Genomic DNA, 57,671 nt, shown 5'->3' with positions numbered 1-57,671 from the left:
ACGGAGAAGTGCCTTTCAAACCATCACGCGTTATCCTACAAGACTTCACAGGCGTTCCTGTAGTCGTCGACCTAGCATCACTTCGTTCAGCTATGGCTGAAATGGGTGGAGATCCAAATAAGATCAACCCTGAAATTCCGGTTGACCTTGTTATTGACCACTCTGTACAAGTAGATAGCTACGGTACTGATGCTGCACTTCAATTAAACATGGACCTTGAATTTAAACGTAACGCTGAACGTTACCAGTTCTTAAGCTGGGCACAAAAAGCATATGACAACTACCGTGCAGTTCCGCCTGCAACAGGAATTGTTCACCAAGTTAACCTTGAGTACTTGGCAAACGTTGTTCATGCAATTGAAAACGAAGACGGCACATTCGAAGCGTATCCAGATACACTTGTTGGTACTGACTCACATACGACGATGATCAACGGTATGGGTATTCTTGGATGGGGCGTTGGTGGTATCGAAGCTGAAGCAGGAATGCTTGGCCAACCATCATACTTCCCACTACCTGAAGTTGTTGGTGTTAAATTGGTTGGAGATCTTCCAAACGGCACAACTGCAACAGACCTTGCACTAAAAGTAACACAAACGCTACGTGCACACGGCGTTGTAGGGAAATTTGTTGAGTTCTTCGGACCAGGTGTTGCGGTACTACCACTTGCAGACCGTGCAACAATTGCCAACATGGCACCTGAATACGGCGCTACATGTGGATTCTTCCCAGTAGACGAAGAAACACTTGACTACATGCGTCTAACAGGTCGCGAAGAAGAACAAATTCAAGTTGTAAAACAATACCTTGTTGAAAACGATATGTTCTTTACTGTTGATAATGAAGAGCCAGTTTATACAGAGGTTGTTGAAATTGACCTTTCTATAATTGAACCGAACCTTGCTGGACCGAAACGTCCTCAAGACTTGATTCCACTATCAGACATGCAACGTGAGTTTAACGATGCAGTTGTTGCTCCAGAAGGAAACCAAGGCTTTGGTTTATCGCCGAAGAAACTTTCAGAAAAAGCGACAATCGACTTCGAAGACGGACGTTCTGTTGAGATTAAAACTGGTGACCTTGCAATCGCTGCAATCACATCATGTACAAATACATCTAACCCATATGTTATGCTAGGTGCTGGACTTGTTGCGAAAAAAGCAGTTGAAAAAGGACTTACACCACCAGCTTACGTAAAAACATCACTTGCACCAGGTTCAAAAGTAGTTACTGGGTATTTACAAGATTCAGGGCTTCTTACTTATTTGGAGCAAATCGGATTCAACCTTGTTGGATACGGATGTACGACATGTATCGGAAACTCAGGACCATTACTTCCTGAAATCGAGAAAGTTGTCATTGAAAATGATATGCTTCTTTCATCAGTTCTTTCTGGTAACCGTAACTTTGAAGGACGTATCCACCCGCTTGTAAAAGCGAACTACTTGGCTTCACCGCCACTAGTTGTTGCTTATGCACTTGCTGGAACAGTTGATATCGATCTTCAAAATGATCCAATTGGTCAAGATAAAGACGGCAATGATGTCTTCTTCAAAGACATCTGGCCATCAACAGAAGAAGTTGCAGAAGCTGTTAAATCAACAGTAACTCCTGAACTCTTCCGTAAAGAATATGCACGCGTCTTCACAGAAAACGAAGCGTGGAACGCAATCGAAACGACAGATGATTCATTGTATGATTTCGATGAGAATTCAACTTATATTCAAAATCCACCATTCTTCGAAGGCCTTGCAGCAGAACCAGAAGATATTAAAGAACTATCAGGACTTCGTGTCATCGGTAAATTCGGTGACTCAATCACAACAGACCATATTTCACCTGCAGGCGCAATCGGAAAAGATACGCCAGCTGGTAAATACTTGACTGAAAACGGCGTAAATCCACGTTACTTCAACTCATACGGTTCACGTCGTGGTAACCACGAAGTTATGATGCGCGGTACATTTGCGAATATCCGTATTCGTAACCAAATCGCAAAAGGAACAGAAGGCGGCTATACAACTTACTGGCCGACAAAAGAAATCATGCCGATCTATGATGCTGCAATGAAGTATCAAGAAGACGGCACAGGTCTTGCAATCATTACAGGTCAAGACTACGGAATGGGTTCTTCACGTGACTGGGCTGCGAAAGGTACATCACTTCTCGGCATTAAAACAGTTATCGCGGAAAGCTACGAACGTATTCACCGTTCAAACCTTGTCATGATGGGCGTTCTTCCGCTTCAATTCATGAAGGGTGAAGGTGCTGAATCACTTGGCTTAACAGGTGAAGAAGCAATTAGCGTGAACATTACTGAAAATGTAAAACCACGTGACATTCTAAAAGTAACAGCAACAGCGAAAGACGGTTCAGTGAAAGAGTTCGACGTCCTTGCACGTTTCGACTCTGAAGTTGACGTAGATTACTACCGTCACGGCGGAATCCTGCAAATGGTTCTTCGTGATAAAATGAAAAGTAACTAATTTACTTTACTAAAAGGTGCTCATTAAATTGAGCACCTTTTTTATTTCGAATAAAAAACCTGAAAACTTTGAATAATGTACTTTTATTAGGCGGTAAATGTTATGATTTAAGTAAACTTAGTCTTCACGCGATTGATAAAGGGGGAATTGACTTATGTTATATTACTTGAAAACAACGTTAAGAGAAAGATGGCCTTTATATTTACTCGTTATGATTATTTTAAGTATGATTGGTCTCGGTTATATGGGGACCCAAACTTTAACCGATCGAATCGTCATCCAAGCTAAGACCGACTTACAAAAAAACTGGCGTTTTCCTTATGATTTATTAGTTTTGCCCAATCAACAAAATGAAGTGACTATTTCATCAGACGGATTAGTTCCTTCACATTCGACACTTGCTAGTTATGGTGGTATATCAACGGATGATCTTTTAAAAATTAGAGCGATGTCTGGGGTAGAAATCGCAGCCCCATTGTCACTCATTGGATATATACCTTCTGAAATGCTTTCGATAAGTTATGGGGAAGCCGATCAAGGAGCATTTTATGAAGTAACAGACAAAAAAACGGCGAGCGACGGACTTGCTGAATATGTGTTATACAACCATTCCTATATAAATGATTATGGATTCACATCTGGCCCACCCGATGATGGGTCCCCGTACAGTGATCTATCAAAAAGACTTAGTGAAGAACGGGACGGCTATAAAAGTAATGCTCCGCCCAATGGCTCATTTAGGTATTCGAATGAGCTCATGTTAGTAGCAATCGATCCAATTGAGGAGGATCGACTGTTCTCTTTTTCGGATAGTTTGGCCAATGGAAACAAGCTTTCGGAATTCCAAGTAGAATCTTCAGAAGTTCTTGGTGCGAAAATTATCCCAATGGTAGTATTAGCCAATCAACAAACCTTAATGAATGAAAACTTTATCGTTTCGAAACTTGAATTACCTAAAGAGCTTTCCGAGGTAGACTTTTCTAATGGAGTTTTAGAAGTTCTCGAAAAACTCCCCCAAACTGAAGTTGTAAATATTACAATTCCGACCACATCTGAAAAGTGGAAATATAACTTGTCAGGGGTATATTTGACTGGTGGAAATACCTACAAAGAGACAATTGCCGCGGGACATGGCGTATCATCAGCAGAGGATTTGTTTAGGTATTCTTCGATTCAATACAAATATCTTCGAAATGATAACAATACTGTACCAATAGTCCAACCTTTGCAATTTGAAAAATCAAATATATATCACAGTGATATGGAGATTGAAATTCCTAGGTTTCGAACAGTTGTTGAAGAAGCGGGATCGTTCCCACTAGGTTATAATTACATCGATTTTTACGACTCCGAAAAGGTTGTTCCTGTTCTTAAGACAAATTGGAAAAAAGGGGATCCGGTCGATATATACACGCCACCAAACAGTAAAATTCTAGAGGACGGGGCGGGAAATTCTGTGCAGGAAACATACTTACTACCATTACCGTACAAGGATACTTATTATACAGGAGCCCCAGATGCGATAACGACGATGGAAGCGGCTAAAGTGTTTTATAAAAAAGAGGATCCAATCTCCTCGATTAGGATTGCCGTCAAAGATGTAGCGGAACGGTCAGAGATGAATCAAATGAAAATTGAAGATATTGCAAAACAAATTATGGATGAAACAGGCCATCATGTTGAGATTATGCTTGGCTCTGCTGCAGCGAAAGTACATGTTGATTTAGGGAACGACAAAGCTGGAATTCCCGGACTATTAGAAGAAGGTTGGCAAAAAGCAGGAGTAAGCTGGTCAATCCAAGAACAAATTGAGAAATCCAATATCGTTCTCTTCATCTATTTACTCTTAGTTAGTTTCGTATTTTGCTATACGGTCATTACACATAGTTTGCTTCGTCGTTCTACAGAGTTTGCGATGCTACGCGCAATTGGCTGGTCACGGGGAAAAATTGTCGGGTCACTTATTGTTGAAATCATCGCGCTAAGCTTGTTGGCGTTAATTCCGATTGTAATTGCGAATACAAAAATCGATGTATTGGCTTGGCATCAAATAGGGTTTGTGTTTCTAATCATCCTTCCAGTAATCGGAATTGGCTATTTTACTGGAAGTCGTAAAGCACTCAAACTTTCTCCACGTGCCGGGCTTGAAGGAGAAGGAACGCAGTGGAAATTCATGCGATTCTTTTCCATTAAAGGTTTATTCACTTATGTAACGCATCAACTTATGCGACGGCCCTTACGATTTGGTTTATTATCGATTATTTTGGCACTTACTTCCTTTATGGTTATTCTGTTCATCGCCACACAGAAAAGCTTATCGGATTTTCTATTACTCAGCTTTTTAGGTGAAACAATAGACCTTAATTTGAAAGGGTTCCAAACTGTATTTTTAGTTGCGGGAATCATTCTGACAGTGTCAATTGTTTTTCTTTTACTCTATTTGAATATTACAGAACGACGTGGAGAGTTCTTTATCTTGCGTTCGATTGGTTGGTCTCTGCAGCGAATCCAACTTTATATGGGCATTGAAGTTCTATTGGTCGCGGTCGTGGGATCGATTATTGGGGGAATTGCTGCCTATACATTATTAACCTACTTCTCAGCGATTTGGTTGCCAATATGGTTGTTGATCACAATCGTTAGTACACCGCCTATTTTAATGCTTCTTTTTTCAATGGCGATTGTCCAGTCAATGAGAATGAAAGGAATTGTAAACAATCATTATTCTGCTTAATTCAAGAAATCAAAAGGGGGAAATAATAACATGATTAAACTTGTATCCGTAAAAAAGAGTTATAAAACTGGAGCAGAAAACACAGAGATATTGAAAGATGTTTCGATTGATATTGATAAAGGAAAATACGTATCTATCACTGGACCTTCGGGTTCGGGTAAATCAACGCTTCTTCATTTAATCGGGGGATTAGAGCCCATTGACGAAGGAGAAGTGTGGGTAGACGGACAACCTGTCCATAAAATGAAAGATAATGCGTTAGCGAAACTTCGGCTTGAAAAAATTGGATACGTTTTTCAACAATTTCAATTGCTGTCAACTGCAACGGCACTTGAAAATGTGATGATGCCGCTACTTACTATGTTTTCATCCGCGCAAATTAAAAAAGACGCCGAGGAAGCATTAACGCGTGTCGGGCTTGCCCACCGGCTTCACCATTTACCTTCAAGGCTCTCAGGCGGGGAACAACAACGTGTTGCAATTGCACGTGCACTTGTCACAAAGCCTGAAATCATTCTAGCAGACGAACCAACCGGAAACTTGGACTCCGAAACGGGCTTGGCAATCATAGACTTGATAGAAAAAGTTCATGAAGAAGATGGTGTTACTGTTGTTCTTATTACACATGATCCGTACCTTGCTAAACGTGCGGAAGAAACAATTCGTGTCCTCGACGGAAAAGTTGAGCAATCATTGCAAAAGATAGCAACGGTTTAATGCGCTGGAAATGGTTGTTCTTGGTCGCGGGATTATTACTTATCGTTAACGCCTGCAATCCGAAGCCAGAAGAAGATGTGGTTGTGGAAGTCAAGGAGGAATTTATCGAAATTAAAAACCCTGGTAAAATGTTTGAAGGGGAAAATAGTTTTACCGATTCGCCAATACTTGAAGCGGTAGACAAAATTATGAAATACTATGATGCTCCTTTAACTGATGACAATTTGCAAAAAGTCCGTAAAACAAAAATGTATGGCAAGGAGTCGGTCTTGGATGTCCTAAATCTTGTTCAGTATAAAGAGGCTCCAATTCTACCTTTATATACAGATTATAACGTTATAGAAGAAGCTGTGCTAAAAGGGAAGCCTGTTTATGCTGAATTTTCGCTAGTTAGTAATAATACGTGGAAAGTCATCTTTTATGGGTATTCCGACGAGCAATTCGCTTACATGGATTTTGAAACAGGCGAAAAGAAATCAGTCGACCGAACGAGACTAGCTACTGTAGACAAATTTACGGCACTGATTCCATATAAGGGAGAATAGTTCGCGACCTCAGACCTAGAAGAATCCGCATATTACAGAGCTTACGAATGAGAAAGCCCAGCCCTTTAGGGGTGGGATGATAGTGAGTTCGGTGTGAGGCACCTCCTTGCGAGGTGTCGTAAGCCGACATCTATCAATTTTTAGTTGTCTATATATCTATGTCGCAGTTGCGAACGTATGGTCTATATAGTATGATATGGATATGGAAGATTATCGAAGAACCCAGACGACCGCGAGTCTTCTGAACAATCACTTTGTATTTTGTCCCCGATACCGTAGAAAGATATTTCTTAATGAACAATATGTTGAGATGCAGAGAAAACGTTAGAAGGGGGCAAACCCAATGGCAAGAAAAGATACGACACCAAGCTATGTGCTTGAACTGGAAATGAAAACAACAGCCTATGATCGCAAGATTTTTGGCAAGAAGACACGTATTGGCAAGAATATCTACAATTCTTGCCTTGGAGAAGCTCTAAAACGATTGAAAGCTGTCCTTGCGGACAAGACTTATCGAATAACCGTAAAAGCAAAACAAGCAATTTCAACCAAGTATAAAACTGCCAAAGCTCAGCAGGCGAATAAGCGAACAGCAGGAGAGAAAGAAATCATGCGTGAATTTAAACGGCTGACGGTTGAAATTCATGCGATCGAACAAAGCTACGGTTATTCAGAATATCAACTACATGCTTTTGTCACACCAATCCAAGCAAAGTTCGCCAAGAACATCGGCTCGCTTGAAGCGCAAAAACTCGCAACAAGAGCTTTCAATGCGGTTGAAAAAGTCCATTATCACCAAGCGAGTAAAGTAAACTTTAAACGTTGGTCGAATGATTTCTCAATCGAAAACAAATTAAATACTACTGGTTTGCGCTATGAAGATGGGTATATCCTTTGGGGCGGACAGACACGAGTCACAAAGAAAAATCCTTTTTCACAGCCAAAGAAAGGTGCAATTAAAGTACCGCTTATTATCAAGTGCAATGACTACTACGCACATGAAGCATTATGTAATCGAACAAAATATGTACGTGTTATCGCTAGGGAAATTCGTGGTGAGATTAGCTACTTTGCTCAACTCATACAAGAGGGTTTTCCGCCAGATAAATCATGGAAGAAAAACCGTAAAGTTTCTGGTGATGAAACAAAACGTGTCGGACTTGATTTGGGAACAAGTACGCTCGCTATTTCTAGTGAGAAAACAGTTGAGCTTCATGAATTAGCGCCCGGATGCGTGGCAGATGGCAAGGCACTCCGCAAGATTGAGCGGGCAATGGACAGAAGCAAACGGGCAACTAATCCAGCCAACTACAATGAAAACGGAACGATTAAGCGTGGCGTGAAATTAAAATGGCTCTTCTCGAAACGCTATCTTCGATTCAAGGCTATCCGCAAAGACCTGTACCGGAAGATTGCGGTTAAACGAAAACAGTCGCATGAAATCCTTGCGAACCATGTGCTCTCGCTAGGCTCAGACATTCGTGTAGAAACCATGCGGGTACAAGGACTTCAAAAGCGAGCCAAGAAGACAACACGCAACAAAATGAATGGGAAAATCAACAAGAAAATCAACAAGAAAAAGCGCTACGGTAAGGTGATCGCCAACCGAGCGCCTGCCATGTTTATTGAGATTATTGACCGAAAACTAACCTATCAAGGTAGAAAAATCAAGAAAATCAATACTGTTGAAGTGAAAGCAAGCCAATTCAATCATATGACTGGCGAATACAACAAGAAGGAATTAAGCGAACGTTGGAACGAGGATATTCTAGGTGAACGCATCCAACGTGATCTGTATAGTGCTTTCTTAATCGGAAACACCGTCGATACCTTAGATAGCGTAGACGTAGACTTGTGCAACCGAGGGTGGCAAAACTTCGTCGCGCTGCATCATCAAGAAATCGCAAGACTAGGGCAACACAGTAACAAGCAAATGGGTTGGTTTGTGGCTTGATAGAGACCAGTCGGAATGACAAAGTAGCCGACTTTAATAATTTTGTGGGTGTCGTAAGCGCACGAACGGTCTTCATTGGCTAGTCGGAGTAGCGCCGAACTATACGTTCTAGCCCCACGAACTTCTTTGGGAAATCGCAGCAGTGTAGGGATGGCAACCTCAACCGTAAGGTTGATAAGGTCGCTCTAAGAATTGTGATGTTGGTGGCAAGTTTCCACTAACCCAAAGAACCCCATGACTTTAGCCGTGGGAGTTGTCAGTTAGAAATCGTTGCAAGCGATGCTTATTATGAAGATGATGGGATCAAATTTTGAAAGCGTTAACTGCAATAGAGAACGAAAACTTAACAGAAGAAATCTTTTTCTATCATTATTTGTTCATGTATTACTACACCTTTTATGATTTTCAACCTGAAATCGTTGAACCGATTCTGGAAAAAGAACTTGCTTCAATGAAAAACCCAGCCAATATGGAAATTTCTATTGCATTGGCCAATTATAATGAAGACGAAGATAAACTGAAGTCCGAATTAGCCAATCTACAATTATTAGCTTCCCACCGAACGGAAACGCTTGAACTCATTGTTGAAAAGGGAACTGAATTCGGTTATACAGACCTTGTCGCCAAAGCTGAAGAAATGTTGAATAGTAGAAAGAAATAAAAGCTGATCCCACTTTTGGACAGCTTTTTTTGCGTTCCTTTTGTATAATAGACATAGAGGTGAGTGCTTTGTTTATTAGCGAAAAGGAAATTGAAATCAGATACGCGGAGACGGACCAAATGGGTGTTGTCTATCATGCGAATTACTTAGTGTGGATGGAAATTGGGCGAACGAAGATTATCGAGGACTTGGGTTTTACATATGCCGGGCTTGAGGCTGATGGTTTTATATCACCTGTCATCGATTTATCCATTCAATATAAAGCGTCGATGAAGTATGGCCAAAAAGCAATGGTTCGAACGTGGATTGAGTCGCATGGTAGATTGCGGACGACATACGGGTACGAGATTCTCCATGAAGACGGCAAAATTGCTGCAACCGCTACATCGGAACACGTCCTGGTGAAAAAGGAATCATTCCGGCCAGTATCTCTTGCAAAAGTAGCGCCAGATTGGGATTCGAAATATAAAGAAATTAGCCGGAAACAAGACTAATGGCTTTTGGGATTAAAAGAGATGAACTGATGGCTTGGAAAAAAGCAGTTAGTAGCGGCGAAATTGCTTTTCTAACCCATTATTGGATCGACGAGCGATTTCCGGGATGCAAAACCGTGACAAAAGCAGGTTGTGCTGATATAGAAAAACTGAGCGAATGGGGAAAACGTTACGGATTGAAACCAGAGTGGATTGATATGCGAGATGACTTTCCGCATTTTGATTTATTTGGTAAACATGAACATGATATTTTACTTAATGAAGGATTGACCAATCAGCTTGAACGATTCGGTTTACTAGAAAAAGATTGATTGTCTCAAACAGAACTAAATTGAGTGAATAAATACCAAGAGGCGGCTATGTGCTGCTTCTTTTTTTTGGAGAAATTAATAATCATACTGGCATGCATTTCCTTAAAAGCAAAGTAAAACAATAGAAGAAATACTATATCTTTATGAAAAGGCTATTGACTATTCCGAAATGACTGACTATAATAAAAACTGAGAGGTGATTCACTTGTCATTAATTGATGAAGAGAGAAATGAAAAAACATTGCCGTTGACTAAAAAAGGAATTGAAACACGACGAAAACTGTTAGAATCAGCGGAAATGATTTTTGGAACGAAAGGCTATTTTAATGCTTCTATCGTTGATATCACACAAACAGCAAAAGTTGCACAAGGGACATTCTACAACTACTTTTCTTCTAAGAAAGAGATATTTGAAGAGCTTGTCAAACAATTAAGTCGTGACTTTCGTTACGAAATACAAACAGAAGTATCAAAAACGACTAACGGGAAAGAAGCTCAAATTACAGGTTTTCGTACTTTCTTTCGATGGTTAAAAAATCACCGAAACCTTTATAGTATTGTTCAACAAGCAGTATTAGTTGATGAAGAACTTTATCGTGAGTACTATGAGCGGTTAGCTTCGGGGTATATCAAAGGTCTTGAAGTGGCTATGACAGATGAGGAATTCAAACGATTGGACCATGAAACCGTCGCGTATTCTCTAATGGGAATCAGTCAGTTTATCGGAATGAGATGGATCTATTGGAAGAATCAAGATGTTCCTGAAAAGGTATTTGAAGATATGATTACACTAATATTTGAAGGGATTAATAATAGGAATGAGGTGAAATAAGTTGCAAGGAATTGCTTATTGGATTGAAAAAAAAGCTTATATTACACCAAATAGAGTTGCCTTAATTGGAGACGGACAAACGTACACTTACAAAGAAATGGCCAATGCAATTACACAAACAGTTTATTTATTAAAGAAAAATATTCCATTAAAAAAAGGGGAACGTGTTGCAGTATTATCATCCAATAATACTACTTATCTGATGATGTTTTTCGCTCTTGCAAAAATGGGTTGTATCATCGTTCCACTTAATACTAGACTTTCAACTAAAGAATTAGAATTTCAAATAAATGACAGTCAGACAAACTATATTTTTTCTAGTGACGAATTTCAAGAGAAAGGAAATGAATTGCAACAACTAACTGGTGTTAAGTGCCTATTAATGAAATCCCTTACGGATCTTACATGGGAATCAACAGCCACGAATGGTATAGAGCACTTTATATCTACTGAAGCGGATGGCTCTAGTCCATTTATTATTTGCTATACATCCGGAACAACTGGAAAACCCAAGGGAGCAGTACTCACACAAGAGAATGTGTATTGGAATGCAGTTAATAATGTATTGGCACTGGAAATTACATCCATTGATAGATTGTTAACATTATTACCTTTTTTCCATATTGGGGGCACTGGCCTATTTACCTTTCCAGTGTTTTTCGCTGGAGGAACCGTCATAATCCCCGATAATTTGGAGTCAACGAATGTGTTACGTACAATCGAAGAAGAAAAAGTTACTTTAGTGATGGGAGTGCCGACGATTTTCCATTCATTAAGAAATAGTAACTCGATCAACAAGACTAATTTTGAGTCGATTCGCTGGTTCTACAGTGGTGGGGCTCCATGTCCTAAAGAATTAATTTATTTTTACCTTGAAAAAGGGATTCCTTTTGGGCAAGGCTACGGATTAACAGAAGCCTCTCCGACCGTATTTATGCTTTCAAAAGAAGATTATCTAAAAAAAGTTGGATCGATCGGTAAACCTGCCATGTTTTGTGATATTAGAATTATTAATTCCTCCGGAGACGATGTATCTCACAATGAGGTTGGTGAACTATTAGTGAGAGGACCGAATGTAATAACCGAGTATTGGAATTTACCGGAAGAGACAGCGAAATCATTTGTCGAAGGGTGGTTTCGAACTGGTGATTTAGTTAAAGCAGATGAAGATGGATTTGTTTATGTTGCTGGAAGAAAAAAAGAAATGCTGATTTCTGGCGGGGAAAACATATATCCGATTGAAGTAGAGCAAGTCTTGTTACAACATCCAGAAATTGAGGAAGCAGCAGTATTTGGGGTAACTGACTCTAAATGGGGAGAAGTCCCGATTGCTAGTGTAATTGTAACTAAGGCTTCTCGATTAAACGAACAAGATATTATTAACCATTGTTTGAAAGCGCTCACAAAGTATAAGTGTCCAAAAAAGGTGGAAATCTTAAATTCTTTTCCAAGAAGCTCCATCGGTAAAGTGAATAAAGTACTGTTGAAAAACAATTTCTTGGAAAGAGACTAACTATATGGAAGTGTGTACGTCAATCAATTAATTCGATTTGTAAAGCCAGTATTTATAGGAGATACGATAACCACTACTTGAAAAAAGGAGGATGAATATGAGCAATGAAAATATAGGAATTGTAGAAACGGGGGTCTATTTTCCTCCTGATATTGAGACAGCAAAAGATATTTCTTTAAAAACAACTATTCCAGAAGATGTTATTATACAGAAGTTTGGTCTAATTAAAAAACATATTTCCGATCAATCTATGCATGCGACAGATATGGCGATTGAAGCAGCGAGAGGCATTCTTGACAAGGTGGATCCAACCGAGATTGACGTTATTATTTATTTCGGGAGTCCTTTTAAGGAGTACAATGTCTGGTCGGGAGTAACAAAAGTCCAATATATGCTTGGAGCAAAAAATGCGTATACATTTGAAATGATGAATGTAAGTTCTTGCTTTCCAATTTCATTAAAAGTAGCTAGAGATATGCTAATTGCAGACGAAACGATTAATAAAATTCTTTTAGTCGGAGGGTGTAAAGAATCCCACATAGTTGACTATGAAAATCCAAGGTCAAGGTTCATGTTTAACTTTGCGGATGGGGGAGCTGCTGCATTAATAGAAAGGGGCGCGGTCAACAATAATATACTTGGCTCAAGCTTTATTACAGATGGTTCATTTTTCGATGATGTGAAGGTTTTAGCAGGTGGCTCAAGGCATGCTTCTAGCAAAGATTCGTTTTCTGACAATTCGTATGCAATCGATGTAAAAGACCCACAAGACATGAAGGAACGATTGGATTTAGTATCAGAACAGAATTTTATTAAGGTTGTAAAGGAAGCCGTTGAAAAAAGTGGCTATCAAGTCGAAGATATTGACTTACTTTTACCTCTACACACAAAAAAATCGATCTTTGTTAAGCTGTTAGCTGGATTAGGATTAAACGAAGATCAAGCAATCTATCTGAATGAGTATGGACATTTATCAGCACTTGATCCGTGCATTGGTTTACACATTGCTAAACAACAAGGCAAGGTGAAAAAAGGCTCACTCGTTGTCACTGTAAGCGCGGGTACGGGTTATACATGGGCAGCAACTGTAATTAAGTGGGATGGTGATTGATTAGACTTACTTTATCTATATGTATTATAGCTGTGGCATTGGCTTAATCTAATTTGACGGAATATTCAAGTTTGAGAGAAGGCAAGAGTTGAATAAACACTTGATAATAAGGGGGATAAGTTAAATGAGAAGTTCAAGATATTCGTTTTGGCTAATAAGTTTACTTGTTTTTGTCCTTGTATTTACTACTGCCTGTAGCTCAGATAATCAGCCAGATAAGTCCGATGAAAGTAACAAAGATGTTGAAACCATCAAGATCGGGGTGCTTGCCTCACTGACTGGGGCACTTGAATCATATGGGAAGCAGACGCGGCAAGGCTTTGAGTTAGGATTGGAATATGCGACTGATGGAACGATGGAAGTTGCGGGTAAAAAAATTGAAGTCGTATTTGAAGACACGGAAACAAAACCCGAAGTTGCCGTTCAAAAAGCAACAAAACTACTTGAAGAAGATGAAGTTGATTTCCTAGTTGGCTCCTCAAGCTCGGGAGATACACTTGCAGTTCTGCCGCTCGCTGAAGAATACGAGAAAATTATGGTTATTGAACCGGCAGTAGCTGATAGTATTACAGGTTCCGAATTTAATGAGTTTATTTTCAGAACTGGACGTAACTCCTCGCAAGATGCGGTTGCCGGTGCTGCGGCTATTGCAAAACCAGGTGTAAAAATTGCTACCTTCGCACCTGACTATTCATTTGGATGGGACGGCATTGAAGCATTTAAAAAAGCAGCAATTGAACTTGGTGCTGAGATTATTTTAGAAGAATTTGCAGATCCTGATGCAACTGATTTTACATCGAACTTACAGAAAGTGATTGAAGCAGATCCTGATTACTTATATGTCGTCTGGGCAGGCGCAAATACACCATGGAATCAAATCAATGACTTAAAAATTCAAGAAAAAGGAATAAGCATATCGACAGGAGTGGCAGATATTCCAACGTTACCTTTATTGGAGCCACTTATCGGCATGGAAGGGTTTACCGTTTATTATCACACACTTCCGGATAATGAAGTGAATGATTGGCTCGTCAAAGAACATAAAGAACGTCATAACGGTGAAGTTCCCGATCTATTCACTCCAGGTGGTATGACCGCAGCGATTGCAATTGTTGAAGCCTTGAAAAAAACTAAAGGTGATACGGATGTTGATCAATTAATTGAAACAATGGAAGGTATGTCATTTGAAACACCAAAAGGTACAATGACTTTCCGCGAAGAAGATCACCAAGCTCTTCAAACGCTTTACTCAGTTAAACTTGAAAAACAAGACGGCTTTGATTATCCAGTACCGGTACTCATTCGGGAGTTATCGCCAACCGAAACAGAACCACCAATCATGAACCAATAAATACACTATGAGGACAGTACGAGAAAAACGGTTCTGTCCCTCTGATTACTATTACTTTCCTAAACTTGGCCTGAAGGATCCTTTTCTAGTAGTAGATGTCATTCAATTCCGAACATTGTTATGATAAACTTATAGAAAAGAAGGTTTTGAGAGGTGATTGCTGATGGACCACACACCTGTACTACAATCAAAGTTAATTCCACCAACCCCTACATCGTCCTATATGCGAAGGGCTTCCTTTACTAAAAAAATGAAAACATCCGAACGTGTTAAGTTGACACTTTTGCATAGCGGCGCAGGATACGGAAAAAGTTCTGGTCTTGCTTCCTACTTCACAGATTCGCGGTCTACCTATTCTTGGTATTCGATTACGGAAGAGGATGATGATATTCTTCCGTTCATTACACATCTCATTCAGAGTATTCGACGGATTAGACCGAATTTTGGACATTCCCTAGGAGAATGGGAAACACCTTCCATGTATCCAAAAGAAGCAGATCTTAATCGTTGGCTTGCTTTGTTCATTAATGAACTATATGAAATTGAAGAGCCCACTTCCATTATCATTGACGATTTTCATATTGTAGACCATGTATTTCAGATCAATTACATGATGGAAAAAGTGATAGAATTCCTTCCGTCTCATATTCATTTAATAGTCGCAACACGAAATCGACCGAAATGGTCGTGTCTCAATAAGTTGAAATTGACCTCACAGTTATGTGAAATAGCGGAAGAGGAATTCACTTTTTCAACAGAGGAAATCACTGTGTTCTTTGAGGATTACTTTGACAAAGTTTTATCTGTAGAAGAAGCAAAAAAGATTGTGGAAATGACCGAAGGCTGGGCAATTGCTATTAATCTACTAGCTCTTCATATGATGGATTACGATATTCCTTTATCATCCGTTATGAAACCCGCTTTACATGAGCTTTTCTCTTATTTATCAGAAGAAGTATTTCAAAATCTGACCGAACAAGAACAAAATTGGTTGCTTTCATTTTCAATATTTCCGGTAATTTCAACTCAAATAGCAATCGACTTTTTCGGAAATGAAGCAGCGGATCGATTGCTGGAATTCGCCAAAAAACATGTGTTCATTCAACCATTTAGCGAGGAAGGAACTTTTCGTTACCACGCGCTTTTTCAGCAATTTCTTGAAGCAAAATGGCTATCAATGAACCCAGAAAAATTCACTGCGATACACCGAGAAGCTGCACTTTATTACAAGAAAAAACTTAATCCTGGACAAGCTGTTTATCACGCGATTAAAAGCACGGATGATAAATTTATAGGGGAAATTGTAGCCGAAATGGGTGCAGCACTGGTAACATCGGGACAATTTGATTGGCTTCTAGACACAATCAGGGAATTACCTGATGAGATTAAGAACACGCATTATCCTCTTCATTACTATGAAGGAGAAGCCCATCGCTACCGAGCTTATTACGAAAAAGCACGACTTTCTTACACGGAGTGCCTTCAGTTGGCAGAAAAAAATAACGATGCTTATTTTCTAAGCCGTTCAAATGCAGGGATTGCCCATATTTATTTAGACACAATTCAACCTGGTAAAGCAAAGCCTTTTTTACAAGAGGCGATTTCCTTTGCGCAAAAAAGTAAAAAGGTAAGTTTTCACGAGATGGAAATGCATAAACGTCAATTTGCTGAAAACCTTGCGAATCTTGGGAATGCCGCCGAGGCTGCTGCCTGGGTGGAAACCGAAAAGATGGATAAAAGCATACTTCGTGAAGGTAATCTTGATGCCAGAATACTGCTACGAACTGGAAAATTAACCGAAGCAGAGGAAGTTTTAAACGAACGAAAGGCGGATAACTTCACATTACCCGATGCACACCGTGAAACCGATGTGCTGCTTTCCCTTATCTATTCAATGACTGGCCAAGCAGGACTAGCAATGGAGAGTGCAGCAAAAGGAATTGAACTCGGAAAAAGGGAGAAATCGGGTTTTGCCGAGGCTGTCGGTTGGATTCGACTAGGTCACGCGAAAGTATTGCAGGATTCTTTTGATTTGAGCGGCCCGGAATCCGACTATTTGCAAGCCATTACACGCATGGATGAATTGAATGTCTCACGCGGGAAAGCGGAGCCACTCATGGGATTGTCCATTTTAAAAGCGCGGCAAGGTATTTTTATGGAAGCAATCCAATTTGGTGAAACGGGATTACGTGAAACTGAAAAAGTGAGTGATGGTTGGTTATCTGGACTTATCCGCATCGGTCTAGCAATTGTCCATTTTTATGCCGGTAACTTTGAGGAATCTGCGGAGCATTCTAAGACTGCAAAAAGTCTTTTTATAGAATGCGGTGATACGTACGGAGAAATGGTCGCATCTTTTTGGCTAATGAGAGTTTATGATAAATTAGACCAATCGCTTTGTTTTTCAGAAGCGTCAATAGATTTTTCAACTTTGTGCATTCATCATAATTATCTCTTTTTCTTAACTACAAATACGCTTTTCAGTCCATTTGATATGCAAATTATATATCCATTGTTCATACGGGCAGCAATTGAAAACAAAGATCATGCTAGCACTCAACAAATCGTGAAACAACTTAATCTACAAGGAGTAACTGCTCACCCAGGCTATACAATTTCCGTGCAATTAATGGGACCTTTTAAAATCATACTTGGCTTAGATGAAGTAGAAGAACGACGATGGCAACGGGATAAGTCTAAAGAACTTTTTGTTTATTTACTCCTAAACCGAGAGCGTTATATTTCAAAGGATGAAATCATGCGCGAACTTTGGGACGAAACCGATGAGAAAAGTGCTGATCGAGATTTTAAAGTTGCGTTAAATGCTTTGTTGAAGGTAATCGAACCACATAGGGGAGCAAGAGGGCCGTCCTATTTTATATTACGGAAGCAAACCATGTATCGAATAAATCCGCGTGCCGCAATTCGAAGTGATCTGGACCGTTTCCAATTATTTTTGGAGTCTGGATTATCTGAGCGTTCGCCCGAAATTATCGTGAAACAGTTATTGAAAGCAAGTTCAATCTATAATGGCCATTTATTCGAAGAGAAATTAGAGCTCGAGTGGATCGCCAAAGAGCGTGAAAGAGTCCAACAACAGTATATACAACTTCTTGAACGACTTGCACAAACTTATACAAGACTGAAAGAATTCGGAAAGACAATATTTTGGGCAGAAAAAATCCTTCTCATCGATTACACATGGGAGGAAGCATACAGGTTACTCATGTATGCAAACTACCAATTGCAAAATAGAGCTCAATCTGTGAAATGGTACAAAAAATGCAGTGATGTACTTGAAGATGAACTGAATATCACGCCAATGGAAACAACAGAGGAAATGTATAAAATAATCATGAATGAATTGTAGGAGTCGGTATTATACTCTTTCCTTTTTTGCAACTCGTTTGTAACTCCTATTCTATAAAGTAAGAGTTAGTAAGAAAGCGCTTGCAATGATAGAGGAGAGAGGGGTTTGTTTATGAAGAAGAAATCGTGGATGATAGCTTTGCTAGCTCTTGTATTGGTTATTAGTACGGCATGTAGCGAAGATAATGGAAAAGAATCAGACAAAGAACCCGGTGGTGAAATAGAAGAAGGCGGCACAATCACAATCGGCGTGCTTGCTTCACTTACAGGGGCTTTGGAATCGTACGGTAAACAAACTAAACAAGGCTTCGAATTAGGTTTGGAATATGCAACGGACGGAACAATGGAAGTCGCTGGTAAAAAGATTGAAGTCGTCTATGAAGACACAGAAACAGAGCCTGTTGTTGCAGTGCAAAAAGCAACGAAATTACTCGAAGATGATAAAGTCGATTTTCTAGTCGGTTCTTCTAGTTCAGGAGATACACTCGCAGTTCTGCCCTTAGCAGAAGAATACGAGAAGATTATGATTGTTGAACCGGCAGTGGCGGATAGTATTACAGGTTCTGAGTTCAATCCTTTTTTATTCAGAACAGCAAGGAACTCTTCACAGGATGCAGTGGCAGGTGCGGCAGCTATTGCAAAACCAGGTGTGAAGATCGCGACATTTGCACCTGATTATTCATTTGGTTGGGACGGGGTAGCAGCATTTACAAAGGCAGCTGAAGAACTTGGAGCAGAAGTCGTTCTCGAAGAATTTGCAGATCCTGCAGCTACGGATTTCACATCGAACTTACAAAAAATTATCGAAGAGGAACCAGACTATCTATTTGTTGTCTGGGCTGGAGCGAACTCACCTTGGAACCAAATTGCTGATTTAAAAATGCAAGAAAAGGGCATTAAAATCTCGACTGGTGCCCCAGACATTCCAGCACTTTCTATAATGGAACCGCTCGTGGGAATGGAAGGCTTCTCTGTTTACTATCATACGCTCCCAGATAACGAAGTGAATGATTGGCTCGTTAAGGAACATAAAGAACGTTATAACGGGGAAGTCCCTGACTTATTTACACCAGGAGGCATGTCAGCTGCAATCGCAATCGTTGAGGCACTTAAAAAATCAGATGGTGATGCTGATGGTAACAAATTGATTGAAATCATGGAAGGTATGTCATTCGAAACGCCTAAAGGCACAATGACATTCCGTGAAGAAGATCACCAAGCACTTCAAACACTTTACTCTATTAAACTCGAAAAACAAGACGGCATTGATTATCCAGTACCAGTTCTAATTCGAGAGCTGTCGCCGTCCGAAACAGAACCACCAATTCTGAACAAATAAAAATATGGGGCAGTCCGAGAACGTAGGAACTGTCCCTCTCCAGGTGATAAATACAGTTTATCACCTTACTGATAAATACAGTTTATCTTCTGGAGAGGGATAGATGTTAAGGAGGTTATTAATTGGAACCCATTTTAAAAACTGAGAATTTATCAATCCGTTTCGGTGGCCATACAGCTGTCAACCGGGTCAACTTTGAAATGCCAGAAAAACACTTCAAGTCAATCATTGGACCTAATGGCGCTGGAAAAACGACATTTTTCAATCTAATCAGTGGTGAATTAAGACCAACTGAAGGCGAAGTTTACTTCAAAGGGGAAGCACTAGGAAATTCATCAGCAGTTTCAAGAACCCGAAAAGGACTCGGTCGTTCGTTTCAAATTACAAATGTATTCCCGAACTTAACTGTTTTAGAAAACGTACGCCTTGCCGTTCAATCAAAGGAGAAAATCAGGTATCAGATGCTTCGTCATTTCATTAGCTATCCAAAATTGACGGAAGAGGCGGAAAAACTATTGGATCTCGTCCTGCTGTCAGGTAAGGAATTAGTTCTGGCAAGTCAACTTTCTCACGGTGAAAAAAGAAAGTTAGAAATTGCTATGTTGCTGGCACTAGATACGGAAGTCCTTCTTCTTGATGAACCAACAGCTGGGATGTCATTGGAAGAAGTACCCGCTATTCTGGACGTCATTCGTCAAATTAAAAACACGGGAGAAAAGACGATTTTATTAATCGAACACAAAATGGATTTGATTCTCGATTTATCGGACTCTATCATGGTGCTATTTAACGGTAAGTTATTAGCAGACGGAAGTCCGAGGGAAATTATGGACAATGAAACGGTCCAAAGCGCTTACTTAGGAGGCTTACATGATGAAAACCTTGCTGAAAGTTGACGATGCTCACACGCATATCGGGCAATATCATATTTTACAAGGCATTTCCTTTGAGGCACGCGCGGGTGAGGTTAGCGTGTTGCTAGGACGTAACGGGGCAGGAAAAACAACAACCTTAAAAACAATTATGGGCTTAACGCCCGCCTCAAAAGGTTCAGTAACTTTCAATGAACAAGACATTACACGAAAAGCAACTTATGAAATCGCAAATTTAGGGATCGGTTATGTTCCGGAAGATCAAGGGATTTTCGGAGCGCTAACCGTTGAGGAAAATATGAAAGTCGCAATGAGAATAGAAAATGACGAAGCATTCAAACGGCAAGATTATGTTCTGGACCTTTTTCCAGATTTAAAAACATTTTGGAAAAAGGATGCCGGACATTTATCGGGCGGCCAAAAGCAAATGCTTGCAATGGCTAGGGCATTTGTAAATGACAGTAAACTCATTCTTATTGACGAACCGTCAAAAGGTCTTGCACCAATTGTTATTGAAACAGTCATGGAAGCTATTTCAGAAATGAAAAAAACGACGACCATTGTTCTTGTCGAACAAAACTTTTTTATGGCGAGTCGAATCGGTGATACATACACACTCATTGACGACGGCGAAACGGTTCATGCAGGAATGATGAAAGATCTCATTCAAAATGAGGAATTGAAACGCAAGTACTTAGGAATCGGCTAAGGGGGGCTGCGCGATGGAACTAATCATTAACCTTACAGTAAACGGTTTGGCAACGGGCATGCTCATTTTTCTTCTCGCTTCGGGACTAACGCTTATATTCGGATTGATGAGCGTATTGAACTTTGCTCACGGCGGCCTGTTTGCCTGGGGTGCATTTTCAGGGATTTGGGTTTATGGACTTTCAGGAAGTTTTGTTATAGGTATCATAGCCGCAATTCTCACAGGCGCTATTCTCGGGTTCATAACGGAAAAGTTAATTATTCGCCCTGTTTATGGAAATCACGTTCAACAGATTTTAATCACACTGGGCTTCATGCTCGTCCTAAGTGAAATGTTAAAAGTTGTTTGGGGACCAAACCAGATTGCCGCGAAAGTACCAACTTATTTGGCTGGAAGCTGGGAATTTGGTGATGTACTTATTATTAAATATCGCTTTTTTATCATCGTCATGGGTTTTCTCATCTTTGGTATTATTCAATATATTTTAAAACGAACGAAAATCGGACTGATCGTACGTGCCGGCGTTTTGAATAAAGATATGGTGCAAGCGCTCGGAATTAATATTAAACGTGTTTTCCTTCTCGTTTTCATGACGGGATCAGCGCTTGCTGCTCTAGGCGGTGTCCTATTCGCCCCCTATTCGGGTGTGATTTACGCTGAAATGGGTATGGAGTTTGCCATTTTAGCCTTTATTGTTGTCGTAATAGGCGGCATGGGGAGCTTTCCAGGCTCATTATTCGCAGCAATTCTCGTTGGGCTGACGGGCAGTTATATGGCGTACTACGTACCTGTTCTATCACTTGCGGTCAATATGATGCTCATGGCAATCGTATTAATCTTCCGTCCGCAAGGTCTTTTCAAAGCAAAGGAGTGACGGCATATGAAAAGGACTTTTCAATGGAACAATGTATTTCTCGGAATCATTGTAGTTGCTCTTGCAATATTTCCATTCGTATCTGATTCGAGGACATGGACAATTTTGTTAACGCAAATCTTTATCTTTTCAATCCTTGCGATGAGTTATGATATTTTACTAGGCTATACGGGAATTGTTTCGTTTGGGCATGCGATGTTTTTCGGAATGGGTGCGTATACGACAGCAGTCATGCTTAAAAATATTGAGCCGTCGATGGGTGTTTTCATTTTATCAATTGGGGCTGGAATGGCGATTGCAGGTATAATTAGCTTTTTTATTGGATTATTAACTTTACGCTTAAAAACACATTTCTTTGCAATGTTTACCTTAGCTGTTTCTGGGTTGTTTTTGGTTTTAGCAGAAAAATGGCGGACGGTAACACAAGGCAATGATGGCTTTACATTTAAAGCACCTGAATTTTTTAAAGATCGGATTATGTTTTACTGTGTGGCCTTGCTCTGTCTTGTTCTTGTCTATTTTTTCCTGCGGCGCTTTGTCAACTCGCCTTTTGGAAGAGTGCTTGTCGCGGTAAGAGAAAACGAACAACGAACATTGTCCCTTGGATTCAACACGCTCCACTACAAAGTGATTGCATCCGTCGTTGCCGGGGTTGTCGCAAGTCTTGCGGGTTCACTTTATGCAGTTTCTCTACGCTTCGTCAATACCAGTGTGTTGTCGCTTGATATTACGCTGGACGCCCTTCTAATGACTATTATCGGTGGGGTGGGAACACTTATTGGACCGATACTCGGTGCAGGAGTTATTGAGTTAAGTCAACATTACTTGTCTGGACTTGCAAAGGAATATCCGATATTTGAACGTTGGATCATTTTCTTCGGAATTACCTTTATATTAGTCGTTATCTTCTTCCCGAAAGGGGTCGTCGGAACATTACGCGAGAAGTTATGGAAACGAAGAACAAAAACAACGAAGGAAAACACCGAGAAGGAGGGTTTGTAATGGGAATCGGGATTGTCAGTACAGGTGTGTATATACCTGAAACGAAGATGAGCGCTGAGGAGATTGCAAACCTTTCGGGGATTCCTGTCAAGGTTGTTGTCGAGAAAATGGGCATTACTCAAAAACCGATTCCAGGGGAAGGGGACCATACAGTCGCGATGGCAATATGGGCAGCAGAAGCTGCGCTGAAAAAGGGGAATGTAGATCCCAAAATAATCGATTTGATTATTTACATCGGGGAAGAGCATAAGGAGTATCCACTATGGACGGCGGCTATCAAAATCCAAGAAGAAATCTGCGCTTATCATGCATGGGGCTTTGATGTTGCACAACGATGCGGAACGACGATTACAGCTATGAAAATAGCAAAGAGCATGATGGAATCCGACGAGTCAATTAGAACCGTACTGTTAGCGGGTGGTTATAGAAATGGAGATTTCATCGACTATACGAACGAACGGACACGATTCATGTTTAATTTAGGTGCAGGCGGCGCTGCAATGATTCTGCAAAGGGATCATTCGGAAAATATCATTTTGGCATCTGAAATCATTACCGATGGCTCTTTCTCCGAAGATGTCATCATACCTGTTGGAGGAACAAAACAACCACTCACTGCCGAACATCTGCAAAATGGCTTGCATCGACTCGACGTTCCCGATCCAGTCGGGATGAAAGCAAGATTGGAACAGAAATCAATGCAAAACTTTTTGAGAGTTGTTCGCACTTCTTTGGAAAAGAGCGGCTATAAAGAGGAGCAAATCGATTATCTTGCGATTTTGCATATGAAAAAATCTGCACATGATTTTGTATTAAATGAACTTGGAGTCCCCTCGGAAAAATCGATCTACTTACATGACTATGGGCATATCGGACAAATGGATCAAATACTATCCCTGGAACTTGCGGAGAAAGCCGGAAAGCTAAAAGACGGTGATGTGGCGGTTCTCGTGAGTGCTGGAATTGGCTATGCGTGGGGTGCGATAACTGTAAGATGGGGACATCATAAGGGAGATGAGATGTAATGGCATTACAAACAGTCACACTAAGCAACCAAGAAACGATTGCTTATCGAAAAAGACCCGGTGGTGAACAAACAATTGTTCTAGTTCATGGAAATATGACTTCATCAAAACACTGGGATGTACTGATGGATATACTAGATTCGAAGTATACGGTTTATGCACTCGACTTACGCGGATTTGGAGAATCGTCTTATACCAAACGCATCACACATATCAAAGACTTTTCCGATGATTTGAAAGGATTTGTTGATGCACTCGGACTACGGGAATTCTCTTTAATCGGTTGGTCAACAGGCGGAGCAGTTTGCATGCAATTTGAAGCTGATTACCCAGGGCTTTGTCAAAAAATTATCCTTCTCGCATCTGCCTCTACCCGGGGCTATCCATTTTTTGGAACAAAGTCGGACGGTACCCCTGATTTGGAAAAGCGTCTTCGTACAATCGAGGATGTTGAACAAGATACAGGTAAAACATTGGCGATGCAAGGCCTATACGACACGGAAAATCGTGAAGGGTTAAAAGCTGTATGGAATGCGTTAATTTATACACATAACCAACCAAATACTGAAAAATACGATGACTATGTTGACGATATGCTTACACAAAAGAACTTGGCGGATGTGTACCATTCACTCAACACATTCAATATTAGCGATAAAAATAATGGCTTGTCTGACGGATCAAATCAAGCAAAAAACCTCAGAATCCCAATACTGATATTGAGAGGCGACAGAGATTACGTAGTGACCGAGCCAATGACAAATGAAATCATTGAAGACCTCGGGGACAATGCTACTTTTATTCCGTTAGAAGACGTTGGACATTCGCCGTTGGTCGATGACTTGCCAAAATTAAAAGAACTCGTTGAAACATTTCTTGATTAGGAGGAATATATTTTGAGATTAGAAAACAAAGTAGCCATTATTACGGGCGGCGCAAACGGTATTGGCCTTGCTGCATGTGAACGTTTTGCAGAAGAAGGTGCTCATGTTATTATGGCAGATTTTGATGAAGTTGCCGGTAAAAAACAAGAAGCATTACTCACATCGAAAGAATTGGATGTAACCTTTCTACAGCTAGATGTTGTAGACCGAAAAAGTGTTTTGAATTTAGTAGATCAAACAGTGAAGCTGTACGGAAAAATAGATATATTAATCAATAATGCTGGCATTACACAGGATGCAACACTTCTTAAAATGGAACCCGAACAGTTTCAAAATGTACTGAATGTAAATTTAATAGGCGTTTTTAACTGCACGCAAACAGTTGTTCCGTACATGTTGGAGAATGGATCAGGGAAAGTGATTAATACATCCTCAGTGAGTGGGGTTTATGGCAACTTTGGGCAAACAAATTATGCTGCCACGAAGGCTGCAGTAGTTGGAATGACGAAAACATGGGCAAAAGAATTCGGACGCAAAGGTATTAATGTAAACGCTGTGGCACCAGGTTTTACTGAAACAGCAATGGTCGAGAAAATGCCGGATAAAGTGATCGATCAAATGAAGTCTATCGTTTCATTACAACGGCTTGGTAAACCACGAGATATCGCTAATGCTTATTTATTTCTTGCGAGCGATGAGTCTGATTATGTACATGGGCATGTCTTGCATGTTGACGGCGGAATTATGATGTAACTGAAGAGGAGTGCTACTAAAATGTTCAATGAACCTGCTTGGATACTAAAAAGAGTTTCACTTTCTCCGAATAGGACTGCACTAATCGATGTTCATACAAATGTTACGTGGACATATTCCATGTTGAAAAAGCGAATTCTCCATTGGGCAGCTTTTATTATGAATAAGGATATTAAAAAAGGTGAACGTATCGCCGTACTTGCACCCAATCAACCCGAACTATTCGCAATTTTATTTGCTTGTGAATTAAAAGGCATTATTTATGTCCCGTTAAATTGGCGTCTAAGTAAATTTGAAATTGTTTCTCTTTTAAATGATTGTTTACCTTCTGTTCTATTGTACGACGAAATCTACTCATCACTGATTCATGAAATAGATTTCGAACAGATGATTTCGATACAATCAATCGAAACGATGAGTCAAATTAGTGAAGTATCAAACATCGAGCAACAAGAACCCTCGAACCCGTGGATGATGATTTACACAGGTGGGACAACAGGGAAACCAAAAGGAGTCGTCCTTTCTACATATGCCGTCAATTCCAATGCGATTAATACAATTATAAGCTGGGGCCTAACTGAGGAAGATACAACGATTAATTATATGCCGCTTTTTCATACAGGTGGCATTAACGCGCTAAGCATTCCAATCCTAATGGCAGGCGGTAAAGTCGTGATTGGAAATCGGTTTGATGCGGAGGAGGCGATGAGAGCAACTAACCAATACAAGGCAACGATTTCACTTTTTGTACCGACGATGTACCAGTCAATGATCAAATTGCCATACTTTAATGAAACGACTTTTTCATCTATGAAAGTGTTCCTCTCTGGCGGTGCTCCATGTCCAGAGACAATTTATAATAAATTCCATTCTAAAGGGCTAAAGTTTAAAGAAGGTTATGGATTGACTGAAGCTGGACCAAATAACTTTTTTATTCGGCCAGAGGGAGCATCTCAAAAAATAGGTTCGGTTGGAAAGCCGATGTTATTTAACTCTGTTAAAGTGGTGAAATCGAACGGTAGTCATTGCGATGTTAATGATGTGGGTGAACTCTATATAAAAGGTCCTCATGTTTTCAGCGCGTATTGGAAAAAGCCTCAAGATACATTGAATGCCTTTCATAATGGATGGTTGCAAACAGGGGATTTAGCAAAATATGATGAAGACGGTGACCATTATATCGTTGGAAGGAAAAAAGACATTATTATTAGTGGTGGTGAAAATGTCTACCCACAGGAGATTGAGCAATGTTTAACGAATTTCGAGGAAATCAACGAGGCAGCTGTTGTCGCTAAAAAGGATGAAAAGTGGGGAGAGGCCATTATTGCATTTGTTACGGTGGCAGAGGGATATGCTTTCAATCGAGACAAAGTCATTGCACATTGTAAAAAGTTTCTTGGTGGTTATAAAATACCGAAAGAAATTATAGTCTTACCTGAAATACCTAAAACGGATATTGGAAAGATCGATAAAAATGCCCTTCTGCACTATAATACTAAATAAGCATATTGATGGCATGGTTTGAATTTTCCGCTTGTACTAAAAAAGAAAACTATAAAGCCAAGAACAGATTAAAATTGAATGAAAAAAGCGTATATCTAATTAGATACACGCTTTTTTATGTGCGATTCTGTAAACCTTTATAGAAAGGTAACTTTGGGTTCGGTACCTGCTTTGATTCTAGAAATATTTGCACGATGTCGATAAAAGATAAAGACACCAAAGAAGAAAATCAATATCATCAAATAAAAATCACCTGTCCAAAAATAGTAAATAATTGTGTAAATCAATGCAATGATAACAACAATCATCGAAGTTAAAGAAACGATTTTTGTTAATTTTAATACAATAAAGAATGCGGCCAGTACAATGATAAAGAACGGCCAGTTGTAAGCCAAGATAACACCGCCAGAAGTTGCTACTGCCTTCCCACCTTTGAAGTTAGCGAAAACTGGATACATATGCCCGATGACAGCTACCACCCCAAGAATGAGCGGCTGGATAGTTGTTTCTGTGAACAGTGGAAGTAAAGGAAGTAAAGTTGCGGCGGTACCTTTTAAGATATCGAGAATTGTAACAGTTAGTCCCGCTTTCTTTCCCAATACACGAAATGTATTCGTGCCTCCCAGATTTCCACTACCATGTTCGCGAATGTCCATTTTGTAAAATAATTTCCCAATCCACAAAGCGGAAGGGATTGATCCAATAATATAAGCGATTAATAATATAAAAACTAGTTCCATATGATACCCCTCTACCATTTTGTGATGTTTCCTATGGACTAAGTTTACCAGAACTATTGACATGCGACAACGTCATTATCAGTCATGAATCCGTGAGTTTTTTCTTCACTTCATTGCAATTACAAGATTTTTTCTATACAATTAATTGAGCAAGCTTCCATAAACGTTGATTTGACAACCTTTTTAGGAAGCGGTACGATTATATATATAAGAACAGTCGTTTGATGGAGGCGGGAATTTGACTAAACAACAGGATATTGTCAAATATGATGATGATTCGATACATGTACTAGAGGGGCTAGATGGAGTCCGAAAACGTCCAGGAATGTATATAGGTTCAACCGATACACGAGGGCTTCACCACCTAGTCTACGAAATTGTAGATAATGCGGTAGATGAAGCTTTGGGTGGTTTCGGTTCTGAAATCAATGTAACTATTCACAAAGACGGTAGCATTAGTGTTCGCGACTATGGGCGGGGGATGCCTACAGGAATACACCAAACAGGTAAACCGACTACTGAAGTTATACTAACAATTCTACATTCAGGTGGTAAATTCGGGCAAGGCGGTTATAAAACAAGTGGTGGCTTACATGGTGTTGGAGCTGCAGTTGTAAACGCTCTTTCAGAATGGCTAGAAGTAACAATCTTTCGAGATGGCCACAAGTTTCGCCAACGGTTTGAAAATGGTGGAAAACCGGCAACTACTTTAGAAAAGCTAGGAACGACGCGTGAAAAAGGAACACTCATTCACTTTAAGCCAGATCCAAGCGTCTTTTCCACATTAAAATATCACTATGAGACAATAAGTGAACGACTTCGTGAATCCGCGTTTTTGTTAAAGGGACTAAAAATTGATATAAAAGATGAAATTACAGATAAGCAAGAGGTATTTCATTATGAATCAGGTATAGAAGCATTCGTTGAATATCTGAATGAAGAAAAAGATGTACTTCATAATGTCTCTTATTTAGACGGTGAATCTGAAGGAATCGAAGTAGAGTTTGCATTCCAATTTAGCGATGGTTACTCTGAAACAATTCTTTCATTTGTCAATAACGTTCGAACAAAAGACGGCGGTACGCATGAAACAGGTGCTAGAACTGCATTAACACGCGTTTTTAATGACTACGCTAGACGAACAGGGTTGTTAAAAGAGAAGGATAAAAACCTAGAAGGCGCTGATGTGCGTGAAGGGATCTCTGCAATTATTTCAGTTCGGATTCCAGAAGAAATCCTTCAATTTGAGGGACAAACTAAAGGGAAGCTTGGGACTAGCGAGGCACGATCTGTAACTGAATCGGTTATTGCACAAAAACTCCTTTATTTCTTAGAGGAAAATGCAGATTTAAGTTCAACGCTTATCCGAAAAGCGATTCGTTCTCACCAGGCCCGTGAAGCAGCAAGAAAAGCCCGTGAAGATGCTCGTTCTGGTAAAAAAAGAAAAAGATCCGAAACATTACTTTCAGGGAAACTAACCCCAGCACAATCTAGAAATGCGGCTAGAAACGAATTATATCTTGTCGAAGGTGATTCTGCAGGAGGTTCTGCTAAGCAAGGAAGAGATCGTGTGTTCCAAGCAATTTTGCCACTTAGAGGTAAAGTTATCAATACGGAAAAAGCAAAATTAGAAGATATCATGAAAAATGAAGAAATAAATATGATTATTCATGCCATTGGGGCTGGAGTAGGCGCTGATTTTCAAATTGAAGATGCTGCTTATGACAAAGTCGTCATCATGACGGATGCGGATACAGACGGTGCTCATATTCAAGTGCTGCTACTCACATTTTTCTATCGTTATATGAAACCGCTCATTGAAGCAGGTAAAGTATTTATAGCGCTACCTCCTTTATTTAAAGTTTATAAAGGTGTAGGTAAAAAAGAAGTAGTAGAATATGCTTGGACTGAAAGCGATCTTGATGAGGCTATTGGTAAAATCGGCAAGAATTATTTAATCCAACGCTATAAAGGTCTAGGGGAAATGAACGCCGACCAGTTATGGGACACGACGATGAATCCCGAAACTCGAACACTTATCCGCGTGACAATTGAGGATGGTGCTAAAGTCGAACGTCGTATTACAACATTAATGGGTGATAAAGTTGAACCTAGAAGACTGTGGATTGAAGATAATGTCGATTTCGGCCAAGTTGAAGACCATAATATTTTAGACAATGAATTTATTCATGTTGAGGAGGACTACGAATGACAAATGTAGAAAAATTTCAAGACCTTCCACTTGAAGAGGTTGTTGGTGATCGATTCGGTAGATATAGTAAGTATATTATTCAGGACCGGGCACTTCCAGATGCACGGGACGGCTTAAAACCTGTACAACGTCGTATTTTATATGCGATGTTTCATGAAGGGAATACACATGAAAAAGCATTTCGAAAATCCGCGAAAACAGTTGGTAACGTAATCGGTAATTACCATCCTCATGGTGATTCTTCTGTTTACGAGGCGATGGTTCGTATGAGTCAAGACTGGAAACTTCGTCATATGATGATTGAAATGCACGGTAACAACGGTTCAATCGACGGAGATTCTGCAGCAGCGATGCGTTATACAGAAGCCCGTCTTTCCGGGATTGCCGGTGAAATGCTACGAGATATCAGTAAAAACACAGTCGATTTCGTCCCAAACTTTGATGAGACTGAACCAGAACCAACAGTTCTTCCATCACGATACCCAAATTTACTAGTAAACGGATCTACGGGTATTTCGGCTGGATATGCGACAGATATTCCACCGCATGCACTTCATGAAGTGTTGGATGCGGTTCTTTTACGAATAGATAATCCTAAAGTAACAGTTGAGGAACTAATGACGGTTATAAAAGGGCCAGATTTTCCAACAGGTGGGATCATTCAAGGAACTGACGGTATTAAAAACGCGTATAAAACAGGTAAAGGTCGCATTATCGTTCGTGCAAAAACTTCAATTGAACAAATAAGAGGCGGTAAATCACAAATCGTTATCACTGAAATTCCATATGAAGTCAATAAGGCCAATATGGTTAAACGGATGGATGAGCTGCGAATCGATCGAAAACTCGACGGTATCGCAGATGTACGTGATGAATCTGACCGTACTGGTCTACGTATCGTGATCGAATTGAAAAAAGAAACAGACAGTAATGGGATTTTACAATACATGCTTAAAAACACTGACCTACAAGTCACGTATAATTTTAATATGATCGCCATTGCTGGACGCAGGCCAACATTAATGTCTCTTCCAATGCTTCTTGATGCGTATATTGACCATCAGAAAGAAGTTATTACACGCAGGTCGCAATTCGATATCCAAAAAGCAAAAGATCGGTTGCATATCGTTGAAGGCCTTATGAAAGCATTATCGATTCTTGATGAGGTCATCAAAACAATCCGGGAATCTAAAGATAAACGTGATGCTAAAAATAATATAATTTCGAAATTCGATTTCTCTGAAATACAGGCTGAGGCAATTGTTTCCTTGCAACTTTATCGATTAACAAACACAGATATTACTGAGTTGCAAAGAGAAGACGCGGAACTCCGAAAATTAATTGACAAATTGGACGCAATCTTAAAGAGCGATAAAAAGCTTTCGAATGTTATTAAAAAGGAACTTTCATTAATTCGAAAACAATTTGCTGAGCCTCGAAGATCTGTGATTGAGGAGAAAATCGAAGAAATCAAAGTTGATATCGATATCCTTATTCCGAGTGAAGAAGTACATGTTTCTGTCACGAAAGATGGTTACGTCAAGCGGACTAGCGTACGTTCTTACACCGCATCAAATGGAACTGGCCATGACATGAAGGATTCGGATTATATGTTATTTGAGTCTCCTATGAATACACAACATCATCTGTTGTTGTTTACATCATTTGGAAACTATCTATATCAACCTATACACGAATTACCTGATATAAGGTGGCGGGATTTAGGACAACATATATCAAGTATCATTCCACTCGAGCAAAATGAAACAATCATTGCAGCGATTGGATTGGAAAATTTCGAGGAAGATGCCAACATCATAACCGTATCTCAAAATGGTTTGGTAAAACAATCCAGCCTCGAAAGTTTTAAAGTGAAACGTTTTAACCGTACTTTTAAAGCAATGGGCATACGAAAAGGCGATCAAATGGTCAGTGCACAACTGATAAAAGGTGATGAAGATATTATCTTATTCACGAAGCAGGCATTAGCACTTCGTTTCCCGCTCTCAGAATTATCCATCACCGGTGTCAGAACTGCCGGTGTCAAAGGCATAAATCTAAAAGAAGATGATCAACTTGTTTCCCTTGTAGCTGTTCGTGAGGATAATGCCTCACTAGTTCTTGTTACTCACCGCGGGGCTGCAAAACGCATGACTGTGAAAGAATTTGAAACTGCAAAGAGAGCTCAACGTGGAGTCGTTGTTCTAAGAGTTTTACAATCGAATCCGCATGAAGTCATAGGTGTTCAAATGGTTACCAATGATGAGATTATTGTGTTAGCAACTGAGAAAAATAATAAAATACCGATGCTAGCAGGGTCATTAAGACTAGTAGACCGCTATTCAAATGGCAGTTTTATAGCTGATGAGAAAAAAGATGGTCGCGTCACGCATATATATAAAGACCCAAAAGCTGAACTCAAATAAAATAAATAGTCACGGGACAAAATCCCCGTGACTATTTATTTTTTCTGTCGTATAATAATTCGGAAGGCGAAGTACTATCCTAGCGTACATGATTATAATAAGAACGGGGATTGTTTATGTGGAGAAATCGGAATGTTTGGATAATACTGAGTGGTGAAATGATTGCTGGTTTGGGTTTGTGGACTGGAATTATTGGTAATCTTGAATTCATGCAAGAAAAAGTACCTTCAGACTTTCTGAAAGCATTAATCATGTCTACCGGTCTACTGGCCGGCTTAGTCGCTGGACCAATTGCGGGGCGAGTGATTGATCAATCCAAGAAAAAAACAGTACTTCTTATTTCTGGGCTTGGACGAATGCTAAGCGTAATATTCATGCTCATCGCTCTGGGTACTGGATCTATTTGGTGGATGGTTGCATTTATGATTAGTATCCAATTGTCAGCTACGTTTTATTTTCCGGCATTACAGGCAACGATTCCACTCGTCGTTAAAGACGAGCAATTATTAACGATGAATGGTTTGCATATGAATGTTGCGACGATTTCACGCATCATCGGCACAGCACTTGCGGGTATAATGTTGGTCTACTGGTCTCTCAATTCCTTGTACTGGATTTCGATGATTGGATACGGAGCACTACTGATATTTACGATGATGCTGCGTATAGATGAGCAAGAGGGAAGGGAAGCCAAGGTAAAAACAGCTTCGAGAAAATCAGGTGGGTTTATGGAGGTTTTCCCTGTATTAAAAGCCTATCCAGCGGTGGGTATGACTTTGATTATGACGTTAATTCCATTACTATTCATCGGATCATTCAATTTAATCGTTATTAATATTAGTGAAATACAAGATTCAGCAGCTATTAAAGGTCTTGTTTATACATTTGAGGGAATCGCATTTATGGTTGGGGCCATTGCAGTGAAATATATTTCAAAAAAATGGCGAACGACGACTATTTTATTTTTCTTTGCAACAATGGTCGCCGTTGCAGAATTTATGCTTTTCTTTGTAGAAAGTACTTTTATAACCTTATCAGCATTTGCAGTATTAGGTTTCGCTCTAGGGTGTTTTTTTCCAACAGCAATGGTTATTTTCCAAAAACAAATGCCAAAAGCCTATCATGGGCGATTTTTTTCGTTTCGAAATATGTTAGAACGTGTTATATTCCAGGTAGTTTTGTTAACAGCTGGCGCATTTCTCGATATAATCGGCTTGCAATTTATGGTGATTGCATTCGGCATGATTAGTCTAAGTTTGACAGCCATATTTTTTGTTCAAATGAAAAGAAGAAATATCGTGCTGGAAGAACAAGAACCTAAGCTAACTACCGCAGAAAGCATTTAACTTTTTGCGGTTTTTCTTATAATAAATTGTTTGTTATATAAATTTAAAGGTTTAATGGTTGAATAGGAGGACAGAATGATGTTAATTCGAAATGTTAATGAAACAGATCTGGTTGATGTAACGGATCTTATGGCAGAATTAGGTTATGAAACGGCTGTTAGTGAGATGGAAAACAGATTATTAGAGTTCGCAAATAATCCCGATTATCACACAATTGTTGCAGAATTAAACAATGAAGTTGTAGGATTATTAGGTCTACACATAGGTATGGCATATGAATTTAGCGGTTGTTATGGAAGAATTGTGTGTTTAGTAGTAAATAAGCAATACAGAAAGAATGGCATTGGTAAAAAACTAATTGAAAGAGCTAAAGAAATCATTAGTGATCGGGATGGAAATACGCTTGTCTTAAACAGTGGAAACCGGATAAATCGTGAAGCTGCTCATAAGTTTTATTTAGATAATGGATTTTCGGCTAAAAGTACAGGATTTGTAATGAAATTCAGCTGAATTTCATAAATGTGTATTTTAACTAAATATCATAATATATGTATTTTTTTCATTTTATCTCACTATCAAGAGTATACTTTAAGATGAAACATAGCTTCCGATAATTTATATTATGTCAACCTAAAAATGAAAAATAGAAAAGGGACCTCTTTTATATAAGCCCCTTCTAACCATTATGGTTTTCCTTAATTTCAAATAAACTCCGCGCTATATTCAATCAAATCATTGATATACATATTATTTTTCTTGGCAAACAACTTAACTTCCTCTAATAATTTATCATCATACGTTGTTTTGTATTGAATGCGATCTATAGGTCTCTTGGATTTATCGAATGAGATAAATCCTTGCTTTAAAACTTTTTCCAATCCACTTTCAAGTAAATAATTAATCCGAGTATTCTTTTCGTCTGCAATTATTTTTAAAGATTCTAATAGTGATTTACTGATATTTGTTCTAAATGACTTTCTTGAACTAATTATCCGGTGAATTAATTTGCCATTTTCTCGGTTCCACTTTGGTAAACCACTTTCATCTTCAAGATAATAAGGTTTGCTTGAATGCTGGGTGATATACACTCTTTTATATATATGAAAATCATCAGAATTTGCATTGGCGTAGATCAAATCAGCGAGTTTGGGAAGTTCAGACTTTCCACTTACCCATATACGATAAATGGAAGTACCGGTTTTACCTGTTAAGGAAGTGATTTTTGCTTTTAATCTCCAGGAAAGTAATACGGATAAAAGTCCTTTTGCAAATCCTAAGCTCGCTGATGTTACATTCATTTCATAACCTTCTCTTCCTACCCAACCATCCCCATCAATAACTCCTCTTACAAATGATGATAAAAACTCTTCAGGAACGTTTGGAAAAGGCACAGATAATGATTTATTAGCGACAATTCCCAATGCTGCAAGATCTTCTTTAATAATTTTTGAATTAATAAGTAGTGTTGCAGTAGTTCTTGTTGGTCCCGTGGGGGCTAAAACATAATCTGCATCCATGTACGTTGCGATTAATCGTAGGATTCGTTCATCTTTTTGAGAAAAAGAAATACTGTGTATTTTTTTATTAACACAACCGTCTGTAACAAATAAGCCCAATACCCAAGCCATTTCATGCGACCAAATTTTAAAAAAGTCCTCATTTACTTTATTTTTTCGGGGTTGTCCTGAATATCGTTCCCTATTCATTTGAATTCCATGTTTATACATCACATTCCGTATAGCACGATCAGAAATACCGATGATTGGAGCCAATTTTTTAAACGACGTCTCGCTTTTGTACATTTGGATAATCATTTCATCAGTCATACCTGGATTTCTCGCCAAACCTTTCCCCTCCTTAATCAATCGCCTTATATATATTATACGAACAAATGTTTCTAGTTGCAAGAATATAGCGAAAGAAAAAGAACCCAAAGAGAATGCTATAAAGCTTCTCTTCGGGTTCTTTCTTTAACTTATTTAGTCTCTCGGCACAAATGTTTTACAATCCGTTTCTTCACTGCTTTTGGCCTGTTTCCCTTTTTGGCTGACAACATAAATAGATTTTGCACTACATCTGTTCCCGTTGCTCCAATATTTACAGTTATTCACTTCACATAAAATTTCTTGTGCCATGTGCTCCACCTCCTTGCTGTTATGATGAGTCAGGAGGTATGGATCAATACATGATACTGAACTATAATCATCAACATTATTTCTTCTGTTTACCCGGAAAAATGGTGAATGACCAGGAATATATGAGATCAATAACAAAAACTAAAGTCCATATCATTCCAACTTCAATTTAGGATTGCTCCGCATTCACTAGTAGGTGTCCCGCCGATATCACTGACGTTGGCATTCGTCCCCTGTGCTGCACGCTTGCTTTTCACTTGAATTAACACTTTCTAAATCACTCCATAAGTCGCTACGTTCAAAGTATTAATACAATTATATCAACGATAACCAACGAAGCAATACTCAATCCAAAATGCAAATAAGATAAAACAGTTGTCAGAGATGTGATTCGCACGTATAATTAATATATAGAATGAATAGAATAAAAAAGACCGTCCCGATGCGTTAACATCGAAACGGCCAGTGTAATAGCGGGTTCCCTTTAAAGGGAGTCAGCATCGCCTGATGAATAATCCACCTGGGTCGTCAAACTCAAGGGTGGATTATTTCTTTTGTGACATTCTATCCCGCTTTAACGGGCAGTAAAATCCCTGCTTCAAAAACATTAGCAGTGGATCAAACTGCCCGTAAAAGCCCGAATGGCTCAACTAACAATCAGCGGGGAAAAACCCCCCGCTGATTGAAGGTTCGCTTTTAACGCTAGAGCAATCACAGAAACGATTAGCGAAGAAAAGCTAATCATGATTACAAGCGATTGAAATGTAGTCACTTGCAGCACCCCCTTTCCGCCAGATAATACACACTGATCGGAACAGTAAACAGGATGCTGACCACCTTTGAAAACCTATTCTATTACGTTTCCATTATACCACACGTACGTTCCTGAGTTCTATTTGTTATAGGGAAATTCATAGTTTTTCTTTTTTTAACTCATTGCACACTTCACACCCAGTTTTTCCTTAAAGGCTCCTACAATATTAAATACTCTCCTGCTTCAATGCATCAATAATATTTTCCTTCTTCACTTTTGAACCGGAGTAAAGCATGGCTGAACCTACGATGATAAATACAGCGATAATCGTATAAAGAATACTTAACCATGGCAACCTAAATGGGTAATCAAAAGATCCTGACATCGCATTGTAAATCAAGTACATGACCCCAATACTAATTGGCAATCCATATAACAATGACTTGATGCCATAAAAGATACTTTCATAATTAATCATCTTATTAAAACCTTTAGGTGTCATGCCTACTGATTTAAGCATCGCAAATTCACGTTTTCTAAGCGATATGCTCGTAGATATCGTATTGAATATATTCGCAACGGAAACCGCCGTAATCAAAGCAATAAATCCGTACGTAAACACGGATAGGAGTAATACCAGCTGTTTCTCCTCTTGTCTTATTTTATGATGATTGTATATGTGCATAGTGCCATCCTTTAATTTCTCTATTTTTTCATGTATTGCTAATGGATCTGAACTTGTTAGGTACAATGCATATCTAGCTTCTGTAATTTGATTATCTTTATTGAGTTGTGCAAATGTCTCCTCTGAAACAATCATCGTTATTCCGCCTTGATATCCCGTACTGACGCCCAGCGGCCGTTTATCGGTCAAGGCAACAACTTCTAAATTACCTAACTTTATATTTTTTTCTCCATAATAATCATTATACGAGACTTCAAGTGATTCCCCGGCATTCATATGAACTGCTACTGTCTTCCCGCGTTTTTCACTGATAGGTAGAGCCTTATTTACAATAATACCAGTCATTTTACCCACTTCTGCTAGGTCTTTATAATTTGCCTCAATCTCTTCGGCATAGTCCCGTAATCTTTTTTCCCCTAAGACATATAGCGAGATAGATGCGTTAAATTTTCCGTTCTCGGAGAACTCTTTTAATTCATCAGGAATCTGATTTTCATTCATTATTGTTTCTAAATTGAACTCCTGCATAAAGCTAGATGCTTTCACCTCATCAAGCGAAGCGATCGAGCTAATGAATGAGTCGCCAAATGCATGATCTGTACTATGGGGCACAAATGATGCAATCTCAATATCATAATTTAAATCGCTTTGTACATATTCCGTTGATTGTTTAATTTGATCTGTAAAAAAGGAAACAGTCAAAAACAAAATAATACTAATGACTAAGGAAAATACAATTGCTGAATATCTGCGCTTGTTTCTTTTTAAATTTTTCAAGCCAAATTCAGCTTCAATCCCAAATACTTTCCGGACAACTTTTGATGTTTTTACATTTTTACCTGTCATTTTCACATCCATCGTTTGTCTAATTGCATCAATTGCCGATACTTTAGAAGCCCTTTTCGCTGGGATATATGTTGAAATAAAGATTGTGAGCAATGAAACTCCGCAAGCGACAATAATAGATAGAGGTGTGACTATTACCGTTAACTTTTCCGTTACACCGAGCGAGTCCTGAATAAGTGAATTAATAAAATAGAAGGTAATGGCCATCCCTACTAGACCACTCATAATACCTAGTGGAATACTTATAATCCCAATGACAAGCCCTTCAAAGAACACTGAATTCCGCTTTTGACTTTTCGTAGCTCCAACACTCGATAACATTCCCAAGTGCCTAGAACGTTCAGAAACCGATATCGCAAACGCATTATAGATGAGTGAAACCGAACCGACAATAACAACACTCATGATGATTCCTGCTAAAGAAAATAAGGTTTTTCTTAAACTGTCATTGCTAATGACACCATAGAAACGCAATAAACTATTATGATAGGAATACTCATTAATCTTCAAGTTATCCCCAAGTTGTTCTGCTTCTTTTACGGCAGAACGATTAACTTTGTTCCAGACGACCGATGCATGGATGGTCTCATCTCTAGCAAAACTATCATTAGGTAAATAGGACAACACCGTATACCCTGGAGCTATCGTCGGCTCCCATGTAGGACGTTCAATAACACCAACAATCGTGAACGACCTAGCTTCCATGTTTATTAGTGTCTCCACGTTGTCGTTTTTTTCAGTTGTCCTTAGCGGCCTAGTTTGGCCCAGTGCGGAATCATCTGTCGTCACCGTCCGTTCACCCACATCAAGTGTTACGATATCCCCAATTTCATAGTCGACTTTGCCATTTGTTGCAATATGCGCTGAGATAACTAGTTCATTTTCATTTGTTGGCATTTTCCCCTCTATTAAATTAATCGGGAAATGCTTGAATCCGGCATCATTATATTCCTTTAAAAATAAATACGGTTTATAAGCATTTTCACTGCCTTCCAAATTTGCATAACCTACATCTCTTGAAAGAACAACCGACTTCGTATTTTTATCAGCTTGAATTTTCATGAGCTGCTCTTCATTCACATCTTTATAAAGGACATGCCATTCCCCTTCATTCGCAATCTCCTGTTTTTGCAATAACGACATAAAAGAAACAGCAAGTGTTGCAACAGCTGTCAGCATAGCAACTGAAATAATGACTCCGATAACCGTTACTAATGTTCTGCGCTTATTTTGTTTCAAATGCCTCAGCGTTAATTTATTAATGATGTTCATGGCCGAATCACCTCGTCTTTGGCAACCCTTCCATCTTTAATCGTAATGATTCGATCTGCTTGCAGTGCAATTCGTTCATCATGCGTAATAACGATAAGCGTCTGGTTATACGTTTTATTAAACATTTTTAATAGATCAATAATTTCCTTACTGTTCTCACTATCTAAATTCCCTGTTGGCTCATCTGCCAATACAAGCGCAGGATTACTAATTAACGCCAGACCAATTGAAACTCTTTGTTGCTGCCCGCCAGAAAGTTGATTTGGTAGGTGATGGAGTCTTTCTTGTAACCCTAATGTTTGGACAATGTTTTTAAGTTGACTCTTATCCACTTTATAGCCGTCTAACAAAATGGGGAGTGTAATATTCTCTTCAACTGTTAATACAGGTATTAGATTGTAAAATTGATAAATCAAGCCGATTTGGCGACGTCTAAAGATTGCGAGCTGTGTTTCATTTAAGTTATAAATGTCTGTATGATCAATGAGCACACGCCCACTTGTCGGTCTATCTACACCGCCAAGCATGTGTAATAGTGTTGATTTCCCAGAACCGGACGGACCAATAATTGCGACGAACTCCCCTTTCTTCACCGAAAATGAAACATCGTCAAGTGCTGTAACAGCTGTTTCACCTTTTCCGTACACTTTAGACAGATTTTCGATTTTTAAAATTTCCATTGTAAAACCTCCATATTTATACTGATAAATTCAGTATATCTGCCTAAAATGACTTTCCGGTGACTGTAAAGTGACAGTTAAGTCACTTTGAACTTCAAAAGTGATCCAGGTCACTTTTGAAGTTGTTTGTAAAACTTAATTCGAAACTTAGTTCCTTTCCCTTCATCACTTGTCACTTCAATGTCTCCGTGCTGGCCTGTAATGATGCTGTAAGCCATCGCAAGTCCAATCCCGATGCTGTCATCACTTGCGTTCTTGCCTTTATAAAATCGCTTAAATAGGTGCGCTAGATCTTCCATTGAAATTCCTTTTCCATTATCAGCAATTAAGATTTCGGTATAGAGTGCGTTCTCTGCATAGGTTATTGTAATGACTCCGCCTTCAGCAGTATGTTCCACACAATTTTTTAAAATATTTATGAGTGCCTCGACTGTCCAATTCATGTCGCCAAGAAATGTGGCTGCCTCTTCCCCTTTCAAAGAAACAGTTTGTCCCTTTATGTCCATTGGGATCAGAACTGCTTCTAGCGCCTTTTCTATAAGATTTTTCACCACTATTTCATCTTGTTTGAATTGAACTGTACCCGCATCAATTTTTGAAAGTTTTAATAAAGAAGAAACAAGCCAATCAATTCGTTCAAGCTGAATGCGAATATTATGAGTAAATTCCCTTCTCTTTACGACGGGTAATACAGCATCACTTAATAAATCTGCCATTACCGTCATAGAAGTAATTGGCGTTTTAAGTTGGTGGGATATATCAGAAATGGCATCAGTGAGCTGGGTTTTGTCCTGTTGTAAAAGAGAACTTTGCTCTGACAACATCAAGGTTACCTTGTAAATGTCGCTTTTCAATATGCTAAGTTCACCTTCATAATTATCCCGGACATCAAGTGAATAATCGCCGCCACTAATTTGTCGTAGATAGGTTGATAGCTTCTCAATTTCACGGTATCTCCAATATGTAAATACTAAGCAGCAGCCTATTAATAAAACGCAAGTGATGAAAGTAAGTATTGCTGCTATGAATGAAATAAATGTTGCCGCTATAATTGCCATTAAGCTAACTGCACACATAATCAGTAATATAATTTGGATTTCACGATTACGGAACATGTTAGTCACCGACCTTATAGCCCAAACCACGTATTGTTTTGATAATTGCAGGTTTTTTCGGGTTATCTTCTAGCTTTTCTCGTAATCTTTTTATGTATACCGTTAACGTATTGTCATTCACAAAATCTCCCGCCACATCCCAAATCTGTTCCAACAGCTGACTTCTTGAAAGAACCTGTCCGAGATGATTCGCAAATATGAGCAGTAATCGATATTCTAGTGCGGTTAGTGTAATTTCAACATCATTTTTATAAACCTTTCCTTCTAGCGTATTAATATGGATATTATCTATGACAATTACATTGGCTTGGGACTGCTTTTGATACCGTCTTAACACCGAGTTAATTCTTGATAGAAGTTCCCGAATGCGAAATGGTTTTGTGATATAATCATCGGCTCCCATGTCTAGACCCATCACAACATTGACCTCATCATCAATCGCGGTTAGAAATATGACCGGAATATCACTGCGCGCTTTAACAATGTCACATAATTCATAGCCACTTCCATCTGGCAGAGATAAATCAAACAAACATAAAGCAAATTGATCTAGGTCTTCTGCTACTATCTTTTTTGCAGACGCAATATCATAACAAAGAACTGTTGAATATTGTTCTTGTTGCAGTGAGTACTCAAGTCCGGATGCGATTGTCTTATCATCTTCTACAAGTAATATTTTCAAAGGGGCATCCTCCTAATTTAATAATATATAGATTGTCTATTCATTCCATCATAGTTCAAAACCAGTGAAACTTGAATAGAATAAAAAAGTTGTCCGATGTTAGTGCATCGAACAACCGATTATAATTGAGTAGATTTTCTCCCTCGATAAATTGCTGAAAACTCGAAAACCGTTAATGTGTCAGTCGAAACGAGCTGAGCATAAAATTCGGTGTACTTCGCTATGTCAAAGAAATACTTCCTGCAACTGATGGATGAAATCTGACGTTTTATTCTTTATACAACAACTGATCGTTAGCTGAATATGCTTCATAAGTAAGATCACCGGTAATCTTTTTTTCACTATGGATATAATACAAATCTATCTGTCCTTCTTTATTGACCACCCTATTAAGATGGTACTCTTCACCACTATCATCATAAACGATAAAACCATCAATTTCTTTATCGCGGCTCACGATGAGAATAACATCTATCTCCTTTTTTCCTTTCAATTTCAATGATTGTTTTTCAGCAGTAAACGGTTCGCTGTTTCTATCATTAGGTATAGCAATTTCATCATTAATCTTCCAACCCCAAAATCCTTTTGCCACTAAGTAAACGTGAAAACCCTTTCCAGGTTGTAAAATTGCCATCATATTATCGCTATTAATCTGACTCCCAATCGCAGGCCTACCAGGTTCTTCCTTCAACGCGTCCCAATCTGTTGGATTGACAATATATTTGTTCCAAATTAATTCATTGAAAAGAATTAATACAATCACTAGGGAAATGCCTATTAATATGTTTTTTTTAGACGATGATTCTTTTTTTTTCATCGGAGCATCTTCCCCTTCCCGTGGAATATTTATTTGAACACCAATACATTTATTAATACGTTTAGCGGAGATAGTCTGCTCATTGTTAAATGCATCTGAAATATTGTCATTTACAGCATCACGGACCCTAATACCCTTACAGTTAATATACAGCATTTAAGCAACTATACAAGTAAGCCTAAGTAGATAAACTTCCAATAAGTTCGACTAAATCACGGAACTTTACGTTCTACAATTTTGAAAAGGACTAAAACTCATCAAATTTCTTGTCTCTCTTTTGAAATACCTTAATTATCTTTCAGCATTGCCCCTAAACATGCTACAAGAAATGATAATAAGCCTAAATGAACAAACTTCCATAAAGTTTGACTATATAATCGAACTACTGGTATATTCTATTATATAGACGAATTTTATAGGCGATTATATATTAAAATCTAGTTGAAAGGAGTCTGCTATGACTTATCCAGTTTCTGTTTTTATAATGGATGTTAGTAATTCTTCAGTTGAAGATATGGGCGGCGAATTAAGTCATTATCTTCATCACTTAGAAAAAAGCATATCCATCTGGACGAAGGATATCGCACCAACTCAAGTAATCCATCGTTCTGGTGATGAGATTGTAGTTGTTAGTAGTGGCTATGCAACAGCTTATACACTGGCCTTTTATATTAGCCGAATATGGCCATTTAAAGCGCATAAACCCTATTTTGGGCTTTCGTTTGGTGACATTCAGGATGATGTTAGTACCCTGAATATCGAAACATGGATTCATCCTTTGATGAAGCAAGCAAGATATGCCAATGACATTTTGAAACAACAAGAGCAAAATAGAGCGGGGTTCAACTTTGAGTTAGACGATTTTTCGAGCAATCAATCACTAAAAGGTTACCACTTATTTAGAAGTCAATTTGAAACATTACTGAATACCATTTTAAAACTCCAACAAGATCAAATAAACGAACAAACAGATATTCAGTCGCTTGTCTGTTCATTATTTCTAATACTTAACCAACAAAATAAAGTAAGCCACTATGTTGGAAGATCTGCATCCACTGTTTCAAGTCATATGAAAAAAGGTAAATGTGAACATATTATTAATGCTTTTACTGAAGTAGTAAAGGTACTGAATTCGTTGCAACCCGAAGGCGAGCGTAACCAACAAATAATCAATAATCAGCTGCAAAATAACATCAAGCGGAATGTGCGCGATCAACTTGATGACTATTTTCCAATCATATAGAAATGGAGGAAGAAACGATGATTATATTATTACTGCTTCTTGCCCATTTAATTGCTGACTTTTGGCTGCAAACAGATGTAATGGTGAAAAACAAGATGAAGAATTTGAAAAAGCATATGCTTCATCACCTAATCACAACAGGGCTATCACTTATAATCATCTGGGGCTATCATGATCACTTTACGAATATGTTCAGCTATCTCCTACTCCCTTTAGCCTTTATTGTCGCGTTGCACTATGTGATTGATCTGCTCAAATTAAAACTTCTCGACACTATCAAAATTACAGAAAGCAACAGTTTAAAAAAGTTGTGGTTTTTCTTAGGAGACCAAATACTGCATATAGCGATGTTACTCATCACCTGTATTATTTTCTTTCATATGAAAGCAACGACGATGATGACTAACCTACTACAGTTGTTCAGTGGGGATCATGTGACGAGCAGTTTTGGCGTAGTCAACACGTTTATTTTAATCGTCGTTCTTTTTATTTTGGCTACAAGTGTAAGTGGACATATTGTTAAACTATTAGTAGGTTCATTGCCATCAGAATTTGCAAATTTCGAAGGACAATTTACGCTTAACAATAAATTATCAGAAACAAAACCTAGCAATCAGCCTACAACTCAAAGTGATTTCACGGAGCAATACCATTACCTCACCTATTCAAATCCTACGCCTTCACGCGGAAAGCTGATTGGCTATATAGAACGATTATTAGTGATCTCATTAACGATTGTAGGCGCATACCCGTCTATCGCGTTTATTATCGCGGCAAAATCGATTGCACGTTTTAAACAATTAGATGATCGTAATTGGGCGGAGTACTTTTTATTGGGGACACTCGCTTCCATATTATTAGGGCTAACGCTCGGTTTATTGGCAAAACAAATCATCATGTAACGATGTAGGAGAGGTGAGCTAATTTGTCTGCAAATATTGATAAACATGAGCATTGTCCTATCTGCCATAAAAATAATAACTGCTGCAATGCCCAAAATCAGTCAATAAGTGCCTGCTGGTGTAGTAAAGAGCGCTTCCCGAAAGAGATTTTCGATTTGCTTCCGACCAATCAATTAGGAAAAACATGTATTTGTAAAAAATGTATAGCAAAATTTACGCGCTGATTAACTATTTACAAGGGGGCTGAGTAACGCATCCCCTTCGATTTATTGTAACTTCCTGAATGAATGAGGAAGTAATCGCACAAATAAAATCACGATAATGACAGTAGACAGGATAAATAAAATTCTAATTGAAAACCATTCCGCCCATAGGCCAGACAAAAACAAACCTGCTGGTAATGTCAACTTCATTAACATAGATGATGTTCCCGCGACACGGCCAAGTAAATGGTTCGGAGTGAATTCCTGTCTGATTGTAAAGTAAACAATATTTAGCATAGTAGTAGAAAATGTTCGAATCGCTAAAGCAATACCGATTGCCCACCACGTAGACGCAAAAATTAACAAAGCCATGCCGATTGCATCGATTAGTATGCAATAGGTATATATATTCCCTCTACCAAACTTCTTTCGGATACGGCTCACAACTAAAGCGCCTATAAAACCGCCGATTGCCGATATGGAAAACATAAAGCCCACTTGCGAAGCTGTCGCCCCGAGTTGATCTTTCACAAAGAAAACAAGAACGCCAATCACCAAACTTGAAGCAAAATTCATGAATATAACTGTTATCGTGGGTGTTAAAAGAATCTTATTTTTAAATAGCGCCTCTATGCCCTCTTTAATGTCTTCTTTAAAGGATTTATTCTTCTGCGTTTTTCTCTCAATAACAGGTAACCTAAGTAATGAAACACTTAACAATAATACTAATAGACTTGCCATATATATTGTTAATGTCGTCGTATACGAATAGATGATAAGAAAAGTTCCAGCCAATCCTGGTCCAACTGTTTGAATCAAAGTATTGATAAAAGATAGCTTTGCATTTGCGGAAGTCAATTCTTCTTTACTCACAATCTGTGGAAGTACTGCATGATGCGCATTACCAAAAGTATAGGAAGCCAAAGATAATATAAATCCAAATACATATAGGCTCCAAAGTGACAATTCATCTGAAGAAAGTAAAAGAACGATTCCCACCATTGAAGCAACCCGAATTCCGCTCGTCCACTGCATCATTCGTTTTCTGTTAAATCGATCTACAAATACACCTGCTAGGATACCAATAAAAATATTGGGTAGAAATTCGATTGCCCTCATCGTACTCATCGCTAAAGCTGAACGACTTAAATCGTAAATCAATAATGGAACTGCGATAATATACATTTGGTACCCAAAGTTAGATATGAGAGAACCGCTCCATAACAGCATGAAGTTTCGATTATGCCAAAAAGAAGGCTTTTTTAATAATGCCGATTGTTGTGTAGTCATTTTCATCCTCCTCGTATTTGCTATTCCCTATTGATTGACTATAAGATACATATAGATGAACAAAAAGTGATGAGTAATAAAATATGACTTCACCTTTTAAGAGGAGGATCACTATGAAATATATCGAGCATTTAAAAGTACTTGCCAGTCACTTCAGAAAAAACGTGGAAACAGAAACTTCAGTTGCACAATTGACAAGTTTGCTTTGCTGTTCAGATCGGCATGTTAAAACAATTGTTGCTTACTTTCACGATGAACAATTCATTAAGTGGCATACAAAACAAGGCCGAGGAATAAAGCCGAAGATTACTGTGCAATTCTCACATGAAGAAGTGATATTTCTCCAAGCAAAACATCTGGTGGAAAAGAGCCATTATCAAAGTGGATTCGAGTGCGCTCAATTACTTGGATCAACTAACCAAAACAAATTCCAGAAATGGTTTGAAGAATCTCTTGGGTTAGTTGAAGAAGAGGATGACAAGTCTATCGATTTATTGAGATATCCCTTTTATGAAACTAGACTCATTTTAGATCCGCTTTACATAATGTCGCGTCACGATGCTCATATTGTTCAGCAAGTGTTTGATAAATTAGTAGAATACGATTCCACTGCTGATAAACTACTTCCGAGAATTGCCTATCATTGGGAAAATATAAAGGGGCAAAAGTGGGTGTTCTATTTGCGAAAAGGAGTGAAATTTCACAATGGAAGAGAATTGACAAGTGAAGATGTAAAAAATACATTTGAAAGATTTCCCGAAAATGACCCGATAACTAAAAACATTAAACAAATAGAAATCCCATCAAAATACATGGCTGTTTTTCATTTGACTGAAGTAAATTATTTATTTCCAAATAGTTTAGGTAATAATAAGTTTTCAATTGTTCCTTTGGAAGAAGTTATAGGCAAAGAGGATTCCTTTAAGGTGCACCCTATTGGTACAGGTCCTTTCCTTTTGGCACGTCATGACAAAGAAATGATTAGACTGGATGTATTCGACCAGTACTACCGGAATAGACCTTGGCTAGATCGTGTGGAAATCATAAAAACACCTGCTGCTTTTCATGATGGCAAAAAGCATCCTTTACTTCTCCAATCACCCGATGATTCTTGGTGCGAAAAGTCCGTAAACGAAGAAGGTAGCGGTTATATTTCGATTAATTGTCGAAAAAAAGGCCCCTTTACGAATAAAGAAGTTCGACAACAACTTTTGAGCATGATTAACCCTGAATTCTTTTGCTTGGAGCAAGGTAATGAGGTCGTTGCTCATAGTTTTTTAACAGCAAAATCTAAAGAATTAAAAGAGCATAATAAAATTGAAACGAAACGCGAAATTATGGATTTAAATTTCGAAATCAAAATAGCCGTACAACAAATTAGACCTGGTGCCAATCATAAAAGAGAGGCACTCGTTTTACAAGAACAATTGGCTGCTCATAATATTCTTTCAACAATACATATTATCGATATTAACGAAGTTAGTCCTTCTACTTTTCAAGATTATGATTTATTTGTCGGTGGTATTGCGCTAGGTGAGAATAAATTACTCTCCGCCATTTTAGCAATTCAATCGACTGCATTAAATATATCCCCCTTTGCTACTGATGAGATGAGACGATTTATCGACCAACGCATCCTTCAAATTAAACAAAGTGATTGCTCGGCTACACAGTGGGAAATCTATTTTGAAATCGAGCGTTTCCTTACCAATAGCTGTTTAATATTATTTTTAAATCACCGTTCCCATAAAGTCTACGAGCCTAAAAGCAGTCTGTATCAAAATATCAAACTGAACGAAAATGGTAGAATTGACTATCGGAAAGTATGGAAAAAATACAAGGAATAGGACAATCCATTTGCCTCGGTGATTTTGGGCACAACAAAAAATGCGAAGTTGTTGGGAGTCTCCCGACGTAACTTCGCATTTCGTTTATCCATTTTTATCCCGCATTAACTGCCCGTAAAAGCCCGATTGGTTCAACTAACAATCCGTGAGGAAGAATTGAACTGTATTCTTCTTTTCGGGGATGAGGAAAACCCCCACGGATTGAAGTTTCACTTTATTGTATCTAATGTACCTATGGATTTCTCGGTAACTCCCCTTTTCACCAAAAATACTCTTCTACATTTCCTTCCTCATAAAATAGCTTAGTCCAGACACTATAAAGAGTACGAAGCTCCTTACTATTACACATCAACTCATTTTCACATTTTTACAGGTACACGTTTTGTCAATTGACGGATGATCCATAACGTTATTCCTGCAAGAACCACAACGCCTGCGATAGCTGGGTATAAGGAGAAATCCAATGATGCAAACATGCCATAGACTGGCAAATCCAATGCAATACTTAGCAATAAATCTTGTGTGTAAACGATGATAAAAGCTAGTGCGATACATAGTAGCCCGACGAGTACCCCGTAACGATAAAATCCAGAACCGATTAACCAGCCAACTATATAATACGTAAAAATATTTAAAGCAAAAATGACAATGGCCAAAAGCCAATTACTTTCTAACTCGACAAAGGGCGTTATTATAATTGACTGGATCAGTTCGCCAATGAAACCGTCATCTGTTTCCACCACTTGTTTTGCAAGTGTGCTCTTTTCTACAATAGGAAGGTTTGTAATTTTCATGATAAAATTTTGAAGGGCATAGATTATACTTGCGACAATTGGAATACTAATCGAAAGACCTGCAGCTGCGATTGCACTACCTTTAAAATAATCTTTTCGTGTGACGCCATTACTTACAAAGTAGGGAAGAAATCCAAGTATAGCGATTATGCCAATGACGAGCATAAAGATATTCGATGATACAAAAACGGTATCAAAATAGTTTCCAATATCAATTTTGTCGTTCATGTTAAGAAATGGAATCATAGCAAGTATGGGCTTCGCAATCTGAATTAATAAAAGAATTCCTAAAAAACTAAGGGCCCAAATTAATTGAACGATGTACAAATCCACAGCAACTTTAGGATAAATCGCTTTTGCTTTCATTGTCGTTTCCCTCCTCTGTCAAATGGATAAACAAATCCTGTAGAGAAATAGGTCCGATTTCTAGTCCCTTTAATTGGGCAGTTTTCCGCTGTGTAGCACTAACTTCCCCGTACACCATGGCTGATTTTATAGGACCTAATTGTTGGACATTTAAGACTTTCATAGACTGAATAAATTCGTCAACGTCATTTGCCTCGCCCATAATGGATGCGCCTTTCGCAAGAACCGACTCATAGTCATCTTGAAGAATCATCTTGCCTTCATGCAATATAAGGATTTCTTCGAAGAGATAATCCATTTCAGATACGAGATGCGTTGAGATAATCATGATTCTTGGATGTTTCGCTTGATCTGCTAATAATTCTTGATAGAAAATTTCCCTTGTAGGGGCATCCATTCCAAGATACGCCTCGTCGAAAATGGTAATAGGTGCTCGACTTGCTAAACCGATTATGACATTCAATGCAGATTGCATACCATTTGAAAGATCTTTTATTTTCTTATCTAATGGCAGCTTAAATTTTCGAATTAGATGTTGTGCATACTCCATATCAAAATAGGGGCGGTATCTTTCAGTCCCTTTTAGTATTTCTTTCACATTGTCCGATTCGTCCTTATAGTCTTTATTGTAAATAAAGATTACGTGCTGCATCGCATGCGCATTTTCAAAGACTGTTTCTCCGCCAATGGTCAAAGAACCCCCTGTTTGTTCACGAAATGAAGCCATTATAGAGAGTAGTGAGGTTTTACCTGCACCATTTCTACCCAGCAGTCCATACACTTTCTTCTCGTCACAGCGGAATGATATCTGTTGCAACGCCTCGTGATTGCCATAATTCAAACTTAGGTTCGTTACGTTTATTTCCATAATCATGCTTTCTCACTTCCCTTTACATTTTTAATGTGCTTAACTATTTCATCTTCAGTAATTCCTAATTTCTCTGCCTCTACTACTAATTGGACAATATAGTCATCTATAAATGCGTCTTTTCGTTTTTGGATGAGTGTATTTCTCGCTCCTTCAGCAACGAACATTCCAATCCCCCGTTTCTTGTAAAGAATTCCCTCATCTACTAACTGATTGACTCCTTTTGAAACTGTAGCGTGATTGATTTTATAAAAACTAACAAGTTGATTTGTGGAAGGTGCCTGATCTCCTTCTTTTAATTGATTGTTTACAATTTGATCTTCAATTTTTTCACGAATTTGTATATAGATTGGTTTGTCATGCTCAAGATTGCTCAAAAGAATCACCACCTTTATTTAAGTTCTAACTGTCATGGTTATATACTTATGTATATAACCATATAAGTTATTTGATTAGCTGTCAACTGTTATTATTAGAAATTAAGGTTTGAAAAGAACAAATAAAGCCATCCGATATTTTAGTATCGAATGACCTTAAATGGCGTATAAACCTAATCTATTAATCTTGTTCCGGTATAGTTAGTTATTTAAAAATACATCCTGTTCCTTACTAACATCCGCCGCCATATGACAGCCAATATATGCTGAGAACACCATCAACATAGCACTGATAGGCAGAACGTAAAAGGTTCTCATTAAAACAGCTGAAGTCATATCTACTCCGTAAAAAACAAAAGCCAAGTGGACCGTTGTAAATAATACCGCAAAAAATACACCAGCAAATAAGATTGCCTGCAAACGGTTTGATGACTTGAAAAGACTTCCCAGGACAAACGGCACAGCACAAAGTAACGCTAAATAGACGTAATTTAGATCCAGAAGCCCGTCGTTCATTAGATAATTCCCCATTAACAACCGATTCATTAATGCTGTCACGTACACTAGGATGAATGTGCCGATTATACTTCCAAACACTAAAAGAACTCTTGGTTGTTGCAATTTGACATCCTTTCTCATTTTATTTTGAAAACCTAACACTAACCAGTTTATGCCTGTCCATTGCATCATTATGACGGAGTCTAAATTTCCACTAAAAAAATCCTGGTAAACAAGCGCAAAATGGCTTTTACCAGGATTTCATACGTTTTTTTATTTTGAATCGACTCTTACACGATCTGTTTCCTGTAATTCCTTGAGAGAGGCTGCTCCTATACCAAACATGGCCATACGAAGTTCTAACTCTCTAGTTTCCATGACTTCCAGAACATCTTCAATTGACTGGGTTGCTTCTTTTAAGATTGAACGACCTACGCCGACCATATCGCCGCCTAATGCAATCGCTTTAGCCGCATCTACACCCGTTCTAACCCCACCACTTGCTACGATGGGCTGCTTTTCTATATGATCCCGTACAGAAGTGATACAGTCTACCGTAGGAATGCCCCATTCACTGAAAGCATCGGCAGCATTTCTTTTCACTGCGATAGATGAACGGAATTTCTCAACTTGACTCCAAGAAGTCCCACCTGCACCTGCTACATCGATAAAGGAGATACCTACATCACATAATTTTTTAGCTGTCGCACCATCGATTCCCCAGCCGACTTCTTTCACCCCGACAGGAACTCCGATTTCACGACATAATTGTTCGATCTTTAACAATAAGTTTTTGAAATTAGTATTACCTTCAGGCTGAATGACCTCTTGAATACTGTTTAAATGTAAAACTAAGGCATTTGATTCGGTCATATCGATAATTCGTCTGCATTCATCCGTTCCAAATCCATAATTAAACTGCACTGCACCTAGATTTGCGATGATCGGAATTGAAGGTGCATATTTTCTTAATTGAAAGGAGGAACGATACTTTTCGCTCTCTATTAATGCACGAGTTGAGCCTAAAGCCAATGCCCAACCTCTTTCTTCTGCTGCTTCAGCTAAGTTTCGGTTAATCGATTCAGCAAACTCTGCGCCGCCGGTCATTGAACTAATTAAAAATGGTGTTTTGATTTCGTGCTCTAAAAAATTAGTTTGGATAGATATTTCTTTAAAATCTATTTCAGGTAAGGCATTATGGAGAAAATGGACACGTTCAAATCCAGTTGAAATTGAATTTCCTGTGACTTTTTCTTCTAATGCGATTTGTATATGCTCTGATTTTCTTTTATCAATAGAACTAGTCATTTGATTGAACCCCTTTGCTTTTTAGTTAGACAATGAATCCTGGCTTAACGCACCCTGTTTAGATACTTGGACTCGTAAAGGTAAAATACCTTCCGCGTCCCACTCATCAAACAATCGTTCTGCATCCATTTCTGTTTGGACAAATGCAATTCCACAGTCTCCGCCGCCTGCACCGGATGTTTTGCCACTTCCGTACTTATTTGCTTTTTGAATTAACTTCTTAAGTTTTGGTGTTTCAATATTAACTTCTGCTGAATCACTTAACAGTTTAATCGCTTCACGATTTTGTGTAAGACTAGATATCGCAGAAGAACTGTCGTTAGCTTTAAAACTTTTGAGAATACTATCCACTGCTTGGTCACTTCGTTCGATGAATTCTATATATTCAACAGGTCGACTGTTTCGTAAATTTTTAATTTTAGTAACCATAGGTGCCGTTGCCGCCACATTTCCTGTCCATCCTACACAAAGGATAAGATTGTCAGGTGGGTGAATTGGCTCAATAAAGAGATTCGGCCAACACTTTTTGAGGATTGATTGGATAGGTGTTTCATTTTTTAATTCCTGTATAAGCCATGACGACTCAAAAGCGGCATATTGTATCCATCCGCCATATGTAGAAGCTGCAATATCTGCACATGAACCATTTCCTTGCGTCTTGAAATGGGCAATCGCTGAAAGTTTATAGATCAACTCTTTTGTCGGTCTAACTTTTTCACATTCATAAAATTTAAACATCGATGTGATTGTTGAAACGACGACTGCTGCACTAGATCCTAAGCCGTATTTTTTTCCTGAAGAATCATCTAGTTCACTTGTAATGGTTAAGGAAAATGGGCGGAGATGAATTGAGTTTTCGGTTAGATATAAATTAAACGTATTGATAGCGTTTCGGATAAATGTCAGTTTAGAATCCGAATTACTAAATTCCACCTCATGATCGGTTATCTCCCATGTAACTAAGTTTATATCTAATTGTGGGAGCGACAGAAGGTTTTGGTGATTTTTTTTGATTTCTGCACTCATATATCGATTGACAGCAACGACGATTGCTTTTCGATCGGGTTCAAGTACAGAATATTCTCCAGCAATCATCAGTTTACCTGGCACTTTTATATGATGTACGTTGGTATTCATTTTTAACAACACGTCTTTCTTTTAGTCTGAGGTAAATAAGTGATTCCTGGCCCCGGATGACATGTATACACGTCTTGTACAGTAGAAACTGTTTGTAATACTTCCCGTACGTACTCTTCGTCTTTGGGTTGACAGAGCACTTTAACATTCGGACCTGCATCAATCGTAAAATACGCTGGAATTCCTGATTCTCTCAATTCTTGTACCTTTTCCATTACGTCAAAGGTTGCGCTTTGCCAATACATAAATGGTGGATTTGCACCTAATGTTGTGGCATGCATTTTCATAGCATTTCTTTCAAGAACATCACCAAGCATTTCGAAATCACGTAAATCTATTGCGTGTTTTGCCACTGCTAAGTCTTCATCAATTGTGTCTAACCAACCTTGATAAAATGGCGATGTTTCAACAGATCTTCTCATTCCTTCACGACTTAAAACCTTTTTCTGTTTCGGTTCCAGAAGGACAGATAATATCGATAAATCCCATTCTTGTTCTTCTAATATTTGTTCAGCATAAGAGTCGGACCCGTCCTCTTGAACGCCTTTATTCCATTCAACATAACCGCCGTATATTGATCGGCATGCAGATCCTGATCCCTGACGTGCGATTTTAGAAAGTCCTTTTTCGTCGATATCCATACCTAATGCTTTCGTTGCGGCTGCTGCTAGTGCTGCGAAACCAGATGCTGATGAAGCAAAACCCGCTGCCGTCGGTACTTCGTTCGTTGAATCGACAACTGCAAATTTACTTTCCCCAGACATATTTCGAATGAGATTGAGTAATCCGCTGATTTTTTTCGTTTCTTCTTCATTTGCCAATTCATTATTTAAGTAAAACTTATCCGCTGTTAGACATTCACAAAACTGGACAGACGTGATTGTATAAAACTGATCCAGTGTAATAGAAAGACTATTATTCATCGGTAAAAACAATTCTTCATCACGTTTACCCCAATATTTAATGAGGGCAATATTTGTATGTGCTTTCGCCGTAGCTTCCAAGTTAACACTCCTTTCAAAAAGTAAGATTATTTATCATTCAAATTTTCTCCAACTTGAAAACTCCAAGTTTGACTAGCGCCTTCAGCAAGGAGCACCTTTTCAAGTTCAATAACATGCTGGTCATCTTTTGCTAGTATAAGTATACATCCGCCTCGTCCACCACCTGTTAACTTCGCGCCAAGCGCACCAGCTCTTCTTGCAACGGCGACAAGGTGATCTATCTGTTCATCACTAACCCCTAGAGTCGTTAACTCACGTTGGGCAATGTCAAGCGTTTCTCCAAGCAAATGTAAATCCCCATGAATTATTGCCTTTTTAGCTTTAACAGTATTTTCTTCGATCAAATCAATTGATTGTTCAGTCGTAAGTGGATCGCGGACGTACATGTCTTTAATACTTTTAACAGCACCAAATGTATTTCCGATACGGCCAGTATCCGCAACGACTATATAAAATGGACCACCAATTTGTAATGTAGTGATTTCACCTCCATGTTGGAACCAAATCGGATAATCATTTGCAGATGCCGCAGCGTCAATTCCACTTGGATTGCCATGTGCATATGTCTCGGATATGTGCACAAGTTCTTTCAGTTTTTCGTTACTTAATACTTGTCCAAAGAATTGGTATAACCCTCTTACAATTGCGATGGCAATTGCAGCGCTGGAACCTAATCCTCGACCTAGCGGAATTGTTGAACTCAACTGGATACTAAGGCCATTTGGTCTTTCTCCCAAACAGGTTAATGCTTCATCTATACAAATTGCGATCCCTTTCATATTGTTAGGCATCTCTCGATAGGAACCGTTATAGTATGGTGATTCAAATAATATCGTATTTGCATCTTGGACGGTTTCGATTGTAGCGCGTGCTTCAATAGCTGGGAATGGAAGCGCAATGGCGGGCTTACCATATACAACAGCATGCTCGCCTATCAATATCAATTTACTATGAGCAGTACCAACTGCAGTTTTACGAGGTATGGCAACCATAGAGTTACCTCACTTTCTAAATTCGAATATATTTTTTAAGTAAAAAACATCATCTTTTATTATATAGGTTTTATGAATCTAATCAATTTCTTCACGTTAATTAACTTGCACCGGCTACGTTCTTCTACCTGTAATCATAACCCCTTTAGGCTTCAATACATAGAATAGACTATCATTTGATTGGAAGGGAGGATTTATTTGCACTACCTTTATTATTCAAATTCGATTTCGCAAACTTCTTCTGAAACCACTAATCTATCACAGTTCCCTCACATATTACGACAACCACAAGTTAACGTGGATTCAAATCTATTTCCGCCTGTCGATACTAAACTACTAATAAATTCAGCAAAAAACTTTCAAAAACTTTTGAAGGAAGCTGATAAATTAGTTGAGGAAATTATTACTTCTTCAACGTTTTCTGATGAACTGATGAATGAAGCGCAGCTATCTAATGCCACAAAAGTAGATAAGATGATAAAATCTACTGGAATCACAGTGAATGTTGAAACCACATTTACTCCGGCCGGAATTCATATTAGATTAGATAACGGTGAAGTTCAAGGGAAATGTTGTCAATTGACTATGTTGCTTCATTGGTAAAGAAAGCCATATGACTTAAAATCTTTGTAACTAACTTGTGAAGGGCGGAGTAAATTGCAAATTCATATAGTGAAAAACGGTGAATCATTATGGGGCCTCGCCCAACAATATCGCATTCGTGTAGACCGAATGATTGAAATAAACCATTTGGCAATACCTGACAAAATCATTGTAGGTCAGGCACTCCTCATACCGACACCAAGTTCTGTGACTAAAAAACCTGTTATTGATGTAAATGCTTATATCCATAACATATTGGAAACTGGTTCGAAGGAAATTTATCGTGTAGGTAAGAATTTGACGTATTTGATGCCTTTCGCATACCGCATAACAGAAGAAGGTGGACTTGCTCAAATTGACGATAAAGCGATAATTCAAAAGGCAATAGTAGAGAGCACTCTCCCTGTGCTATGCCTAACCAACTTTAGTGCAAATGAAGCAGGTTCAGACTTAGCTCATACCATTCTAACCAATCATGAAATACAAGAAGTGCTATTTTCAAACATCATCAATATTATGAGTAGAAAAGGATACCGAGGTATTCATATTGATTTTGAATGTGTATTTCCAGATGACCGAGTGCTTTACAACAAATTTTTACAACATGCAGTAGATCGTTTACACCCAGTTGGTTTTTTTGTTTCAACAGCACTCGCACCCAAAGTGAGTGCTGGTCAAAAAGGATTATTGTATGAGGCTCATGATTATGGAGCGCATGGAAAAATTTCTGATTTTGTCACATTGATGACTTACGAATGGGGCGATAGAAATGGCCCGCCTCAAGCGATATCACCAATCGACGAAATACAACGCGTACTGGATTATGCAATTACGGCAATACCGAAAGATAAAATTTTCTTGGGTTTTCAATTATATGCACGTGACTGGACTCTCCCTCATGTTTTAGGGATACCAGCTGAAACCTATAGTCAACAAGAAGCTGTCAAACGTGCAATTCAACATAATGCAATCATCCAATATGATGAAACTTCACAGTCCCCATACTTTCAATACACTGATGACCAAGGAAATACACATGAAGTATGGTTTGAAGATGCTCGCAGTGCACAAGCTAAATTTGATTTGGTCAAAAAATATAATTTGCGCGGCATTAGTTACTGGATACTTGGCTATCCTTATCCTCAAAATTGGGCATTGCTTGAAGACAACTTCAACATTAGAAAGAAAATGTAATAGACAAACCGACTTCACTATTTAAGCAAAAGAAAGGACAATGCTTTTACGTGTGATAGAAGAATCTTTATCTGCTATCTCTTTTCCCTTTGAAAACCAACCACAAACAAACAAAAATGATAAATGCAAAGAGTTCAAGTGATAATATATACCAAGGATAGGGGCCTAAAAAATCAAGTACACTTCCGTTTATTGGTTTCATCCGTAAAAACATATAATTCCCCTTAAATTGCCTGTTAACGAAAAAAATAAATGGAAGTATTAAATTTAGAACAATCATGGTTTGGATAATCCCT

Annotated in this window: 51 protein-coding genes and 1 pseudogene (2 of these 52 cut by a window edge); 33 read left to right on the top strand and 19 right to left on the bottom strand. The window is 38.6% G+C overall.

What is annotated here, in order from left to right; translation table 11 throughout:
* From acnA to AC25Y1_RS11720, 23 genes and pseudogenes are all read left to right on the top strand, one after another.
* Positions 1-2,486, top strand: the 3' portion of a protein-coding gene (acnA, locus tag AC25Y1_RS11830) for an aconitate hydratase AcnA (RefSeq protein ID WP_488148198.1). The gene continues 229 nt to the left of window position 1, outside the view; 2,486 of the gene's 2,715 nt are visible here — the last part of the coding sequence; its start codon lies off the left edge, out of view; its stop codon occupies positions 2,484-2,486.
* Positions 2,487-2,640: 154 nt separating this feature from the next.
* On the top strand, positions 2,641-5,220 hold the full coding sequence (locus tag AC25Y1_RS11825) for an FtsX-like permease family protein (RefSeq protein ID WP_488148197.1): 2,580 nt from the start codon (positions 2,641-2,643) through the stop codon (positions 5,218-5,220).
* A gap of 30 nt (positions 5,221-5,250) precedes the next feature.
* Positions 5,251-5,937, top strand: coding sequence for an ABC transporter ATP-binding protein (locus AC25Y1_RS11820; protein ID WP_488148196.1), 687 nt, complete (start codon positions 5,251-5,253; stop codon positions 5,935-5,937).
* A complete protein-coding gene (locus AC25Y1_RS11815) occupies positions 5,937-6,482 on the top strand; it encodes a hypothetical protein (RefSeq protein WP_488148195.1) in 546 nt (181 codons plus the stop codon). Before AC25Y1_RS11820 ends, AC25Y1_RS11815 begins: the two co-directional genes overlap by 1 nt.
* 202 nt (positions 6,483-6,684) lie before the next feature.
* A pseudogene (locus AC25Y1_RS11810) lies at positions 6,685-6,771 on the top strand (IS200/IS605 family transposase); the annotation flags it as partial.
* Between the two features lie 54 nt (positions 6,772-6,825).
* Positions 6,826-8,436 carry a nuclease/transposase family protein gene (locus AC25Y1_RS11805; protein ID WP_488148194.1) on the top strand — a complete coding sequence of 537 codons (1,611 nt, stop codon included), beginning with the start codon at positions 6,826-6,828 and terminating at the stop codon, positions 8,434-8,436.
* Positions 8,437-8,746: 310 nt separating this feature from the next.
* Entirely contained in the window at positions 8,747-9,097 is a 351-nt protein-coding gene (locus tag AC25Y1_RS11800) for a hypothetical protein (protein ID WP_488148193.1), read from the top strand.
* 68 nt (positions 9,098-9,165) lie between these two features.
* Positions 9,166-9,591 (top strand): acyl-CoA thioesterase, encoded by a 426-nt coding sequence (locus AC25Y1_RS11795; protein ID WP_488148192.1) that lies wholly within the window; start codon positions 9,166-9,168, stop codon positions 9,589-9,591.
* The gene (locus tag AC25Y1_RS11790; RefSeq protein WP_488148191.1) at positions 9,591-9,902 is read left to right on the top strand and encodes a hypothetical protein; all 312 of its coding nucleotides are present in this window, start codon (positions 9,591-9,593) and stop codon (positions 9,900-9,902) included. The genes AC25Y1_RS11795 and AC25Y1_RS11790 overlap by 1 nt, the downstream gene beginning before the upstream one ends.
* A gap of 205 nt (positions 9,903-10,107) precedes the next feature.
* Positions 10,108-10,734 carry a TetR/AcrR family transcriptional regulator gene (locus AC25Y1_RS11785; protein ID WP_488148190.1) on the top strand — a complete coding sequence of 209 codons (627 nt, stop codon included), beginning with the start codon at positions 10,108-10,110 and terminating at the stop codon, positions 10,732-10,734.
* 1 nt (position 10,735) lies between these two features.
* Entirely contained in the window at positions 10,736-12,247 is a 1,512-nt protein-coding gene (gene menE, locus AC25Y1_RS11780) for an o-succinylbenzoate--CoA ligase (protein WP_488148189.1), read from the top strand.
* 97 nt (positions 12,248-12,344) lie between these two features.
* Positions 12,345-13,358, top strand: a complete 1,014-nt coding sequence (locus AC25Y1_RS11775) for a 3-oxoacyl-ACP synthase (protein WP_488148188.1) — start codon at positions 12,345-12,347, stop codon at positions 13,356-13,358.
* Between the two features lie 124 nt (positions 13,359-13,482).
* Positions 13,483-14,709, top strand: coding sequence for a substrate-binding domain-containing protein (locus AC25Y1_RS11770; RefSeq protein ID WP_488148187.1), 1,227 nt, complete (start codon positions 13,483-13,485; stop codon positions 14,707-14,709).
* Between the two features lie 250 nt (positions 14,710-14,959).
* Entirely contained in the window at positions 14,960-18,079 is a 3,120-nt protein-coding gene (locus tag AC25Y1_RS11765; protein WP_488148186.1) for an AfsR/SARP family transcriptional regulator, read from the top strand.
* Between the two features lie 111 nt (positions 18,080-18,190).
* Entirely contained in the window at positions 18,191-19,417 is a 1,227-nt protein-coding gene (locus AC25Y1_RS11760) for a substrate-binding domain-containing protein (RefSeq protein WP_488148185.1), read from the top strand.
* Between the two features lie 122 nt (positions 19,418-19,539).
* Positions 19,540-20,313: an ABC transporter ATP-binding protein gene (locus tag AC25Y1_RS11755; protein ID WP_488148184.1), complete on the top strand. Its 774-nt coding sequence runs from the start codon at positions 19,540-19,542 to the stop codon at positions 20,311-20,313.
* On the top strand, positions 20,291-20,998 hold the full coding sequence (locus AC25Y1_RS11750) for an ABC transporter ATP-binding protein (RefSeq protein WP_488148183.1): 708 nt from the start codon (positions 20,291-20,293) through the stop codon (positions 20,996-20,998). Before AC25Y1_RS11755 ends, AC25Y1_RS11750 begins: the two co-directional genes overlap by 23 nt.
* Before the next feature lie 13 nt (positions 20,999-21,011).
* Entirely contained in the window at positions 21,012-21,872 is an 861-nt protein-coding gene (locus tag AC25Y1_RS11745) for a branched-chain amino acid ABC transporter permease (protein ID WP_488148182.1), read from the top strand.
* A 6-nt stretch (positions 21,873-21,878) separates the two neighbouring features.
* Positions 21,879-22,874, top strand: a complete 996-nt coding sequence (locus AC25Y1_RS11740) for a branched-chain amino acid ABC transporter permease (RefSeq protein ID WP_488148181.1) — start codon at positions 21,879-21,881, stop codon at positions 22,872-22,874.
* Complete coding sequence (locus tag AC25Y1_RS11735) at positions 22,874-23,899, top strand: 3-oxoacyl-ACP synthase (protein ID WP_488148180.1); 1,026 nt, start codon at positions 22,874-22,876, stop codon at positions 23,897-23,899. The genes AC25Y1_RS11740 and AC25Y1_RS11735 overlap by 1 nt, the downstream gene beginning before the upstream one ends.
* The gene (gene phaZ, locus AC25Y1_RS11730) at positions 23,899-24,783 is read left to right on the top strand and encodes an intracellular short-chain-length polyhydroxyalkanoate depolymerase (protein ID WP_488148179.1); all 885 of its coding nucleotides are present in this window, start codon (positions 23,899-23,901) and stop codon (positions 24,781-24,783) included. Before AC25Y1_RS11735 ends, phaZ begins: the two co-directional genes overlap by 1 nt.
* Positions 24,784-24,795: 12 nt before the next feature.
* The gene (gene fabG, locus AC25Y1_RS11725) at positions 24,796-25,536 is read left to right on the top strand and encodes a 3-oxoacyl-ACP reductase FabG (RefSeq protein ID WP_488148178.1); all 741 of its coding nucleotides are present in this window, start codon (positions 24,796-24,798) and stop codon (positions 25,534-25,536) included.
* 21 nt (positions 25,537-25,557) lie between these two features.
* Positions 25,558-27,039, top strand: coding sequence for an AMP-binding protein (locus AC25Y1_RS11720; RefSeq protein ID WP_488148177.1), 1,482 nt, complete (start codon positions 25,558-25,560; stop codon positions 27,037-27,039).
* A gap of 137 nt (positions 27,040-27,176) precedes the next feature.
* Here the strand turns inward: AC25Y1_RS11720 and plsY are convergent, their stop codons facing one another.
* Complete coding sequence (gene plsY, locus AC25Y1_RS11715) at positions 27,177-27,779, bottom strand: glycerol-3-phosphate 1-O-acyltransferase PlsY (protein ID WP_488148176.1); 603 nt, start codon at positions 27,777-27,779, stop codon at positions 27,177-27,179.
* Positions 27,780-28,017: 238 nt separating this feature from the next.
* On the opposite strand from plsY, the gene parE reads away from it, so the two are divergent.
* The 4 genes from parE to AC25Y1_RS11695 all read left to right on the top strand — a co-directional run bounded on the left by parE (position 28,018) and on the right by AC25Y1_RS11695 (position 34,273).
* Positions 28,018-29,991 carry a DNA topoisomerase IV subunit B gene (gene parE, locus AC25Y1_RS11710; RefSeq protein ID WP_488148175.1) on the top strand — a complete coding sequence of 658 codons (1,974 nt, stop codon included), beginning with the start codon at positions 28,018-28,020 and terminating at the stop codon, positions 29,989-29,991.
* Positions 29,988-32,417 carry a DNA topoisomerase IV subunit A gene (gene parC, locus AC25Y1_RS11705; protein WP_488148174.1) on the top strand — a complete coding sequence of 810 codons (2,430 nt, stop codon included), beginning with the start codon at positions 29,988-29,990 and terminating at the stop codon, positions 32,415-32,417. Before parE ends, parC begins: the two co-directional genes overlap by 4 nt.
* A 116-nt stretch (positions 32,418-32,533) precedes the next feature.
* On the top strand, positions 32,534-33,763 hold the full coding sequence (locus AC25Y1_RS11700) for an MFS transporter (protein WP_488148173.1): 1,230 nt from the start codon (positions 32,534-32,536) through the stop codon (positions 33,761-33,763).
* A gap of 75 nt (positions 33,764-33,838) precedes the next feature.
* Positions 33,839-34,273, top strand: coding sequence for an N-acetyltransferase family protein (locus tag AC25Y1_RS11695; RefSeq protein ID WP_488148172.1), 435 nt, complete (start codon positions 33,839-33,841; stop codon positions 34,271-34,273).
* A gap of 191 nt (positions 34,274-34,464) precedes the next feature.
* Here the strand turns inward: AC25Y1_RS11695 and AC25Y1_RS11690 are convergent, their stop codons facing one another.
* The 8 genes from AC25Y1_RS11690 to AC25Y1_RS11655 all read right to left on the bottom strand — a co-directional run bounded on the left by AC25Y1_RS11690 (position 34,465) and on the right by AC25Y1_RS11655 (position 42,905).
* Positions 34,465-35,589, bottom strand: a complete 1,125-nt coding sequence (locus AC25Y1_RS11690) for an LAGLIDADG family homing endonuclease (RefSeq protein WP_488148171.1) — start codon at positions 35,587-35,589, stop codon at positions 34,465-34,467.
* A gap of 153 nt (positions 35,590-35,742) precedes the next feature.
* Positions 35,743-35,898 carry a DUF1540 domain-containing protein gene (locus AC25Y1_RS11685; protein WP_488148170.1) on the bottom strand — a complete coding sequence of 52 codons (156 nt, stop codon included), beginning with the start codon at positions 35,896-35,898 and terminating at the stop codon, positions 35,743-35,745.
* 646 nt (positions 35,899-36,544) lie between these two features.
* Positions 36,545-36,670: a putative holin-like toxin gene (locus AC25Y1_RS11680; protein ID WP_488148169.1), complete on the bottom strand. Its 126-nt coding sequence runs from the start codon at positions 36,668-36,670 to the stop codon at positions 36,545-36,547.
* Between the two features lie 208 nt (positions 36,671-36,878).
* Positions 36,879-39,455, bottom strand: coding sequence for an ABC transporter permease (locus tag AC25Y1_RS11675; protein ID WP_488148168.1), 2,577 nt, complete (start codon positions 39,453-39,455; stop codon positions 36,879-36,881).
* Positions 39,452-40,135 (bottom strand): ABC transporter ATP-binding protein, encoded by a 684-nt coding sequence (locus AC25Y1_RS11670; protein ID WP_488148167.1) that lies wholly within the window; start codon positions 40,133-40,135, stop codon positions 39,452-39,454. The genes AC25Y1_RS11675 and AC25Y1_RS11670 overlap by 4 nt, the downstream gene beginning before the upstream one ends.
* A 110-nt stretch (positions 40,136-40,245) precedes the next feature.
* Complete coding sequence (locus tag AC25Y1_RS11665; protein WP_488148244.1) at positions 40,246-41,250, bottom strand: sensor histidine kinase; 1,005 nt, start codon at positions 41,248-41,250, stop codon at positions 40,246-40,248.
* A gap of 1 nt (position 41,251) precedes the next feature.
* Positions 41,252-41,932, bottom strand: a complete 681-nt coding sequence (locus tag AC25Y1_RS11660) for a response regulator transcription factor (protein ID WP_488148166.1) — start codon at positions 41,930-41,932, stop codon at positions 41,252-41,254.
* Between the two features lie 268 nt (positions 41,933-42,200).
* On the bottom strand, positions 42,201-42,905 hold the full coding sequence (locus tag AC25Y1_RS11655) for a hypothetical protein (RefSeq protein ID WP_488148165.1): 705 nt from the start codon (positions 42,903-42,905) through the stop codon (positions 42,201-42,203).
* A gap of 301 nt (positions 42,906-43,206) precedes the next feature.
* Here AC25Y1_RS11655 and AC25Y1_RS11650 point away from each other — a divergent pair, with 301 nt between their 5' ends.
* The 3 genes from AC25Y1_RS11650 to AC25Y1_RS11640 are packed head-to-tail and all read left to right on the top strand — an operon-like array spanning position 43,207 to position 45,118.
* Entirely contained in the window at positions 43,207-43,992 is a 786-nt protein-coding gene (locus AC25Y1_RS11650; RefSeq protein ID WP_488148164.1) for a hypothetical protein, read from the top strand.
* 17 nt (positions 43,993-44,009) lie between these two features.
* The gene (locus AC25Y1_RS11645) at positions 44,010-44,894 is read left to right on the top strand and encodes a DUF3307 domain-containing protein (RefSeq protein WP_488148163.1); all 885 of its coding nucleotides are present in this window, start codon (positions 44,010-44,012) and stop codon (positions 44,892-44,894) included.
* Positions 44,895-44,917: 23 nt separating this feature from the next.
* Positions 44,918-45,118, top strand: coding sequence for a cysteine-rich CWC family protein (locus tag AC25Y1_RS11640; RefSeq protein ID WP_488148162.1), 201 nt, complete (start codon positions 44,918-44,920; stop codon positions 45,116-45,118).
* A 42-nt stretch (positions 45,119-45,160) separates the two neighbouring features.
* Here AC25Y1_RS11640 and AC25Y1_RS11635 read toward each other — a convergent pair whose 3' ends face one another.
* Positions 45,161-46,387, bottom strand: coding sequence for an MFS transporter (locus AC25Y1_RS11635; protein WP_488148161.1), 1,227 nt, complete (start codon positions 46,385-46,387; stop codon positions 45,161-45,163).
* Positions 46,388-46,500: 113 nt separating this feature from the next.
* On the opposite strand from AC25Y1_RS11635, the gene AC25Y1_RS11630 reads away from it, so the two are divergent.
* The gene (locus tag AC25Y1_RS11630) at positions 46,501-48,234 is read left to right on the top strand and encodes an ABC transporter substrate-binding protein (protein WP_488148160.1); all 1,734 of its coding nucleotides are present in this window, start codon (positions 46,501-46,503) and stop codon (positions 48,232-48,234) included.
* A gap of 359 nt (positions 48,235-48,593) precedes the next feature.
* On the opposite strand, the gene AC25Y1_RS11625 is transcribed toward AC25Y1_RS11630, so the two are convergent.
* From AC25Y1_RS11625 to mvk, 8 genes are all read right to left on the bottom strand, one after another.
* Positions 48,594-49,394 carry a hypothetical protein gene (locus AC25Y1_RS11625; protein ID WP_488148159.1) on the bottom strand — a complete coding sequence of 267 codons (801 nt, stop codon included), beginning with the start codon at positions 49,392-49,394 and terminating at the stop codon, positions 48,594-48,596.
* Positions 49,369-50,268 (bottom strand): ATP-binding cassette domain-containing protein, encoded by a 900-nt coding sequence (locus tag AC25Y1_RS11620; protein WP_488148158.1) that lies wholly within the window; start codon positions 50,266-50,268, stop codon positions 49,369-49,371. Before AC25Y1_RS11620 ends, AC25Y1_RS11625 begins: the two co-directional genes overlap by 26 nt.
* A complete protein-coding gene (locus AC25Y1_RS11615; RefSeq protein WP_488148157.1) occupies positions 50,265-50,639 on the bottom strand; it encodes a GntR family transcriptional regulator in 375 nt (124 codons plus the stop codon). The genes AC25Y1_RS11620 and AC25Y1_RS11615 overlap by 4 nt, the downstream gene beginning before the upstream one ends.
* Positions 50,640-50,840: 201 nt before the next feature.
* Entirely contained in the window at positions 50,841-51,278 is a 438-nt protein-coding gene (locus AC25Y1_RS11610) for a hypothetical protein (protein ID WP_488148156.1), read from the bottom strand.
* 132 nt (positions 51,279-51,410) lie between these two features.
* Entirely contained in the window at positions 51,411-52,445 is a 1,035-nt protein-coding gene (fni, locus tag AC25Y1_RS11605; RefSeq protein WP_488148155.1) for a type 2 isopentenyl-diphosphate Delta-isomerase, read from the bottom strand.
* A 21-nt stretch (positions 52,446-52,466) separates the two neighbouring features.
* Positions 52,467-53,582, bottom strand: a complete 1,116-nt coding sequence (locus tag AC25Y1_RS11600) for a phosphomevalonate kinase (protein ID WP_488148154.1) — start codon at positions 53,580-53,582, stop codon at positions 52,467-52,469.
* A 2-nt stretch (positions 53,583-53,584) separates the two neighbouring features.
* Positions 53,585-54,586, bottom strand: coding sequence for a diphosphomevalonate decarboxylase (mvaD, locus tag AC25Y1_RS11595; protein ID WP_488148153.1), 1,002 nt, complete (start codon positions 54,584-54,586; stop codon positions 53,585-53,587).
* A 26-nt stretch (positions 54,587-54,612) separates the two neighbouring features.
* Positions 54,613-55,578, bottom strand: coding sequence for a mevalonate kinase (mvk, locus tag AC25Y1_RS11590; protein ID WP_488148152.1), 966 nt, complete (start codon positions 55,576-55,578; stop codon positions 54,613-54,615).
* Between the two features lie 198 nt (positions 55,579-55,776).
* Between mvk and AC25Y1_RS11585 the strand changes: the two genes are divergently transcribed.
* Together AC25Y1_RS11585 and AC25Y1_RS11580 are read left to right on the top strand one after the other, a co-directional pair.
* Positions 55,777-56,181, top strand: a complete 405-nt coding sequence (locus tag AC25Y1_RS11585; protein ID WP_488148151.1) for a YuzC family spore coat inner layer protein — start codon at positions 55,777-55,779, stop codon at positions 56,179-56,181.
* Between the two features lie 54 nt (positions 56,182-56,235).
* On the top strand, positions 56,236-57,375 hold the full coding sequence (locus tag AC25Y1_RS11580; RefSeq protein ID WP_488148150.1) for a glycoside hydrolase family 18 protein: 1,140 nt from the start codon (positions 56,236-56,238) through the stop codon (positions 57,373-57,375).
* A 67-nt stretch (positions 57,376-57,442) separates the two neighbouring features.
* Here the strand turns inward: AC25Y1_RS11580 and AC25Y1_RS11575 are convergent, their stop codons facing one another.
* Positions 57,443-57,671: the end of a YwaF family protein gene (locus AC25Y1_RS11575; protein WP_488148149.1), read on the bottom strand. 524 nt of this gene lie beyond the right edge of the window; only the last 229 of its 753 coding nucleotides appear in the window; its start codon lies beyond the right edge, outside the window — the gene reads right to left on this strand; the stop codon is at positions 57,443-57,445.

The organism is Sporosarcina sp. Y1009 (assembly GCF_057669865.1).
The sequence above is the reverse complement of the archived record's forward strand: the minus strand, read 5'-3'. Positions and strand labels throughout refer to the sequence as shown.

What these genes read in the sequence shown, in the direction of transcription:
- AC25Y1_RS11825 (WP_488148197.1), top strand. Translation starts at nt 2,641, where the DNA reads ATGTTATATTACTTGAAAACAACGTTAAGAGAAAGATGGCCTTTATAT.
- AC25Y1_RS11820 (WP_488148196.1), top strand. Translation starts at nt 5,251, where the DNA reads ATGATTAAACTTGTATCCGTAAAAAAGAGTTATAAAACTGGAGCAGAA.
- AC25Y1_RS11815 (WP_488148195.1), top strand. Translation starts at nt 5,937, where the DNA reads ATGCGCTGGAAATGGTTGTTCTTGGTCGCGGGATTATTACTTATCGTT.
- AC25Y1_RS11805 (WP_488148194.1), top strand. Translation starts at nt 6,826, where the DNA reads ATGGCAAGAAAAGATACGACACCAAGCTATGTGCTTGAACTGGAAATG.
- AC25Y1_RS11790 (WP_488148191.1), top strand. Translation starts at nt 9,591, where the DNA reads ATGGCTTTTGGGATTAAAAGAGATGAACTGATGGCTTGGAAAAAAGCA.
- AC25Y1_RS11775 (WP_488148188.1), top strand. Translation starts at nt 12,345, where the DNA reads ATGAGCAATGAAAATATAGGAATTGTAGAAACGGGGGTCTATTTTCCT.
- AC25Y1_RS11770 (WP_488148187.1), top strand. Translation starts at nt 13,483, where the DNA reads ATGAGAAGTTCAAGATATTCGTTTTGGCTAATAAGTTTACTTGTTTTT.
- AC25Y1_RS11765 (WP_488148186.1), top strand. Translation starts at nt 14,960, where the DNA reads ATGAAAACATCCGAACGTGTTAAGTTGACACTTTTGCATAGCGGCGCA.
- AC25Y1_RS11760 (WP_488148185.1), top strand. Translation starts at nt 18,191, where the DNA reads ATGAAGAAGAAATCGTGGATGATAGCTTTGCTAGCTCTTGTATTGGTT.
- AC25Y1_RS11750 (WP_488148183.1), top strand. Translation starts at nt 20,291, where the DNA reads ATGAAAACCTTGCTGAAAGTTGACGATGCTCACACGCATATCGGGCAA.
- AC25Y1_RS11745 (WP_488148182.1), top strand. Translation starts at nt 21,012, where the DNA reads ATGGAACTAATCATTAACCTTACAGTAAACGGTTTGGCAACGGGCATG.
- AC25Y1_RS11740 (WP_488148181.1), top strand. Translation starts at nt 21,879, where the DNA reads ATGAAAAGGACTTTTCAATGGAACAATGTATTTCTCGGAATCATTGTA.
- AC25Y1_RS11735 (WP_488148180.1), top strand. Translation starts at nt 22,874, where the DNA reads ATGGGAATCGGGATTGTCAGTACAGGTGTGTATATACCTGAAACGAAG.
- phaZ (WP_488148179.1), top strand. Translation starts at nt 23,899, where the DNA reads ATGGCATTACAAACAGTCACACTAAGCAACCAAGAAACGATTGCTTAT.
- AC25Y1_RS11720 (WP_488148177.1), top strand. Translation starts at nt 25,558, where the DNA reads ATGTTCAATGAACCTGCTTGGATACTAAAAAGAGTTTCACTTTCTCCG.
- plsY (WP_488148176.1), bottom strand. Translation starts at nt 27,779, where the DNA reads ATGGAACTAGTTTTTATATTATTAATCGCTTATATTATTGGATCAATC.
- parC (WP_488148174.1), top strand. Translation starts at nt 29,988, where the DNA reads ATGACAAATGTAGAAAAATTTCAAGACCTTCCACTTGAAGAGGTTGTT.
- AC25Y1_RS11700 (WP_488148173.1), top strand. Translation starts at nt 32,534, where the DNA reads ATGTGGAGAAATCGGAATGTTTGGATAATACTGAGTGGTGAAATGATT.
- AC25Y1_RS11695 (WP_488148172.1), top strand. Translation starts at nt 33,839, where the DNA reads ATGATGTTAATTCGAAATGTTAATGAAACAGATCTGGTTGATGTAACG.
- AC25Y1_RS11690 (WP_488148171.1), bottom strand. Translation starts at nt 35,589, where the DNA reads ATGACTGATGAAATGATTATCCAAATGTACAAAAGCGAGACGTCGTTT.
- AC25Y1_RS11685 (WP_488148170.1), bottom strand. Translation starts at nt 35,898, where the DNA reads ATGGCACAAGAAATTTTATGTGAAGTGAATAACTGTAAATATTGGAGC.
- AC25Y1_RS11675 (WP_488148168.1), bottom strand. Translation starts at nt 39,455, where the DNA reads ATGAACATCATTAATAAATTAACGCTGAGGCATTTGAAACAAAATAAG.
- AC25Y1_RS11670 (WP_488148167.1), bottom strand. Translation starts at nt 40,135, where the DNA reads ATGGAAATTTTAAAAATCGAAAATCTGTCTAAAGTGTACGGAAAAGGT.
- AC25Y1_RS11665 (WP_488148244.1), bottom strand. Translation starts at nt 41,250, where the DNA reads ATGTTCCGTAATCGTGAAATCCAAATTATATTACTGATTATGTGTGCA.
- AC25Y1_RS11655 (WP_488148165.1), bottom strand. Translation starts at nt 42,905, where the DNA reads ATGCTGTATATTAACTGTAAGGGTATTAGGGTCCGTGATGCTGTAAAT.
- AC25Y1_RS11650 (WP_488148164.1), top strand. Translation starts at nt 43,207, where the DNA reads ATGACTTATCCAGTTTCTGTTTTTATAATGGATGTTAGTAATTCTTCA.
- AC25Y1_RS11645 (WP_488148163.1), top strand. Translation starts at nt 44,010, where the DNA reads ATGATTATATTATTACTGCTTCTTGCCCATTTAATTGCTGACTTTTGG.
- AC25Y1_RS11635 (WP_488148161.1), bottom strand. Translation starts at nt 46,387, where the DNA reads ATGACTACACAACAATCGGCATTATTAAAAAAGCCTTCTTTTTGGCAT.
- AC25Y1_RS11630 (WP_488148160.1), top strand. Translation starts at nt 46,501, where the DNA reads ATGAAATATATCGAGCATTTAAAAGTACTTGCCAGTCACTTCAGAAAA.
- AC25Y1_RS11625 (WP_488148159.1), bottom strand. Translation starts at nt 49,394, where the DNA reads ATGAAAGCAAAAGCGATTTATCCTAAAGTTGCTGTGGATTTGTACATC.
- AC25Y1_RS11620 (WP_488148158.1), bottom strand. Translation starts at nt 50,268, where the DNA reads ATGATTATGGAAATAAACGTAACGAACCTAAGTTTGAATTATGGCAAT.
- AC25Y1_RS11610 (WP_488148156.1), bottom strand. Translation starts at nt 51,278, where the DNA reads ATGAGAAAGGATGTCAAATTGCAACAACCAAGAGTTCTTTTAGTGTTT.
- fni (WP_488148155.1), bottom strand. Translation starts at nt 52,445, where the DNA reads ATGACTAGTTCTATTGATAAAAGAAAATCAGAGCATATACAAATCGCA.
- AC25Y1_RS11600 (WP_488148154.1), bottom strand. Translation starts at nt 53,582, where the DNA reads ATGAATACCAACGTACATCATATAAAAGTGCCAGGTAAACTGATGATT.
- mvk (WP_488148152.1), bottom strand. Translation starts at nt 55,578, where the DNA reads ATGGTTGCCATACCTCGTAAAACTGCAGTTGGTACTGCTCATAGTAAA.